The organism is Microcoleus sp. FACHB-SPT15 (genome assembly GCF_014849525.1).
Taxonomy (GTDB): domain Bacteria; phylum Cyanobacteriota; class Cyanobacteriia; order Cyanobacteriales; family Coleofasciculaceae; genus Symplocastrum; species Symplocastrum torsivum.
This window is the reverse complement of record NZ_JACJNU010000062.1, coordinates 173,015-230,685: the sequence shown is the minus strand read 5'-3', so window position 1 is coordinate 230,685 and position 57,671 is coordinate 173,015. Positions and strand designations below refer to the sequence as shown.

The 57,671-nt window shown below is 46.1% G+C and carries 47 protein-coding genes and 1 tRNA gene (2 of these 48 running past the window's edge); 19 read left to right on the top strand and 29 right to left on the bottom strand.

Annotated elements, in window-relative coordinates; all coding sequences use genetic code 11:
- Positions 1-409: the 5' portion of a PadR family transcriptional regulator gene (locus H6F98_RS25420; RefSeq protein WP_192221501.1), read on the bottom strand. It extends 206 nt beyond the left edge of the window; only the first 409 of its 615 coding nucleotides appear in the window; the start codon lies at positions 407-409; its stop codon lies off the left edge, out of view.
- A 329-nt stretch (positions 410-738) separates the two neighbouring features.
- Here H6F98_RS25420 and hflX point away from each other — a divergent pair, with 329 nt between their 5' ends.
- Positions 739-2,277, top strand: coding sequence for a GTPase HflX (gene hflX, locus H6F98_RS25415; RefSeq protein WP_396813573.1), 1,539 nt, complete (start codon positions 739-741; stop codon positions 2,275-2,277).
- Between the two features lie 233 nt (positions 2,278-2,510).
- On the top strand, positions 2,511-3,116 hold the full coding sequence (locus H6F98_RS25410) for an HD-GYP domain-containing protein (protein WP_192221500.1): 606 nt from the start codon (positions 2,511-2,513) through the stop codon (positions 3,114-3,116).
- 26 nt (positions 3,117-3,142) lie between these two features.
- On the opposite strand, the gene H6F98_RS25405 is transcribed toward H6F98_RS25410, so the two are convergent.
- Positions 3,143-5,485: a phosphodiester glycosidase family protein gene (locus H6F98_RS25405; RefSeq protein WP_192221499.1), complete on the bottom strand. Its 2,343-nt coding sequence runs from the start codon at positions 5,483-5,485 to the stop codon at positions 3,143-3,145.
- A 39-nt stretch (positions 5,486-5,524) separates the two neighbouring features.
- Between H6F98_RS25405 and H6F98_RS25400 the strand changes: the two genes are divergently transcribed.
- Positions 5,525-6,190: a hypothetical protein gene (locus tag H6F98_RS25400; RefSeq protein WP_192221498.1), complete on the top strand. Its 666-nt coding sequence runs from the start codon at positions 5,525-5,527 to the stop codon at positions 6,188-6,190.
- 34 nt (positions 6,191-6,224) lie between these two features.
- Here the strand turns inward: H6F98_RS25400 and H6F98_RS25395 are convergent, their stop codons facing one another.
- The 10 genes from H6F98_RS25395 to H6F98_RS25350 form a co-directional block, all read right to left on the bottom strand.
- Positions 6,225-6,395, bottom strand: a complete 171-nt coding sequence (locus tag H6F98_RS25395) for a hypothetical protein (protein WP_192221497.1) — start codon at positions 6,393-6,395, stop codon at positions 6,225-6,227.
- Entirely contained in the window at positions 6,374-7,768 is a 1,395-nt protein-coding gene (locus H6F98_RS25390) for an MATE family efflux transporter (RefSeq protein ID WP_192221496.1), read from the bottom strand. The genes H6F98_RS25395 and H6F98_RS25390 overlap by 22 nt, the downstream gene beginning before the upstream one ends.
- A 233-nt stretch (positions 7,769-8,001) precedes the next feature.
- Entirely contained in the window at positions 8,002-8,313 is a 312-nt protein-coding gene (locus H6F98_RS25385) for a type II toxin-antitoxin system RelE/ParE family toxin (RefSeq protein WP_192221495.1), read from the bottom strand.
- The gene (locus tag H6F98_RS25380) at positions 8,310-8,579 is read right to left on the bottom strand and encodes a type II toxin-antitoxin system ParD family antitoxin (protein WP_192221494.1); all 270 of its coding nucleotides are present in this window, start codon (positions 8,577-8,579) and stop codon (positions 8,310-8,312) included. The genes H6F98_RS25385 and H6F98_RS25380 overlap by 4 nt, the downstream gene beginning before the upstream one ends.
- Positions 8,580-8,766: 187 nt before the next feature.
- Positions 8,767-10,548, bottom strand: coding sequence for a tetratricopeptide repeat protein (locus H6F98_RS25375; protein ID WP_192221493.1), 1,782 nt, complete (start codon positions 10,546-10,548; stop codon positions 8,767-8,769).
- Positions 10,549-10,755: 207 nt separating this feature from the next.
- On the bottom strand, positions 10,756-11,553 hold the full coding sequence (cobA, locus tag H6F98_RS25370; RefSeq protein WP_192221492.1) for a uroporphyrinogen-III C-methyltransferase: 798 nt from the start codon (positions 11,551-11,553) through the stop codon (positions 10,756-10,758).
- A 10-nt stretch (positions 11,554-11,563) separates the two neighbouring features.
- Complete coding sequence (locus tag H6F98_RS25365; protein ID WP_242058690.1) at positions 11,564-12,457, bottom strand: sirohydrochlorin chelatase; 894 nt, start codon at positions 12,455-12,457, stop codon at positions 11,564-11,566.
- Between the two features lie 171 nt (positions 12,458-12,628).
- A complete protein-coding gene (locus H6F98_RS25360) occupies positions 12,629-13,312 on the bottom strand; it encodes a manganese catalase family protein (protein ID WP_192221491.1) in 684 nt (227 codons plus the stop codon).
- Positions 13,313-13,584: 272 nt separating this feature from the next.
- Positions 13,585-14,964: a serine/threonine-protein kinase gene (locus H6F98_RS25355; RefSeq protein ID WP_192221490.1), complete on the bottom strand. Its 1,380-nt coding sequence runs from the start codon at positions 14,962-14,964 to the stop codon at positions 13,585-13,587.
- A 188-nt stretch (positions 14,965-15,152) separates the two neighbouring features.
- Positions 15,153-15,533: a DUF4359 domain-containing protein gene (locus tag H6F98_RS25350; protein WP_192221489.1), complete on the bottom strand. Its 381-nt coding sequence runs from the start codon at positions 15,531-15,533 to the stop codon at positions 15,153-15,155.
- A gap of 119 nt (positions 15,534-15,652) precedes the next feature.
- On the opposite strand from H6F98_RS25350, the gene H6F98_RS25345 reads away from it, so the two are divergent.
- Together H6F98_RS25345 and mutS are read left to right on the top strand one after the other, a co-directional pair.
- A tRNA-His gene (locus H6F98_RS25345) sits at positions 15,653-15,725 on the top strand.
- 177 nt (positions 15,726-15,902) lie between these two features.
- The gene (gene mutS, locus H6F98_RS25340; RefSeq protein ID WP_192221488.1) at positions 15,903-18,638 is read left to right on the top strand and encodes a DNA mismatch repair protein MutS; all 2,736 of its coding nucleotides are present in this window, start codon (positions 15,903-15,905) and stop codon (positions 18,636-18,638) included.
- A 300-nt stretch (positions 18,639-18,938) separates the two neighbouring features.
- Here the strand turns inward: mutS and H6F98_RS25335 are convergent, their stop codons facing one another.
- Positions 18,939-20,714, bottom strand: coding sequence for a mechanosensitive ion channel (locus H6F98_RS25335; RefSeq protein ID WP_192221487.1), 1,776 nt, complete (start codon positions 20,712-20,714; stop codon positions 18,939-18,941).
- 353 nt (positions 20,715-21,067) lie between these two features.
- Between H6F98_RS25335 and H6F98_RS25330 the strand changes: the two genes are divergently transcribed.
- Positions 21,068-21,526 carry an SRPBCC family protein gene (locus H6F98_RS25330; protein ID WP_192221486.1) on the top strand — a complete coding sequence of 153 codons (459 nt, stop codon included), beginning with the start codon at positions 21,068-21,070 and terminating at the stop codon, positions 21,524-21,526.
- Between the two features lie 160 nt (positions 21,527-21,686).
- Here H6F98_RS25330 and H6F98_RS25325 read toward each other — a convergent pair whose 3' ends face one another.
- Positions 21,687-22,511: a SirB1 family protein gene (locus tag H6F98_RS25325; protein ID WP_192221485.1), complete on the bottom strand. Its 825-nt coding sequence runs from the start codon at positions 22,509-22,511 to the stop codon at positions 21,687-21,689.
- A gap of 420 nt (positions 22,512-22,931) precedes the next feature.
- Here H6F98_RS25325 and H6F98_RS25320 point away from each other — a divergent pair, with 420 nt between their 5' ends.
- Together H6F98_RS25320 and H6F98_RS25315 are read left to right on the top strand one after the other, a co-directional pair.
- Positions 22,932-27,110 carry a PAS domain-containing protein gene (locus tag H6F98_RS25320; protein WP_192221484.1) on the top strand — a complete coding sequence of 1,393 codons (4,179 nt, stop codon included), beginning with the start codon at positions 22,932-22,934 and terminating at the stop codon, positions 27,108-27,110.
- Positions 27,111-27,172: 62 nt separating this feature from the next.
- A complete protein-coding gene (locus H6F98_RS25315) occupies positions 27,173-27,811 on the top strand; it encodes a Uma2 family endonuclease (RefSeq protein ID WP_192221483.1) in 639 nt (212 codons plus the stop codon).
- Positions 27,812-27,971: 160 nt separating this feature from the next.
- Here the strand turns inward: H6F98_RS25315 and H6F98_RS25310 are convergent, their stop codons facing one another.
- The 4 genes from H6F98_RS25310 to H6F98_RS25295 all read right to left on the bottom strand — a co-directional run bounded on the left by H6F98_RS25310 (position 27,972) and on the right by H6F98_RS25295 (position 31,704).
- Positions 27,972-28,673, bottom strand: coding sequence for an actin-binding WH2 domain-containing protein (locus H6F98_RS25310; protein WP_192221482.1), 702 nt, complete (start codon positions 28,671-28,673; stop codon positions 27,972-27,974).
- A gap of 113 nt (positions 28,674-28,786) precedes the next feature.
- Positions 28,787-29,497, bottom strand: coding sequence for an actin-binding WH2 domain-containing protein (locus tag H6F98_RS25305; RefSeq protein WP_192221481.1), 711 nt, complete (start codon positions 29,495-29,497; stop codon positions 28,787-28,789).
- 217 nt (positions 29,498-29,714) lie between these two features.
- The gene (locus tag H6F98_RS25300) at positions 29,715-30,524 is read right to left on the bottom strand and encodes a TIGR03943 family putative permease subunit (protein ID WP_192221480.1); all 810 of its coding nucleotides are present in this window, start codon (positions 30,522-30,524) and stop codon (positions 29,715-29,717) included.
- 139 nt (positions 30,525-30,663) lie between these two features.
- Positions 30,664-31,704, bottom strand: a complete 1,041-nt coding sequence (locus H6F98_RS25295; RefSeq protein WP_192221479.1) for a permease — start codon at positions 31,702-31,704, stop codon at positions 30,664-30,666.
- Between the two features lie 482 nt (positions 31,705-32,186).
- Between H6F98_RS25295 and H6F98_RS25290 the strand changes: the two genes are divergently transcribed.
- The 3 genes from H6F98_RS25290 to H6F98_RS25280 all read left to right on the top strand — a co-directional run bounded on the left by H6F98_RS25290 (position 32,187) and on the right by H6F98_RS25280 (position 34,637).
- On the top strand, positions 32,187-32,336 hold the full coding sequence (locus tag H6F98_RS25290; protein WP_192221478.1) for a hypothetical protein: 150 nt from the start codon (positions 32,187-32,189) through the stop codon (positions 32,334-32,336).
- A 234-nt stretch (positions 32,337-32,570) separates the two neighbouring features.
- A complete protein-coding gene (locus H6F98_RS25285) occupies positions 32,571-33,902 on the top strand; it encodes a sensor histidine kinase (RefSeq protein ID WP_192221477.1) in 1,332 nt (443 codons plus the stop codon).
- 156 nt (positions 33,903-34,058) lie between these two features.
- Positions 34,059-34,637: a DUF981 family protein gene (locus tag H6F98_RS25280; RefSeq protein WP_192221476.1), complete on the top strand. Its 579-nt coding sequence runs from the start codon at positions 34,059-34,061 to the stop codon at positions 34,635-34,637.
- Between the two features lie 54 nt (positions 34,638-34,691).
- On the opposite strand, the gene H6F98_RS25275 is transcribed toward H6F98_RS25280, so the two are convergent.
- Positions 34,692-35,261 (bottom strand): hypothetical protein, encoded by a 570-nt coding sequence (locus H6F98_RS25275; protein ID WP_192221475.1) that lies wholly within the window; start codon positions 35,259-35,261, stop codon positions 34,692-34,694.
- A gap of 650 nt (positions 35,262-35,911) precedes the next feature.
- Here H6F98_RS25275 and H6F98_RS25270 point away from each other — a divergent pair.
- The gene (locus H6F98_RS25270; RefSeq protein WP_192221474.1) at positions 35,912-36,058 is read left to right on the top strand and encodes a hypothetical protein; all 147 of its coding nucleotides are present in this window, start codon (positions 35,912-35,914) and stop codon (positions 36,056-36,058) included.
- 39 nt (positions 36,059-36,097) lie between these two features.
- On the opposite strand, the gene H6F98_RS25265 is transcribed toward H6F98_RS25270, so the two are convergent.
- From H6F98_RS25265 to H6F98_RS25255, 3 genes are all read right to left on the bottom strand, one after another.
- A complete protein-coding gene (locus tag H6F98_RS25265; protein ID WP_192221785.1) occupies positions 36,098-37,327 on the bottom strand; it encodes a DUF445 family protein in 1,230 nt (409 codons plus the stop codon).
- A 194-nt stretch (positions 37,328-37,521) separates the two neighbouring features.
- A complete protein-coding gene (gene ubiE, locus H6F98_RS25260; protein WP_396813348.1) occupies positions 37,522-38,247 on the bottom strand; it encodes a bifunctional demethylmenaquinone methyltransferase/2-methoxy-6-polyprenyl-1,4-benzoquinol methylase UbiE in 726 nt (241 codons plus the stop codon).
- Positions 38,244-39,194 carry a response regulator gene (locus H6F98_RS25255; protein WP_192221473.1) on the bottom strand — a complete coding sequence of 317 codons (951 nt, stop codon included), beginning with the start codon at positions 39,192-39,194 and terminating at the stop codon, positions 38,244-38,246. Before H6F98_RS25255 ends, ubiE begins: the two co-directional genes overlap by 4 nt.
- A 354-nt stretch (positions 39,195-39,548) precedes the next feature.
- Between H6F98_RS25255 and H6F98_RS25250 the strand changes: the two genes are divergently transcribed.
- Positions 39,549-40,643 carry a RuBisCO accumulation factor 1 gene (locus tag H6F98_RS25250; RefSeq protein WP_192221472.1) on the top strand — a complete coding sequence of 365 codons (1,095 nt, stop codon included), beginning with the start codon at positions 39,549-39,551 and terminating at the stop codon, positions 40,641-40,643.
- A 148-nt stretch (positions 40,644-40,791) separates the two neighbouring features.
- Here the strand turns inward: H6F98_RS25250 and H6F98_RS25245 are convergent, their stop codons facing one another.
- Positions 40,792-42,540: a glycosyltransferase family 39 protein gene (locus tag H6F98_RS25245; protein ID WP_192221471.1), complete on the bottom strand. Its 1,749-nt coding sequence runs from the start codon at positions 42,538-42,540 to the stop codon at positions 40,792-40,794.
- A 122-nt stretch (positions 42,541-42,662) separates the two neighbouring features.
- The gene (locus H6F98_RS25240) at positions 42,663-46,073 is read right to left on the bottom strand and encodes an ATP-binding protein (protein WP_192221470.1); all 3,411 of its coding nucleotides are present in this window, start codon (positions 46,071-46,073) and stop codon (positions 42,663-42,665) included.
- 335 nt (positions 46,074-46,408) lie between these two features.
- Here H6F98_RS25240 and H6F98_RS25235 point away from each other — a divergent pair, with 335 nt between their 5' ends.
- From H6F98_RS25235 to H6F98_RS25215, 5 genes are all read left to right on the top strand, one after another.
- The gene (locus H6F98_RS25235) at positions 46,409-47,302 is read left to right on the top strand and encodes a circadian clock protein KaiA (RefSeq protein WP_199348898.1); all 894 of its coding nucleotides are present in this window, start codon (positions 46,409-46,411) and stop codon (positions 47,300-47,302) included.
- A 226-nt stretch (positions 47,303-47,528) separates the two neighbouring features.
- Positions 47,529-47,843: a circadian clock protein KaiB gene (kaiB, locus tag H6F98_RS25230; RefSeq protein WP_192221468.1), complete on the top strand. Its 315-nt coding sequence runs from the start codon at positions 47,529-47,531 to the stop codon at positions 47,841-47,843.
- An 85-nt stretch (positions 47,844-47,928) separates the two neighbouring features.
- Positions 47,929-49,488 carry a circadian clock protein KaiC gene (gene kaiC / locus H6F98_RS25225; RefSeq protein WP_192221467.1) on the top strand — a complete coding sequence of 520 codons (1,560 nt, stop codon included), beginning with the start codon at positions 47,929-47,931 and terminating at the stop codon, positions 49,486-49,488.
- A gap of 290 nt (positions 49,489-49,778) precedes the next feature.
- Positions 49,779-50,285, top strand: coding sequence for a photosystem I reaction center protein subunit XI (locus H6F98_RS25220; RefSeq protein ID WP_192221466.1), 507 nt, complete (start codon positions 49,779-49,781; stop codon positions 50,283-50,285).
- A 295-nt stretch (positions 50,286-50,580) separates the two neighbouring features.
- Entirely contained in the window at positions 50,581-50,697 is a 117-nt protein-coding gene (locus H6F98_RS25215; protein WP_192221465.1) for a photosystem I reaction center subunit VIII, read from the top strand.
- A gap of 197 nt (positions 50,698-50,894) precedes the next feature.
- Here H6F98_RS25215 and H6F98_RS25210 read toward each other — a convergent pair whose 3' ends face one another.
- Both H6F98_RS25210 and H6F98_RS25205 read right to left on the bottom strand, forming a co-directional pair.
- Complete coding sequence (locus tag H6F98_RS25210) at positions 50,895-51,677, bottom strand: bifunctional 2-polyprenyl-6-hydroxyphenol methylase/3-demethylubiquinol 3-O-methyltransferase UbiG (RefSeq protein WP_192221464.1); 783 nt, start codon at positions 51,675-51,677, stop codon at positions 50,895-50,897.
- Between the two features lie 190 nt (positions 51,678-51,867).
- Positions 51,868-52,350 carry a hypothetical protein gene (locus H6F98_RS25205; RefSeq protein WP_192221463.1) on the bottom strand — a complete coding sequence of 161 codons (483 nt, stop codon included), beginning with the start codon at positions 52,348-52,350 and terminating at the stop codon, positions 51,868-51,870.
- Between the two features lie 121 nt (positions 52,351-52,471).
- Here H6F98_RS25205 and H6F98_RS25200 point away from each other — a divergent pair, with 121 nt between their 5' ends.
- Complete coding sequence (locus tag H6F98_RS25200) at positions 52,472-52,684, top strand: helix-turn-helix transcriptional regulator (protein WP_192221462.1); 213 nt, start codon at positions 52,472-52,474, stop codon at positions 52,682-52,684.
- 84 nt (positions 52,685-52,768) lie between these two features.
- Here the strand turns inward: H6F98_RS25200 and H6F98_RS25195 are convergent, their stop codons facing one another.
- The 3 genes from H6F98_RS25195 to psaA form a co-directional block, all read right to left on the bottom strand.
- The gene (locus H6F98_RS25195; RefSeq protein ID WP_192221461.1) at positions 52,769-53,152 is read right to left on the bottom strand and encodes a hypothetical protein; all 384 of its coding nucleotides are present in this window, start codon (positions 53,150-53,152) and stop codon (positions 52,769-52,771) included.
- Between the two features lie 200 nt (positions 53,153-53,352).
- Positions 53,353-55,584 carry a photosystem I core protein PsaB gene (psaB, locus tag H6F98_RS25190; RefSeq protein ID WP_192221460.1) on the bottom strand — a complete coding sequence of 744 codons (2,232 nt, stop codon included), beginning with the start codon at positions 55,582-55,584 and terminating at the stop codon, positions 53,353-53,355.
- A gap of 174 nt (positions 55,585-55,758) precedes the next feature.
- On the bottom strand, positions 55,759-57,671 hold the 3' portion of the coding sequence (gene psaA / locus H6F98_RS25185) for a photosystem I core protein PsaA (RefSeq protein WP_192221459.1). The gene runs 361 nt beyond the window's last position; only the last 1,913 of its 2,274 coding nucleotides appear in the window; its start codon lies beyond the right edge, outside the window; the stop codon is at positions 55,759-55,761.

Sequence of the window (57,671 nt, the reverse complement as noted above, 5' to 3'; positions counted from 1 at the left end):
GTAACTGTCTACCACTATCGGTAATTGTGTAAACACGCTTGCCTTCGACCTGTTCACTAGTAAGATAGCCTCCTTCCTCAAGCAGTTGGAGCGTGGGGTAGACGGAACCCGGACTAGGACGGTAGAAGCCGCCGTAACGGTTTTCTAATTCCTTAATCAACTGGTACCCATGCTGGGGTTGCTCAGCCAGTAAGGTCAGCAAGATGAACTTGATGTCGCCACGGGGAGTTCGCCGTTCTTCTCCCCAACCTTTGTCAAAGCGCTGACTGCGACATGAGCGACCTTTTCGACTAGTTCCCTCACGTCCCGATGCAAAAAAATCAGGTTGACCCCAACCTGCTCGACTGCGACTCGTTCTCTCTCCTCCTGAAGCAAAATAGCTAGACCTAGGGCACGTACTTCCAAACATGGTTGCTCCTTGCAGGTAATTCAAATCGTTATTTTTATTCTAAGAGCTATCACGATATATCGCTAATTAACTAAAGCGTCAGTTTTTGCTGCCAGTTTGTAAAATAGATTCCATAAAGTTAGAGGTAAGGTGAGCTTATCGAGACTATCTACGGCAACCTTCAGGGTCTAAAGTCCAGCCAGCTTAAGCAGCTACAACGGTTGTATACCCAGCGCGTCCCAGGCGATCGCTTTACAACGCCGGAATTTGCCCAGCGACTGGCAGCAATCAGTGCGGATATTAAACAGCCGTTATGTACCTACATCAATCGCCGAGGACAGGTGATTCGTGTGGGTGTGGGTACACTAAATCAGACGAAAATTCCGCCTCAAGAATTACCACGTTACGGTGCTGAACGTTTGTCTGGAATTCGCTGCATTTCTACCCAGCTAAAAGCAGAAACACCCAAAGAATCAACCTTAACGGCAATGGTGATTCAGCGATTGGATGCTTTGGTGGTACTGAATGTTACCGAATCAGGATTTGAGCGACGGGGTGGTGGCGCGACAGGGTATGTCAAAGAAACTTACTTGGCTCATTTAATCCCGACTGCTGAGTCAGGAGTACAAGAGCTTGACGATCGCGTTCGGGCACTTGACTCGACACTCAGTTGGAGCCTATCACCCGCCATCAGCTTGGACATACTGACTAAACAGGATTTTCTGGATTTGGTCGAAGGACTAGAAGCCGAGTTCCGTCGGGAATTTGTCGCTCAACAAGTCGATGCTGATCAAGACAGGGTGCTGATTGTTGGGTTGATGACGGATGGCATCACCAAAGAACGCTTTGAAGATGGCTTAGCCGAAATTGGTAGATTAGTCCAAACAGCGGGCGGAGAAGTGTTGCAGACAATGCAACAAAAGCGATCGCGTCCTCATCCCCAAACCGTTGTTGGTGCTGGAAAAGTTCAGGAGATTGCCCTAACCGTACAAACAGTAGGAGCCAATCTTGTCGTATTTGACCGCGACCTCTCCCCGGCACAAATCCGCAACCTCGAATCAGAAACAGGTGTTCGAGTTGTAGACCGTACCGAAGTCATTCTCGATATCTTCGCCCAACGTGCCCAATCCAGGGCAGGAAAATTGCAGGTGGAACTTGCCCAGCTAGAGTACATGCTGCCTCGCCTTACAGGTCGTGGTCAGGCAATGTCACGCTTGGGGGGTGGGATTGGTACTCGTGGTCCTGGTGAAACAAAACTAGAAACCGAACGCCGTGCCATTCAACGCCGGATTACCCGCTTGCAACAGGAAGTGAATCAGCTACAAGCCCATCGCTCACGGATGCGGCAACGGCGCCAGAAACAGGAAGTTCCGACCATTGCTGTAGTTGGTTATACCAATGCTGGAAAATCCACGCTGTTGAATACATTAACCAATGCCGAGGTCTATACCGCTGACCAGCTATTTGCGACGCTTGACCCAACTACACGACGTTTACCAATTCCTGATGCCGTAACAGGGGAGCCAATTTCAATTTTGCTTACTGATACGGTTGGCTTTATCCACGAACTGCCTCCACCTCTCGTCGATTCTTTCCGGGCTACCTTGGAAGAAGTCACCGAAGCGGATGCCTTGCTGCACGTCGTCGATTTATCCCATCCGGCATGGCAAAGTCACATTCGTTCAGTTATGTCCATTTTATCGGAGATGCCTGTTACACCAGGACCAATACTGGTAGCCTTTAACAAGATTGATCAGGTAGATGGCGATACCTTGGTGCTTGCTCAGGAGGAATTTCCTCAAGGGGTGTTCATTTCAGCCAGTCAGCGTCTAGGACTCGAAACCCTACGTCAGAAGTTGGCTCAGCTAGTTCATTACGCACTCGCTTGAAAATAAGGCAGAAGGCAGCAGGAGTAAGAATTTTCATTTTTTCGTTGTGGGCAATTGCCCATGAGGGACTGTCTTGAAGAAATTTTTTACAAATAACCAACGACCAAAAGGACGTTGCCTTCCTGCCGACTTTTTGTGACTGGGATCAGGGGTTAACATTGCTGTGGGTGACGACTAATCTACAAAAAAAGGCAAAAATTAGAAATGAAGACAAAAATTAATCTCGAAGTTTGATGCTTCATTCCGGCGACACCGAAATTTTGAATTTTCTTGAGCAAATCCAGCTTGCCCGAAATGTTACAGCGGGCTTACGGTGCTATCGTCTCCGAACAATGTGTCTACATTTCGGACGCTGGCTGAAATTAACTCCAGAACAAATGCGTCAGCTAATTTTCTTGAGTTACTGCCATGGTTTGGGGAAAATTGGCATTCCTGACGCTATCCTACTTAAACCAGGTACTTTGAGCGATCAGGAGTGGGCGAAGATTCGAGAGTACCCAGAAGTCTCAGCACTCATGTGTAGTCAGCTTCCGATACTCAAAGAGTTTGCCCCTTTAGTGCGATCGCATCAAGAACGGCTGAATGGCACAGGGTATCCGGATGGCTTGACTAAGGAAAAAATTCCTTATATTGTTCAAGTCTTCCAGTTAGTGAATGTGGCGGATGCGATTATTAGCAAACGGCTACATCGCAGCCGTAACGCTCCATCCGGCGATCGCCCCTATTGGGCACAAGCCGTAGAGGAAATCACTAAAGAAATGCAGGCAGGAGCAAGAGATCCAGAACTCTGTGAGAAGTTTTTCCGCTTTCTTGAGCTTTACTACCGAGGTGGTAGTTGATGACGATGACTACTTGCAGAGAACTATCAGTTCAGGAAGATACCAAGACCATTATGAACACTAGCCGCTGTACTGGGCGCACGATTAAGAAGTTGACCGCCTAAGGCTAGACTTGTCGAACTACCACCGTCTAAATTTAAAGCCTCAACTGCCCCTAATTGCTGCATGAGTTGGCTAGTTTCTGTTAGGGTAGGCCCACTTCCCCCAATGCGGTTGTGGATTGTAGCAATCATCAACTCACCAGACGAAAGAATCCCAACAACACTGCGAATTGCCGCTTGTTTATTAAACGCCTCACTGAAGCCTTCCACCTTAGCATCGAGAACAACTTGCTGATTTTGCACCAGCATTGGCCCTGCACCCAAGATGTGAGGGAATTGGCTGAAATCAGCCGGAACTGTCATGCTTTCTAGTTGCACTTTTGTCCCAACACTTAAAGCACTTGCTGTTTCTGGCGTGACTCGTAAGGTGAGTAAATAGCCATCACGGGGAATCGTAACCGGAGTTTGCCCCACTGCACCTCCCGGACTTTGGCTAATGACTTGGTTGTTCTGAACAACAATCAGGATTTCGTTATCACTCAAAGGAGTGTAGGTAGTTCCCCAATCAGGCGTATAACGAGCAATCCCACGCTGAACAAAACCCGTGTTGAGTAAGACTAGCGGGAGACGCTGTCCTGTGCTTGTAATCAAAGTTTCCGTCAGCGTCAGCCGAGCAATTTTGAACAAACCTGCATCATTCCAGGCGATCGCACCTCGATTAAGAATTGGGCCTGATAACCAGCGATTTTCCTGCCGAATCGCACCTAATGGCAGCTGGTTATTCCGATTAAAAAATCCGCCATTAATCGCTGCTGCTACCTGTGACTTTTGAGCAATTGTAATTAAAGGAGCGATTCCCGTCATCGTGCTGGGATTACTCCAGATTGGTCTAATGCTGAGTCCAGTGGAACGCCCATCAATAGTTAGCCAAACAACCGGGAAGCGAGTTGAACCTAAACTAAGATACTGCTGTCGCCAACGTAGCCCCTTTGCCCAAAGAATATCTCGCTCTACTAGCGCATCCGATCGCAACTCAACAACAAGACGATTTGGGTTAGATATCGTTGAGGTGCGAACTGACAAGCCATCAGGGAGATTTCCTCGAATAATGGTTTGGTTATTGCCCTTCTCGACTGTTGGTGGTAACGGTTTTTCATTACTACCGCCTGTTTCTCCCTCATTTCTATCCTCTGTTGTACCTCCGAGATTAGCTGGAGGTTCAACCAGACGAGGCTTAAACCGTTCTACAATCGCTTGGTCAACTAAAGCATCAATTGTGACTACCCATTGCTGGTTTTGTTGACTCAGTTGCCAGGGAGTTGGTCGATTTAAATCAATCACAAGGCGCGAACCTGGAGATTGTTCAGTGAAGGTAATGTTCTCCACGTTGCCAATTTTCGTGACGAGACTCAGTGTGTTGCCATTGATTTGTATCTGCCAATCGCTAGTACTTGCCCAATCTGTGATATCTAAGTAGCGATTTGTTCCATCCCGCCTTGCCGCCAAATTCAAGGGATTGGCTGATGAGGAAAACCATTGTCCTGGTTGTTTAGTTGAATCAGTAGTATTTAGGAGTTCTACCCCCAGTGTTTGCCTAAGTCCCGTATCACTAATCCCTGTGCGAGGGAAGGCACCATTACTCCACTGACTCCATGCCGCAGACATCGACCTACCATTGACAGATACAGTCGTCCCTTGGCGAATTGTTCCAGCAGGGAAGACTTCCACAATATATTGAGATGCGATCGCACTGGCTTGTCCTATAGACACCAAGGCTTGATAGATAAACGCCGCTACTTCACCTCTTGTTGCGGGTTGGTTTGGGTTGAGTGTGCGGGGATTGGGAGAATTTACAACAACTTTGGCACGGGTAGCAGTTGCGATCGCGTTTTTGGCATAGCTAGGAATCTGAGACTCATCTAGATAGATTTCTGTCAAGGGGGAGATTTGGCTTGCTGTATTCACGGTTGAGGTAAGTCCCAAACCACCAACCAGAGATACTAAAACTTGCACCCTGGTAATCTTGTCTTGGGGAAGAAATCGTTTATCGGGAAAACCCGACATAAATCCCATTTCAAAGGCTTTTTGAATTGCACTTGCTGCCCAGAAGTTAGAGGGAACATCCACAAAAGGCACATACTGCCGTACTTTAGGTTGAGTGAAGGCTCGTTGTACAAGCGTGGCATATTCTGCCCGTGTCATCGCTTGATTGGGTCGAAACGTTCCATCACTAAAGCCGTTGACAAGATTACGCGATCGCAAGCCTTGGATAAAAGAACTTGCCCAATGGTCTTGAGTATCAGGAAAAATTGGTAAGGAACTGACCATTCTAGGTAAAAGAGGGTTAGGTATTACTACAAGAAAACTATGGTGAGAAAGATTGGCTTTTGGTTGTTATGGGCTGGATTTATTGTCTATGCCGTGTGGTTTGCTCCAGTAGGTACCGCATCAAACATCACGTTGCTGAAAAATTTATTCACGCTGCACTGGACACAAATCAATCCGATTATTCTGGCGATATTTGCCCTCGTCGGAATCTGGCTACTCATTTATAGCTGTCTTTTGTTCCTTGATGGCAGGATGCAAACGCTCCCATTCTGGCTATTTGCCGTCGCTTCAGTCGGTTCAGGGGTAATTGGGTTATTACCTTATTTAGCTCTGCGAGACGATAATCAGGAGTTTTCTGGGGAAAAAGATACGTTCCTCGAAATTTTCGACTCTCGTGGGACTGGGGTAATTCTTGCGATTAGTGCGATCGCTTTAGTTGGTTTTGGCTTGCTGTTTGGCGACTGGGGAGATTTTGTCGTGCAGTTTCAAACCACTCGCTTCGTCAATGCCATGACTATTGCCTTCTGCATATTTTGCCTAGTGTTTCCAGCCGTCTTGGGGGATGATATGGCGCGGCATGGGATTAAGGATAAACGAGTATTCTGGGCTGTAACCCTGCTACCGCTATTTGGCCCAGTTGCTTATCTATGTCTGCGTCCACCGATACCCTCGGCTAGTGCTAGGGAGAATGTGTTGGAAAGTTGACAAAATGACATAGTTTAACCATTGAAGCGCGTTTTTAAAGGCGTTTTTTGTAGTGCGATCGCACTGTAGCTTGGCGGTTGAAACCGCATCTACACAAACAAAACCCACCTACGCGGGTTTCAAAAGTCGTAGAGACGTTCCGGCGGAACGTCTCTACAAAGATTTGTGGATTGCCTATCTCAACTACACCGTAGTAAGCTGCCATCGTCCTCGCACAAAGACAATTAAGAGGATAATTGAGCGAAAAATCCAGTCGCAAGTTGAACCTAGCCAGACTCCAACTAAACCGAAACCTAAAGTAAACGCAAATAAATAAGTAGCGCTGAGACGGACAACTAACCAGCCAGCCAGAGAAACATAGAACGCCGTCTTTGTATCACCTGCACCTCGAAGTCCCTGAGCAAGTACAGTGCTAATTGCCATAAAGGGTTGAGCTGCTGCTGCCACATAAAGACAGGGAACACCAGCTAAGATTATTCGCTTGTCGGGGGAGAATGCCGATAGGAGCAGTTTAGGAATCAACATAAATGCTAAACCACATAAACTCAACAGTGCGATCGCTAAAGCCGTCGCTATCCATGCGCCAAAGGCTGATTCCTGGGGACGTTTAGCTCCCAGTCGTTGGGCAACAATTGCTGCTGCCGCTACCCCAAACCCATCAGCGGAGAGAAAACAAATTGATTCAATACTAATGAGTGCTTGGTTAGCTGCCATCGCAGTGCTACCTAGTGCGCCAATCATCGTGATAAATCCGATGTATCCCAAATGCTGTACGCCTCGTTCCCCAAATGCAGGGAACGAAACCCGTAGTAGTCTTTTTAGGGCAACACTTTCACCACCCCAACCTCGGAAGGTTAAGGCACTATCCTGACGCGCCAAAATTATTAGCAGGATGCTTGCATTTAGAGTCAAGGCAACGACGCTACCAATGGCTGCGCCACGCACTCCTAGTTCAGGCGCACCCCAGTGACCAAAAATTAGAGCGTAGTCGATCATTGCATTGACAGCATTAGCAAGCATCGCGACTAAAAATGGTGTACGAGTATTACCTGCTGCCTGTAGCATTGCTGCTGACACCATCGATAGTAATAACAATGGCATTGCCAGTAAAACAATACTGAGATATCTAGCTGCTGTAGCTTGTACTGTTGTATCACCCGCACCAAGTAATGCTAGGAGGCTGTCGAGTCCTACCAGACTCAGTGCTGAGGCAGTAACTCCAATTCCGACTGCAAGTAAGATGCTAGTACGAGCTGTTGCTGCTGCCAAAATGCGATCGCCACTGCCAATTGCCCGCCCAACTAGCGCCACAGAACCAATTGAAAATGCTCCCAAGACACTGGAAATTGACCAAACGAGGGGGCCACTAATTTGCATAGAGGCAAGTGATTCTGTACTATGACGCCCTAGCATCAGTCGATCTACCAAAAATACCAACGTTTCGAGCAGCGATTGACCAATTACAGGAAGAGCAAGGCGCACAACATCGCCACTGATGGCACGACGATTAATTGGGGATGTTGCATCATTCTTGTCAAAGATTTGATTCAGTTCTTGAGGCACAGCAAATTTTGTCACACAGACTACGATTCCTTCTGTAAGCTATCGCGCAAAACTTTAACTTGCACAAAGCTATAGCCCAACGCAGAAGGCTAAGGGCAGAAGGTTTCAGGACTTACGCATTGACAGTAAGCTTCTAGTATGCGTTTAACCCATTTTCTGTTTAAGGATTTCGGCTGTCCTAATTAAACTCTTCTTTACACGAACAGCAGCCGCAATTTCAGAAGGCGATCGCACATCGCAACTTACTTTTAACCCTCGTCTTCATCTTGGAAAAGCGCCTCTAAATCTCGATAGCCACTAACAACCCGCAAAATCTCAATCCCGCCTTCAATTGGACGATAAAAAATCAAGTAATCATCAACAGGAAAACTCCGCAACGAAGACAAAAGCTCATCACGTCTGCGCCCCATGTTAGGAAAATGGGCTAAAGTCGTACACTTTTGATTGATTTTCTTGAGTAAGCGCTCTGCTGCACCCAAACTACTATTGCCAGCAACATAGTCGATAATGCTTTCAATATCTCGACTAGCCGGAACAGTAAACCTGCAAATATTAATCATTCTCCCCCGCGATCACGAAGCTGTTGCAGCTTTTGTTGCAGTTGGCTGAAAACTATCTCACCGTCAACAACCTCTCCCCGTTCAGATGCTTCAACACCAACCATAATTTCCTGTCTCAACTCGTCAAAGCGTCCTTTGTAGATGCGTTCCCGTTCTTCAAACGCCCTAAGCGCCGCTAGGATAACTTCGTCAGTCGAGGCATACTTCCCACTCTCTATTTGACTTTGAATGAACAGCTCAAGCTCTGGAGTTAATGATACGTTCATTGATGCTTACTCTTTAGTTTTGCTAATCGTCTTCCTATTCTAGAAGCGGGGTTTCTGTCTCCCCCTCATCGTCTAGCAATGCCGTTAGTGCTTCCATCTCCTCCATTACCGTCTGCAACCTCGTAGTGCCCTTCTTTGTCGTCCCCCGCTAGAAAAACAAAAAAGCTGATAGCTTTCCCCTATATCGCTATTCTTGAAGTTTTTTGATTTGAAATTGCGCGTTGTTATAGCCAGCAATTCTACCGTTATCTAAAAAGAGTTTGGAGGCTTCCTGAAAATCTTCAATGGCTTCCTCTCGGTTTTTCATTGCAACGTGGTTTAACCCTCGACCGTAATAAGCTACAGCACTATTAGGGTTGAGTGCGATCGCTTTTGTATAATCTCCAAGTGCGCCGGGATAATCTTCGAGTTTCCGGCGAATATCTCCCCGATTACTGTAGGCAACGGCGTTGTTGGAATTTAACCGAATTGCTTGCGTATAATCAGAAAGTGCCCCGGTCGTATCGTTTAGTGCCTGACGAATATCTCCTCGGTTACTATAAGCGTTATCGTTATTCGGATTAATCCGAATCGCTTGGCTACAATCTTTGAGCGCGTTTTGATAATCTTTGAGATTAAAGTAAGCAATACAGCGATTGTTGTATGCAGTATCGTTATTCGGGTTGAGGTTAATTGACTCAGTACAATCGGCGATCGCTTCTTGAGAAATTCCTAGGTTTAGTTGAGCGCTACAGCGGTTTGTATAAGCATCTGCATCTTTGGGATTGAGCTTAATTGACCGTGTGTAATCTTCTACAGACCCTGTATAGTCTCCTAAGAGAAATCTCGCTCGTCCTCGGCTGTAGTAAGCCTTGGCATCATCAGGATTGAGTGCAATGGCTTGGGTATAATCTTCCATTGCTTCCTGCTTATTCCCACTCGCCGCACGCGCTAGTCCTCGCGCTTGATAGGCTTCACTATTTTTGGGATTTAAGCGCAGCACTTCGTCAAAATCTGCGATCGCGGCTTGATAATTCTCTAGCTCATAGTTAGTTAAACCCCTTTTGTAGTAAGCATCAGCATCAGTCGGTGCTAGCTGAATCGCTTGGTTGAAATCTGCGATCGCTGCCTTGTAGTTTTCCATGTCATAGTAAGCCAGCCCTCGGTTGTAGTAAGCACCCGCCTTCTTAGGCGAAAGCCGAATCATTTCGCTGTAGTCCTCAATGGCAGCTTGATAAGCACCCAAGTCATAGTGAGCATTTCCCCGGTTGCCATAGGTTAATGGGTCATTAGGATTGAGCTGAATCGACTGATCGAACGCCTGAATTGCGCCTTGCAAATCACCTTTGGTGAGTTTTTCGATACCTTGTTTATAAAACTCTTTAGCGTTCGTTTGAGTTGAATTCCGAAACAGCAACACCCCTCCCAAGACAACAAACAGAACGGCTGCCCCTGCCAAAGCAAGCCAGAGGCGCTTGTGTGACGAGTGTCTTTGCGGCTGTTGAGGAGGGGACACGTCTTGCAACAGTGAACGCTCAGAATCAGTAGTAGGTTGCTGGGAAACGACTGGCTTCGGTGCCTGTCCCGATTCAATAGCTGGGAGCAAATTCCCGATTTCTAACATTTCTTGCATCCGGAGAACCCCTTGGTCTTCAGGTTGGAGTTGACCCGGTTGTCGTTGTGGGTTTAGGGGATGACCTGGAACAGATTCTTCTACCAGATAAAACTTTTGGTCTTCCACGAAATAATCCAAGATTTCGGGACTCTGGTGGTTTTGTGCCAATCGCTCCAGAGTTTGGGACTTGTGTTTCAACAGAAAAAGCAGGCGGTTTAGGGCTTCTGAGTTTTGTCGGGGAAGCTTTAACTGCCTGATCACACAGACTGGGAAGTCAGGGTGGCGATTATCAGCGGCTAGATAAATCAGTCCTGAGGTACCTGAGCCTAAAACCCTAACGATCCGATAACGATTATTTAAAACCTGATTAATCATGGCTTTTTTGCACCCCCCGCCCCTACTTTAAGCCGATTGTAGGTGAAAAAAAACTTAGGCTCTTAGCATGAGCTTAGTGATTAGTAACACGCACTCAAAAATGTCACACACAAATTTTGGCGTAGCACATTAACGGTATGAAATTGTGTGAGCGTATGCCATACACACGCACAATCTGTTACATAGATATTAAAAATTCTAAGTATTTTAATTGGATAGGTGAGCTGTAGCTAAAATACCGTGCAACTTAACCACATCCCCAATCACCGCGATCGCAGGTGCGCCGAACTGATGAGCCTCTACAGCAGCAACAATGGTTCCCAAGGTGCCAATGAGTTCTTCCTGTTCTGGTCGTGTTCCCCAGCGAATTAGGGCAACGGGTGTATCGATACTCATTCCAGCGCTACACAGTTGAGTCACGATATAGGGCAGATTGTGAACCCCCATATAAATCACGATAGTTTCTGAACCGTGAGCGATCGCATTCCATTTCACCTCCGGTCGATACTTTCCTGCCGATTCGTGACCTGTTACAAAGGTTACTGAGGAACTGTAAGAACGATGAGTCAGAGGAATTCCTGCATAAGCGGGGGCGGCAATCCCGGATGTCACCCCTGGAACAACTTCCACTGGCACCCCAGCCTCCACCAAATCCTGCATTTCCTCTCCACCACGCCCAAAAACAAACGGGTCGCCCCCCTTCAGCCGCACCACCACAGCATGGCTTTGTGCTTTTTCAATCAATAGTTGTGTGGTTTCCTCTTGTAGCCGAGAATGGCGCCCCATGCGTTTCCCCGCATCAATCTTCTCAGCTTGGGGATTGATCATCGCTAAAATTTGGGCACTGACTAGAGCGTCGTAAACCACGACATCGGCACACTCTAATAGCCCTTTTCCTTTCAGCGTCATCAGTCCAGGGTCTCCTGGACCAGCACCTACCAAGTACACCTTACCTAAGCACCGATTCTGCATTTCTTCTGTGTTTTGCGCGTCTGTTGCATTCATGACGTTTGATTCACCCTAATTGGTCAGCGTCCTTCAAAATGGGTTCATCCTGGGTTAGATCGACAATTAAATTCGCTAACTGTGGACTGACACCGATAGGATTAGCAAGACTCAACTCTAACTTGGGAAACCGGGCTTGGAGGCTTGTAATAGATTGAGCGATCGCATCCGTAATTCCCCCACAGAAGAGGAAGTAAGGCACAATTGCAATCTGTTGATGACCCGCATCGGCTAATCTGACAATCTGCTCTTCCAGCGTGGGTTTGACTGACCAATACGCTGCCACAGCCCCTAGCTGCTTAGCAACAGCTTCCACTGGCTCATTGCCCCCTGCACGGCGTGTTCCATGAGCAAGCATTATCTTTGCCTCGGTATCTACTGCTGCTAATTGGCTTGCAAGCATTGTTCCTAAGCTAGGGTGCGCTCCCAAATGTGGGCGCTGATGGATTGTAATCGCCTCACCCAAACTTTTTTGCGCCAGTGCTACTTCTGTGGGGATATCTTCCCTCACATGCACTCCTGGTAGGAGAAATATCGGTAGTAACTCCACTTCCTTGCAGCCATTAGCTAGAGCTACAATTGCAAACTCATGGATTTGCTCATGTAAGGGAGTATCAGCGAGTTCCAAGGTTGCAGTTCCCACAAGCGGATATCCAGCAGGACTCACTAGCATCGTACTTCCAGTGACTCGGTGAGGTTGTAGTGGAGATGCTAGCGTGTCTGGAGTCGCTTTCAAGGCACTGATACACAGTGGTGCTGCTTCTTCCGGAATGCGATCGCTACATGTTGCCTCCTGAATTCCCAACTGAGTGCGTACCAACTCAGCTAGTTTTTCCATCGCAACCTGAGGACGTGGGTCACGGCTCCCGTGAGAGACTAATAGATAAGCGGTTAACAAGGGCAATAGTATATCTAAAACTTCTATTTATGTTTTGCTGATTGTATCGTTTTAAGGAACATAATTTTGTATAAAGTGTTTCCAATTGAAAGTAGTCCTAAAAGGAAAGAGCCAGCGTGTAAATATACGCTGGCTCTTACAGTTTTTATTACTGCTGCTAAATTCTGCTAATTACACCTAGTCTTGGACAGGATTAGCAACATACTTGAAATTTTCATCTGAGTTCCAAGGCCCACGCTCATCTTTGCCATTTGTGGACAAATTATAGTAGATGTCTACTGTTTCATCCGGTTGGACATTGCCAAAGAATGGGTCAGTCAGTTTACCCATCGAATCCAGCGCTTTCATGAACATCTTGGTGTGAGAAATTTCACGAGTCAGTAGATGAACCAATGTCTCTTTCGTACCTGCATCCGGTGCTAGCTTAATCAACGATTCGTAAGTTTGACGTGCCCCTGCTTCAGCCGCAATATTCGCTCGTAGGTCACGCACAACGTCACCACCTTCATTGATGTAAGCCGCAGTCCAAGCCGAACCCTGGCTATCGAGGAAGTGTGGTCCTATGCCTCGCACAGCAAACAACGAACTATTAAATGCCTCAGTTTGGTCAGTACCTTTTGTATGAACTTCAATAAGCTTGCCAACCATTTCCAAATGGCTAAATTCTTCAATGGCAATATCTTGAAGCATATCCTTGATGCCAGCATTTTCTACATGAAAAGACTGCACCCAGTATTGCAAAGCCGCCGTAAGTTCACCCGTCGCCCCTCCAAATTGCTCTAAGAGAAGTTGGGCAAATTTAGGATTGGGTGTATCAACATTAACTGTCTTAGCAATCAGTTCTTTTTTGTGAAAAAACACGAGTTTTCCTTTTTTGAAAGATGGATTTAAGCAACAAAAATTGCACCAGACTTTTGCAAGCCAGTGAGAAGGCTTTCTTCACCTTTATCAACTTCAGCTATGAAGTCAACATTAGAACACCCACCATGACCAAGCGTACATCCTGAGATAGAATTTACTATCACATATCTCTAACTACAGGAGAGTATTGTAATTAAGCTAAACTTAAAATTTCTCGTTTTTCCTAATCTCAGATAGTCAGGAAAAAAAAGCTGATGGCTGATAGCTGAGGGCTAACTGCTATGAGCAATGCCACAGTTTTCCAGCTTTGCTGCCAAAATTTTGGGATGATGCCACCAGTTGTAGCCACCTAGCCAACGGCGTGAGGGCAAATGACCAACAGGCGCTCTTAGATTAAATTTCAGTGCTGATTCTTGGGAATAAGAATTGTGGAGAGACCAACCAACGCGATCACAAAAAATCGTGTAATCTTCATCAGCCTCTTGATAAATGCGGTTCTGGACACTAAAACCAAAGTGTCCCTCGCTGTACTTCACCCAAAGCTTATCCATTGTTTGTAAGTCGCGACAGGGCAATTTTTCAATATCACTGTTGAAGAGATATTGCCCCTGTGTCTTGCCTAGCACCTGACACAAAACATCCCAGGTTTGTTGGTCTGCCTCTTTCCATTTTTTCCTCGCCAACAAGTTTTGTAGCTTGGTGTAGTCAATCCCGACTTCTGAGACTAAAGCCTTATTGATATTTCGCTGAGGCGGTAGCGGGTTTGCTACCTGTGTTGAGTTCAATGCTTGTAAGACTTGCTCGACAGATTGATAGCGGTTTTTGATTGCACTTTCTAGTAACTTATCAAGGATTTTACCTAAGCGATCGCTAACTTCCTTGCCGTTGGGTAAATGGTTACGCCATGCCCAACGGTTATTGATAATGTCAAATAACTCGAAAGGAGAAACACCTGTAAGCAAGTAAATGCAACTTACGCCTAAACTATACAGGTCGCTTGCCGGGAATGCTTTACCCTTTGTTTGCTCCGGTGCCATATATTCTGCACTGCCTACGGTTGTACCCGTATGAAATAAAGCACTGTTACTGATGAGTTTAGCTACGCCAAAATCAATGAGAATCGGTTTCTTATCGCTACGGCGTCGGATAATGTTTGAGGGTTTGATGTCGCGGTGAATCACGTTGCGATCGTGGACAAACTTCAACACAGGTAATAAATCCCTTAGCAGTTGCAAAATCTGTGTTTCATCAAACGTTCCTACCCGTTGCAATTCTTGCTCTAAAGTCTCTCCCTCAATCAACTCCTGCACCAAATACAAGTGCTTATTCTGCTCAAAGTGAGCCAGAAGTGCGGGGATTTGCGAGTGTTTCCCCAACTCATCTAGTCGTTCGGCTTCTTGATGAAACAACTCCACTGCCTTTTTTAAAACCAAACTACCTTGGTGTAAATAGAGTTGCTTGACTACACAGCGAGGCTTAGAGGGGATATCTTCATCCACAGCTAAAAAGGTAATGCCAAATCCTCCGCGACCAATTGGCTGGGTTGAACGATATCGCTCCCTCAATAGCAGTTTAGAACCACAGCTCAAACAAAACTTGGCTTGGTGAGGATTTTGAGGCGTGAGACATCCAGGAATAACACAGTAGCTCATTGCAGCATTTGAAGGAGACTCTTAAGAATCAACAAAACTTCTGCTACCCTGCACTTATAGCTTCAAAGCCATCAGCTATCAGCTATCAGCTTTGGGGAAATAATTATCCAGTTGGACATTGGCTAAAAGGCGTACTATACAAGCAATATTGATTCTGCCTTCTGCATAAGAGCCTTCTTGCACTAGTATTACTGCTCTGAAGCCTGATAAATGTAAAAATTTTGAAAAATTCCCAGCGTCTCAAACTGGTAAACAGGCAAAAAAGGACCAACGTTTAAATTGGTTCGATAAATGCTGAACAGAAGAAAGTTGTGTCGCTGCGTTGTTTGAGAAATAATTTGCTGAAGTTGTGGTCGTCCTGTATCGACCAGTGATTTGCATTGATTCTGGAGTATATCTCCCAAAACTGGAGGTGCTTGTGTGCAGCCTTCGTTTTTTAAGTACGTTGCCAGTTGCTCAACAGCATACTGCTCATAGGTATCCTGACCAGGATTTGTCAGTGCCATCGATGCTCCCAACGCCACCAGAGCAGCCCCACCAACCGCTGTAACAACTTGTAAAACCTTCATGCTACTTAGTAAACCATCTATTCGCTATGACTACACCCTCTGAGACGAGAGTTCCCTGTTAATTGAAAAGAGAAAGTTGATTAACCAACAAACCAGATGTTATATTAGGAACTCAGATGGCGAGCGTAGCCAAATGGTTAAGGCAGTGGTTTGTGGTACCACCATTCGTGGGTTCAATTCCCATCGTTCGCCCTAAACGTGTTGTACAGCAACTAATTAAGTATCGTCGGTGACAGAGCCGGGGTCAGCTTTACTATTGGGTTTTTGTCGCCAGATTTCAACTTGTAGTTTGTATTTATTTCCCTTGAGTGACGCTCATCCCTTGCTTGCGATAAAGTCATTAAGAACTTGGCAATCTACTGACTGGTCATGAGCGGATACCTCGAAGCATCTACCCCTCCCAACGAACCCAACGGTTCTAAGTCAACTCGTGCTACTGAGAAGGCACAGCGCGTCACAGCGGAAAACGCTGACTATCGGACGGTAGATCGTAGTAAACTAACGCCGATGATGCAGCACTTTGCTGATATGAAAGACCAGTATCCCCATGCAATGTTGCTGTATCGAGTGGGGGACTTTTATGAAACATTCTTTCAGGATGCCCGGACACTATCGGAGGAACTGGAACTTGTCTTAACAAGTAAGGAGGCAGGTAAGGGCATTGGGCGAGTTTTTATGACGGGTGTCCCTCACCATGCCTTGGATCGCTACTGCACGATGTTGGTAGAACGCGGGTTTGCGATCGCAATTTGTGACCAAGTTGAAGATGCGGCAGTGGCGGCGAAAGAAGGGCGTCAGGTGCGCCGTGAGGTAACACGCATTCTCACCCCTGGCACCTTACTCGACGACGGGATGCTCCATGCCCGACGCAATAACTTCCTGGCGGCTGTAGTAATTGCTGGAAATCATTGGGGTTTGGCGTATGCAGACATCTCTACGGGTGAGTTCTTTACAACGCAATCTACAGATTTAGAACTCCTCACCGCAGAGTTGATGCGCTTGCAGCCTTCGGAAGTATTGGTTCCCACAAATGCACCGGATTTGGTCAGTATGCTACGACCAGGGGAAAAATCGGAGCATTTGCCGGAGTGTCTACCCAACGCATTTTGCTATGCCTTTCGTTCACAAACCCCCTTTTCTGCCGGGGAAGCAAGACAACGATTGTTAGAGCGATTTAGAGTGCGATCGCTTGAAGGGTTAGGCTGTGAACATCTCCCCCTCGGTGTTCGTGCGGCTGGTGGCTTGTTGGAATATCTGGAAGACACCCAAAAAGAAAATTATGTTGCTCTCCAAACCTTACGCACTTATACCATTGCCGACTATCTAATTCTCGACCACCAGAGCCGCCGCAATCTGGAAATTACCGCTACAGTCCGGGACAACACGTTTCATGGTTCCCTACTTTGGGCACTAGATAGAACTAGCACAGCAATGGGAGGCAGGGCACTACGCCGTTGGCTCTTACAACCACTCCTGGATATTAAAGGAATCCGGGCGCGGCACGATACGATTCAGGAATTATTTGAAAATGGCGGATTACGGGAAGATTTACGGCAGTTATTGCGCCAAATCTATGACTTGGAACGGCTGACGGGTCGTGCGGGTTCGGGTACGGCTAATGCGCGAGACTTGGTAGCCTTGAGCAGTTCCCTTTTGAAACTCCCGGAACTAGCTGAGTTGGCTGCCTATGGCTCTTCCCCCTATCTCAGAGCTTTACAAAACGTTCCATCAGAACTTGAGCAACTAGGAAAACAAATCCGTACTCATCTCGTTGAGTCGCCTCCCTTGCACCTCACAGAAGGGAACTTAATCCGACCTGGCGTTAATCCTCAGCTTGATGAAATGCGAGTTACCGCTGAGGCTGACCAGCAGTGGATTGCGAATTTGGAAGTAACTGAAAGACAACGTAGTGGCATTCCAACGCTGAAGGTGGGTTTTAACAAAACCTTTGGCTACTACATTAGTATCACTCGCACTAAAGCAGACCAAGTTCCTGATAACTACATCCGCAAGCAAACCCTTACAAATGAGGAGCGTTACATTACGCCAGAGTTGAAGGAACGGGAAGCACGGATTCTCACAGCACGGGAAGACTTGAACCGCTTGGAATATGAAGTTTTTGTGGGTCTGCGAAATCAGGTTGGGGAGCAAGCTGAACAGATTCGTAATGTATCGCGTGCGGTGGCGGCAGTTGATATCCTCTGTGGTTTAGCAGAGGTAGCGGTATACCAAGGTTACTGTCGCCCGAATATAGTGGAAGGTCGGGAGATTACCATCATCGACGGGCGTCATCCGGTGGTGGAGCAATCTTTACCTGCTGGGTTTTTTGTGCCGAATTCTGCGTATTTGGGGAGGCAGTCAGTCGATTCCCCCAAATCCCCCTCAAAAAGGGGAGAGAAGAGTCAAGTCAGTGAACGTCCTGACCTAATTATTCTTACGGGTCCAAATGCAAGTGGAAAGAGTTGTTATCTGCGGCAAGTGGGGTTGATTCAACTGATGGCGCAGACTGGAAGTTATGTACCTGCGTCGTCAGCAACGTTGGGAATATGCGATCGCATTTTTACTCGTGTTGGTGCTGTTGATGATTTAGCCACGGGTCAATCTACCTTCATGGTAGAGATGAATGAAACCGCCAATATCCTCAACCATGCCACGGCTAAATCTCTTGTTCTCCTCGATGAAATTGGGCGGGGGACAGCCACCTTTGATGGACTTTCTATTGCTTGGGCGGTTGCAGAATACCTAGCGACCGAGATACGGGCAAGAACGATCTTTGCCACCCACTACCATGAACTCAACGAACTCGCTTCTCTCCTACCAAATATCGCTAACTACCAGGTAACGGTGAAGGAACTACCTGACCAAATTATCTTCTTACACCAAGTTCAACCGGGAGGTGCTGACCGATCTTATGGAATTGAAGCAGGACGTCTAGCGGGTTTACCTGCACCTGTGATTCAACGGGCAAAGCAGGTGATGAGTCAAATTGAGAAGCACAGCAAAATTGCCGTTGGACTGCGTAAAGGGGGGCAAAAAAAATCTTCAGTGCCAAATATAGCCGCTGAAGAAACACCTGTGGAACAGTTAGATATTTTTGATGATTGATACTTCTTGCTTTCTTCCGCTCTTGAGAATACTTAAGCAGGGGAGGCAGGGGGAAGGGGATAACCATTGGTGTCAATTTAAGACAAGGGCGAATGAATTCGCAGCTATAAAAACCAAGTCCGCCTGCGCGGACTAACGAAAAATTAATTGTTTTGAAACCCGCGAAGGCGGGTTTCGTTTGTGTAGCTGCGGTTTCAACCGCCAAATCAACGTTAAGTTGACACCAATTGGGATGACAGATTCCTTTGACCTTTACCCTTAAAAGTGCAAAAGTCTCTTTCCCCATCCCCATTCCCTAACCTATCGAATATCAGGTGGTCGGTTTTGCTTGAACGAGTCTAGCCACTCCCGAACTTGACCTGCCGCAATATCGCGTCCCCCTAAACCGAAGGCAAGTGCGATCGCAACAGCAATTGCTCCTAAAAGCAATCCAAACGCTAAGTTCACAATGTCACCAGCAATGCCCATTTGTTGCAGTGCCATCGGGATAACCAAAGCAATGATTGCAATTCGAGCGGCTTGGGCAAGGAATTTGGATTGGCGAGAGCCAGAGCTAATAATCAAGTTAAAGGCGAGATTTGCTAGGTATAAACCGATCGCAAATACAATTAACCCAGCCAGAATCCGCCCAGCGATGAGAACAATGCCACTGACAATTGCGGTCAGAGCAGTGATCTCTAGGACATCAACGGCTGCAACAGTAGCAAACAGCATAACGCCGACTAGCACAATAATTCCCACCAGCTCGGATGGTGTCCGAGTGGGAACGGGTGTAGTCTGTAGCCGAGTCTCTGGCCCAGTTGTCGGTGGTGGTGGTGGTGGGAGTCCTAAGTCATCCCTTGGAATTCCCGTTGTTCTGCGGGCGCTGCGGGGTGTGGGCAAGCCGATCCACTGAAAAATGTTGTTGAAGCCAATGCTTGTCAGAATATTGGTTACTAGGTCACTGAGAAACTGCCCTAATACATAAGCAATCGCCAGAATCAACCCAGCTGTAAAGATTTTGGGAAGAGCGCTCAGAATCTGATTGAGCATTGCGATCGCAGGTGCTGAGATTGCCTCAATCTGGAGCGCATTCAAAGCTGCGATTGCTGTGGGAATCAAGATTAAGACATAGACAACCGTTCCGAGAATCCAGGAAAGTGATTGACCGCCTGGAGTTGCCCGTAGTCCAAATCGGCTACCTAAGCGATCAGCACCTGCTGCCGATAGCAAGTTTGTCACAATACGCCGCACGACTTGAGCAACCAGCCAACCCACGGCGGCGATTACAATCGCTGCCAAAATATTCGGCAAAATTGCCAGAATTTCATTGAGCAGTTGCTGTACCGGAAGCAGCGTTCCTTCCAAACCTAAGGTGCTTAAAATCGCAGGTAGGAATAGGAGAAAGATGAACCAATACAACGCATTCCCAATCGTATCGGCGAGTGAGAATTGGCTCGTTGTTCTAGGTGGAATCTCGTCCGGGTTATCTGGAGTAGTTCTGACTTGTTGACCCAAACGCTCATCCAACCGAAGCGCACGCAGCGCCCGTGTTGTCACAAGCTTGACGAGGGTTGCAATCAACCAAGCAATCCCTAATAAAATACCCGCCGCAAAGAGCTTAGGCAAGAAGCTGAGGATTTGGCTAAGGAATGCATTTAGAGGTTGAGAAACAACTTCTAGCCGTAGAGTATCGAGAACCGCTACAGCCGTGAAAATCATCACGATCCAGAAAACGGCACTTGCTACCCATTGCTCAACTGGGGGAGGCTCTGATCCTGCCTGCCTTCCGGTAAGCCAGTCAGCAAGTTTGTTGTCAAGATTGGTGCGCTTGAGTATACCCTTTGTTATCGCTGAAGCGATGAAGGCGATGATCAGACCCACCACCAAAATTAAAATCGCCGCCAGCAAGCTAGGAACAAAAGCAGCTGTATTTCCGGCAATCGTCTGAAAATAATCTGCGCTATTCTCAACTATCCCTGGTTGAGCTGATTGGGCGGGTGTAGCAGTCGGCGTAGCCTGCGCCAAAATTGGATGCACCTGGATTGGTACACCCACTTCTACAATTTGGACAATACCTTGCCAAAGGTTATTCATACCTCTTCCTTCTTGCGTTATTCTCAAACTTCACAAGGCTTCAACTCGGAACTTGTGACACCCGTACTGCTGTGATTGATGCTGTCTATGCCTCTTAACCAATCAGTGCCCACGTCACAAGGAATGCATAAGATTAGAAAATTTAAGATTAACAGCCTGAGATGTTCAGGCACAACCTTAAACTGAAATTCCTAGCTTTACCTCTATCCTTATGGATAATTAAGCCATAAAAATCTAGGATTTGCTGATTTTTGGTCATTAAAGTTTTTGGTTTTTGGCAACATTCCTCTCATAATTGACATGGTATTAACAAGAGCAAGATTACCAGTTGTGAGACGCTGTTAAATTTTTAAATGTCAAATACCCAGGTTTTTGAGCAATCAATTCAAATCAAGGCAAGCGCCACAGCCGTCGAGCGCTGTATCACTGACCAGACTTTGATGCACCGTTGGCTTAACCCAGCGTTGCGTTGTGAACCCATCGGCGACTGGAGTACAGAGATAGGCAGTCGTAGCCGCTTCGTGATTCAAATTCCCATAGTGCAGCCTACCTTAAAAAGTATTGTGGTAGAGCGGGAACCCGGTTTAGTCGTCTGGGAGTTCAAGGGGTTTTTTCAAGGACGCGATCGCTGGGAGTGTCAGCCATCCGAAACAGGAACACGTCTTCTCAACCGTTTCGAGTTCGTCATACCCAATCCCTTAGTAAGCTGGGGCTTCAACACCTTTGCTGCCAACTGGACACAAAACGATATGAAAGCTCAACTTAGGCGCCTTAAGCGCGTTGCTGAGGAGACATATCTAGGAATGAAGTGAGAAGATGTTGGGAATTGGGAATTGGGAATTGGGAATGGTAAGCTGAGCGGTATTATTAGACCTTTTGCATAAATAGCCAAAACGGGCAAGATGCCCATCCCACAAGAGTCTTTTTTCTTGTAAGGTAGGCATCCGCCTCTCACCCATTCCCAATTCCCGCCTACACCTCTCGCCGCAGTTGTTCAAGCAAGCGGCGAATTACATCAGCATCGTCTGCATCGGGAACCATCGCTAAGTATAGTTCTAGATCCTGAGAGGCTCTTGATGCATATCCTAGTTGGGAATAAAGCAGCCCCCGATCTCTCAGTTCTAAGGGACTATCAGGAAACAACAGCAAAATGCGCTCAACTGCTGCTAGAGCTTTGGTAAAATCTTGGCGGTTGAGGTAAATAAATTTGAGATTTGTCAGCATTCGTGCTAATAGCTGCCGATGACTCACTGCTTCTGTGAACTGTGGTTGCAGTGGTACAGAACGCCCGTACATCTGGGTTAGTCGTTCCTCACAGTCTTGTTCAAATAAAACCTCACCCCGATTAAAGGCATCAACAAAAATGCCTACATCCTGAAACTCTGGACGAATCAGGAAATGTCCAGGCATATTGATACCAACCATTGGAAAGTCAAGGCGTCGGGCAACTTCCAGATAGACAACAGAGATGGTAATCGGGATACCAAGGCGTCGGTCAATGACATCATTTAGGAAGCTGTTGCGAGGGTCATAGTAATCTTCGGTGTTTCCGGTATAACCTAGGTCATCATAAAAGTATTGATTAAGACTCTGGATTATTTTTAAAGGATATCGTTCGACTGGCAAGCGCTCCTCTACTTCCATTGCCATAACGTCAAGGGCATTGAGGTAGGCGGCAGTATCAAGGTCAGGGTATTCTTCTTGGGCAATATAAAGGGCGGCTGCCCCTAAGTCAATTTGGGTGTCTGACTGCTGTATCTCTTGAGCGAAGTTGTTACGCCCTAAGGAAAAGTCCATAGGAAAGGCATTTTTGGCGAAGCTTTCCTTTTGATTTTAGAGAAGAGGCTACCTTGACGCTTCCTAATCAAGACTGAGGCAAAGGGTATTGCGATCGCCAATAATGGCGTTTTGTCTATGGTTTATTGTTCAAAGTAGAAGATATAGCAGTAGCCAATTAGGTTAGGGCATTAACGGGAGAAGAGCATTCCTTAGAAGTGAGCCTATGTGATTGAAAGCTGACTGCTGATGGCTATAGGTCGCTAACTCTCTTGCTATTCATTGGATAAAGTCGAGCAACTCATCCAACTGAAGCAGCCTAAACTGTAACAGTGCATACACCAAGGGTTTTTTTTTGACTTCTATCGCAAGATAGAAGAGAGAATGTTGTGATGACACTGCTCTTGGTTCCGCTTTTAGAGAGTTACCCCGGCTCAAATAATGCTATTAGACAATAATCGCCTTCACCTCAATCGCTACATGATGGCTGCTTTTGCGGTTGTGTTAGCGATGCTTGCTGTAGGAACTGCTCTGTTACTGACACTCTGGTCAGGGTCACTACTGAAGCCAACTCCAACACCTTTATTTTTTGCGGCTGTGATGATTAGTGCGTCTTGGGGTGGACTAGGATCGGGGTTGTTCGCAACAGCTTTATCGACCTTGGCGATTAATTACTTTGCGCTTCCACCTTATAACGCTTTGAATGTTCATGTAGACGATCTCTTGCGTTTAAGTGTGTTTGGGTTGGTTGCCCACTTGAGCAACTGGCTCGTTGAAGCACAGAGGCGAAGGGAAGAGATGCTGCGGGAGAGTCAAGCACAACTGCGTCTAATCACAGATGCTCTGCCTACTCCAATCGCTTATGTTGATGCCTCTTTGCACTACCGTTTCAATAATCAAGCCTATGAAGACTGGTTTGGAGTCTCCCGGAATGACATTGCTGGAGAACCCATCGTGTCAGTTTTGGGTGAGACAGCATATCAAACCATTCAGCCTCGGCTAGAAGCGGTGTTGGCAGGAGAACCTGTCAGCTTTGAGGTACAGATGCCGTATAAAGATGGCGATCGCTATATTCAGGCAACTTACATTCCTGATTTTGGCAAACAAGGAGAAGTCCGAGGATTTGTTGCTCTAGTCAATGACATTACCCAACGTCAGCAGGCACTAAAGCAACAAGCCGAGTCGCTAGCTTTAATTGATGCACTACTAGCCGTTGCCCCAATTGGCATTTGCTTTTTTGACCAAGAACTGCGCTATATCCGCATTAATCAGGTACTTGCACAGATCAACGGCTTATCTGTAGAACAACACTTGGGGCAACGCTTTCGAGAACTCTTACCAGACATGGCAACCCTGTTTGAGCCACAAATCCAGAACGTTTTGGATACAGGTCAACCCCAGCTAAATGTGGAATTTAGTGGTGAGGCTCCAGGGCAGGCAGGACGCTTGGGCTATTGGCTAGCTAACTACTACCCAGTAAGGGGTGAAGCGGGACAGACTGTCGGCGTTGGTGTCATGGTGGCAGATATTACGGAAAGTAAGCGGGCAGAACAGGCGCTGCGTGTTGCCGAGGAGCGACTTCGGGTTGCGATTAAGAACTCGCCGATTACTTTATTTAACCAAGACCAAGAACTTCGATATACATGGATTTACAATCCTGCCTTCGAGCATCAGGTAGAGGCAGTGCTGGGTAAACGAGATGAAGACTTGATGCCTCTTGATGATGCCTTGGTTGTGACTCGTATCAAGCGCCGTGTATTAGAAACGGGCATTGGGATGCGAGAAGAGGTGAAAATCACGCAACAAGGGCGGGATTGGTATTATGACATTACTGTGGAGCCACAACGGGATGAAGCGGGTTCTATTCTTGGTGTGACTTGTGCCGCGATTGATATTAGCGATCGCCAAGCTGCACTACGCGATCGCAACTTAGCCGAAGCAGCACTACGCAAAAGTGAAGAACGCTATCGGGCTTTTGTTAAGCAGAGTACCGAAGGAATTTGGCGCTTTGAATTAGAAACGCCTTTGGCAATCGAGACTCCGGAAGACGAGCAAATTCAGCATCTTTATGAGTATGGCTATCTCGCTGAATGTAACCAAGTCATGGCATCAATGTATGGCTTTGAACGTGTCGAAGAGCTTGTTGGACGTAGAATCGGAGACTTCCTTGTCCGAGCCGACCCCGATAATGAAGAGTACCTACGTGCTTTTATCCGTTCTCAGTATCGACTTAGTGATGCCGAATCCCACGAGCTAGATCGATTTGGCAATTCCAAGTATTTCTCGAATAACTTGGTCGGGATTGTTGAAGATGGTTTTTTAGTTAGAGCTTGGGGAAATCAACGCGACATTACTGAGCGTAAACAGGCAGAGGACACACTACATTTTCTCGCCGAGACGAGTAGCATCCTTTCTGCTTCCTTAGATTATGAAGCAACGCTCCAAAGTGTTGCCCAGATTCCGGTACCTCGTTTGGCTGATTTGTGTTCCGTGGAAATTCTGCAAGACGATGGCTCGATTCAACGAAAGGCGATCGCATTTACCAAGTCATCCCAAGCCGAAGTCTCACAACAGCTTGCTCTGTACATTCCTAAGCTTGATAGCGCTAACCCGATTGTGAAGGTAATTAGAACAGGTAAACCTGAACTCATCCCTAAGATTTCCGACTCATTGCTTGTAGCAGCGATTCCTGAAGCAGAACATTTGCAGCTTGTTCGTGGACTGGGACTTGAGTCAGTGCTGATTGTGCCACTAATTGCACGTCAACGGATACTGGGTACGATTACCATGGTTACTGCCCAATCAGGTCGCCGCTACAAGACAGATGACTTGGCTGTTGCCGAGGATTTAGCCCGTCGTGCTGCCCTCGCGATTGATAATGCAAGGCTTTATCGGGAAGCCACGACTTCACGCCAGAGTGCAGAATTTGCCGCTAATCGTACAGCCCTTCTACAAGCTGTCACAGCCGCTTTTTCAGAAGCACTGACTCCTGCCCAAGTTGCTGAAGTTGTAGTCAATCAAGGAATTACGGCTTTAGGTGCGATCGCCGGATCGGTTGTCTTGCTTGATGATTCGGGCAACTCTTTGAAACTGGCAGGGACAGTTGGCTATCCTGAAGAGTTGTTCGATAACTGGGAGTGTCGTCCTGGGACAACAGCAACACCCTTGGCAGATACAGTGTGGAATGGAGAACCGATTTTTCTAGAGAATGTTGAAGCCTTTGCCGCCCACTATCCTGATTTAGCTCACCTACCAACCCTGACAAGCAGTTGCGCCTTTGCCGCCATTCCCTTAACAGTCGAGGGATGCACCATTGGTGGGTTAGGTTTGAGTTTTGCCTCTGCCCAGATGTTTGGTGAGCAAGACAGAGCATTCATGCTTGCATTAGGACAACAGTGCGCTCAAGCAATTGCCCGTGCCTATCTCTACGAAGCTGAACAGCGTGCAAAAGCACAAGCTGTTAGCGAAGCGGCACGAAGTACGGCAGCGAACCGAATTAAAGATGAGTTCCTAGCCGTCCTTTCCCATGAACTCAGGACTCCCCTAAATCCGATTTTAGGATGGGCAAAGCTTTTGCGTACCCACAAGCTTGACGAGGCAAAGACGGCTTATGCTTTGGAAACAATTGAGCGCAACGCCCAACTACAAACCCAGCTAATTGAAGATTTGCTAGATGTTTCGCGGATTTTGCAAGGCAAGGTTCACTTAAATGTCTCTCTAGTTGACTTAGTAACGGTGATAGAAGCTGCACAAGAGACAGTGCGTCTAGCGGCTGAGGCGAAGTCAATTGAGATCAGTACAGTTTTTGACGCCAACGTGAGGAAAGTGTTGGGAGATGCTAACCGCTTGCAGCAAGTGGTGTGGAATCTCCTCTCAAACGCTGTCAAGTTCACGCCTAGCCGGGGACGGGTTGAAATCAAGTTGGAACGCCTGAACAACAATGCCCAAATCATTGTTCGAGATACAGGTAAGGGTATAGTCCCTGAATTTCTACCCCATGTATTTGATTACTTTCGTCAAGAAAACAGCAGCACGACACGGGTATTTGGTGGACTAGGACTAGGGCTAGCAATTGTCCAACATCTTGTAGAACTCCATGGTGGGAACGTTACAGTCTCAAGTGCGGGAGTTGATCAGGGCGCAACGTTTACGGTGACTCTCCCGTTGATAAATGTTGTGTCTAATGAGAGTGAAGACTTGGGGTTGCCAGGAGACGAGCCAAATCTTGAAGGGATACGGGTACTTGTCGTGGATGATGAGCAGGACACTCTTGAGCTGATTGTCTTCATCCTTGAACAATATGGTGCTAGCGTACAAGCCGTTACCTCAGCGACTGAGGCGCTAAACATTTTGGTGAACGTTAAACCAGATGTCCTGTTGAGTGATATTGGAATGCCCGAAATGGATGGATATATGTTCATCCAGCAAATACGCTCACTCTGTCCCGAACAAGGAGGCGAGATACCTGCGATCGCACTAACGGCTTACGCGGGAGAGACTGATCATCAACAAATCCTCCTTGCTGGTTTCCAGAAGCACGTTACAAAGCCAGTTGAGCCAGCCTTTCTCGCAAATGCGATCGCCACCCTACTCAGAGGCAACAGTAATCTAGAGAGGTAAGCAACCGATGCGGCGGACACAGCAACGCTGAACAAAGAAATTTTACTGAGTGGGGTTGGAAAATGCTATTAGAACTCAATCAAATCACCGTGCCACCAGGGCAGCGGGTGCTGCTCTCTAACGTAAGCTGGCAGGAATTTGAAGCGATTTTAGAGGATTTAGGCGAACATCGTTCCTCTAGAGTGGCGTATGACAATGGAACTCTGGAAATTATGACACCCCTGCCAGAACACGAGACTAATAAAGTCCTGATTGGAGATTTAGTCAAAATCCTTTTAGAAGAACTAGATATTGAATTTTGGCCTCTTGGTTCGACTACCTTCAAAAATGAAGAGATGGTCAAAGGTATAGAACCTGACGATTGTTTTTATATTCAAAATGAGGCGGTAGTTCGTGGCAAAAAAAGGTTGGATTTAACCGTAGATCCACCTCCCGATTTAGCGCTAGAAATTGATGTAACTTCTCGTACCCATCCGAGTATCTATGAAGCCTTGCAAGTCCCGGAACTGTGGCGATTTGAGAATGAGAAGTTACAAATTAATGTGCTACAAAATCGGAAGTATATCAAGTGCGAATACAGTCTAAATTTTCCTAATTTACCCCTCATTGAGATAATTCCCCAATATCTCAACCAGAGTGTAGCTTTAGGAAGAAACAAAACAATGAAAGCATTCCGAGCTTGGGTTAGAGAGCAACGATAGCAGAAAGCTGTCAGCTATCAGCTTTTTGGATTTCTTTCGCCCACCTGAGTTATATAGCAGTAGCCAAGACGGTTCTTGACATCGACGAGAAGCGAGTCCCGTTTGCTTCGAGCAGATTTGGCTAAAAGTTGACTGCTGGTTGCTTTAAAAAGGCAGCCGCTTAAAATCCTAAAATTTCTCCTAGCGCTTGCACCAAACTCAGATAAAAGTTACCTTCCAACTCGCGGAACAGCACAAAGGGTGAGTCAGGTGTGCCAAAAAACGGTCGTAATGTCCAAGCCAGTTGTGTTCCGACAAAGGCATAAAGAATTAGCCAAAACCTGAGAATACTCATCCGAGTGGTTAATCCTTCCTCATCTTCCTTGGAAAGTAATTGCATTCCTTGGTAAAGGAATTTAATTCCGATGAACCCTGTAATCGCAAAGATAGCTACATTCAACAAAATAATGAATTGATAGTTAAACGTTGAGATTAGAAAGAACAACGTAATTGATGCAAAGCTAAACAGTAAGACGCTAATCACCGATACTGCCGTTAAGAGCATCGCAAAATGCTGCCCGAACGTCTTACGGGAACCAAACAAGATGTTAAAGAAATATAGCGTTGGGAAACAGATAATCAGGGTAATTAGATAGAGCGAGGGCAGCTTCACCGCTGAAGACAAAGCCTGGGCAACACTGTGGAAGGAACCAATAATCCCACCATAAACGGCAAAAAACAGCGAACTACAAATTAGCAGCGAGCTTACCTTACTCTTGAGCTTGATGCCGGAACGGATTTCTTCCAGAAACAAGGAGCGATCGCGTAATAACCCAATTAAGGTTGTAAAGTAGCGTGTTGCCTGGACTTGACGTTGAATCATCTTCTTCTCTCCTAAGGCATACCTAGTTTTAGCAGGAATCTCTTGTCAACTGCCATTAGCAACAATTCCTTAGGAAAACAAGAAAGCTGATGGCTGATAGTTAACTGCTATAACTACTGAAAACCAAAAATTTCTCCCAAGGCTGTAAAAATATCTAGATAAAAGTTTCCCTGCATTTCACGAAATAACTCAAAGGGTGAATCAGGTGTACCAAAAAATGGTCGCAGTGTCCAAGCTAGCTGCGTGCCAACGAAGGCATAAAGAATTAACCAAAACCGGAGAATGCTCATCCGGGTGCTTAAGCCTTCCTCATCTTCCTTAGAAAGCAAGTGCATTCCTTGGTAAAGGAATTTAACCCCAATGAAGCCAGTAATCGCAAAGATGGCTACATTTAACAGTTTAAAAAACTGGTAATTGTAAGTAGAAATAAGAAAGAATAGCGTGATGGGTGCAAAGCTGAAAAGCAAGACACTAATCACCGACACTGCTGTCAAGAGCATCGCAAAATGCTGCCCAAACGTCTTGCGGGAACCAAACAGGATGTTAAAGAAATATAGCGTTGGGAAACAGATAATCAGTGTAATCAGGTAGAGCGAGGGCAGCTTCACGGCTGAAGACAAAGCCTGAGCAATGCTGTGGAAGGAGCCAATAATCCCACCATAAACGGCAAAAAACAGCGAACTGCAAATCAGCAGTGAGGTTACCTTACTCTTGAGCTTGATGCCGGAACGAATTTCTTCCAGAAACAAGGAGCGATCGCGTAATAACCCAATTAAGGTTGTAAAGTAGCGTGTTGCCTGGACTTGACCTTGACGTTGAATCATCTTCTTCTCCCCTAAGGCATACCTAGTTTTAGCAGGAATCTCTTGTCAACTGCCATTAGCAACAATTCTCAAAGCAAACTTTCCGGAATTGGTGTTGCTCCCAAATCCGTGTCTGTTGTCCTTTTTTTAGATGCTTGCGAAACCTTGTAAAGTCGTTCTGCGGGTACGTCTCTACTACTGAGAGTGAGTTCTGCCGAGTTGGTCTAGTCCAAAAAAATTAGTAGAAGTAAGGATTAGCAGGTTCAGGAATCTTTTTAAGGGAACTTGCCTCGATAGTTAGCTGACGCTTACCCTTAAACGTTTCGGTAATCATCCGACCCTCAATTTCTAACCAAGTGTCAGCACGATACGCCTTACTGTCTTCCTTTAGTTTCACGGGTAACCCAACGGGATAGGCATCGGCTGCACAGCAAGTAATCACAAAGCGAGAAATTAAAAGGTATTGTGAGGGTAAGTCGGGGGGATGGACAACGAACCCCTGTACTTTTACCGCTTGCCCTGTGTACGCATCGGGTTCGGGATAAACATTAAGCGTCCTTACCCATTCAATAATTGAGCGATCTTGAGGATTGCTGGCACTACGAAACGCTTGAGGTTGCGATCGCGTTAAGATTGACGACTCTGCAACGCCTCGTTGGAGTGCAGTCTGGCTGGTAAATACCTTCGGTGTGATCAGTAACCCCGCAATTGCTGTTGCTATCAGTAAGGCACTACTCCAACCAGGAGGAAACAAACTGAGGTGTTGAGCTAGTGGCATGGTAACAGGCTTCCCGGCTGCCTGTTGACGCATCTGAGTAAATAGCTGCAACACCCTTAACCCTGCCAGTATCAACAAGGCAAAGCCAGTGACAATCACTAGCCAAAAGTAATTGGGGTGAATCAATAAACTCAACTGACCCCTGAGCCAATATCTCAGCATCAATACGCCCCAAGTTCCCAGGGCGAAGATATCTAAGAGGGGTAATAACACGCTTTGAAAGGAGGAACGGGGGAACCGGGATTTCCCGAAGTTTTGAGCTGAACTCATAATCTACAGCTTGTATGGCAAAAGGCAGAGGGCAGAAGGTAGAAGATTGACTGGTCTTAGTTTCAGTATGAGAGCGAGAGTCAAGAGTCGCCAAGGCGACTGCTGCATAAACGCCAAAGCAAAGAGCAATCGCTAAATGTCAACTAATATGCAAGTTCACAAACAGCGTCAACAAAAAGGTTAACAGCGTGGCTAAAGCAAATAAATAAATGATTGCCCTTGGCTTAAATACAGACAACATCAAGCCGATCGCTTTGAGGTCAATCATCGGGCCAAATACCAAAAATGCCAGTAGAGAACCGCCTGTGAACGTTGAAGCAAAGGCAAGAGCAAAGAATGAATCGACAGTGGAACAAATCGACACCACGGCTGCTAACAACATCATCGCGATAATTGATGTTACTGGCCCTTGACCTAAACTCAGGATAATGTCACGAGGTACAAGGACTTGAATTAAAGCTGCGATCGCACTTCCCAAAATCAAAACACCACCCAACTCTCGCAACTCCTGGATTATATTCTCCAAAAATAGGCGCAAGCGATCGGGAAGAGGTTTGGTTGGTTTCGTTGCGGCTAACGATGCCTGTAAAACCGTAGTATCCATTCGCAAAGGTGCCCCCGGTTGACCAAGTAAATAGGAACCGGACTGTAACAGCATGGGTGTCTGTTCTTTTTTAGTGGAGGCAGATCTCAAATCACCTCCTACACCCTTTTCAGGACGAGGCATCGAGCGAGTTATCGCAGGTTTCAGGAGAGGGCGTAAATCTGCCTGAACACTGAAGATACAACCAATAAAGACGGCAATCCCTAAAGAAAACAATACTCGCAACACTACAATCTCTGGTTGGTCACGAAATGCTACCCAGGTTGACCAAATCACAATCGGATTAATTGTTGGTGCTGCCAACAAAAAACCGATCGCTACGGGAGTTGGTGCGCCCTGAAGCAGCAGACGCCGCGCCACTGGCACGTTGCCGCACTCACACACAGGAAAGAACATCCCTGCACAACTACCAACAATTGCCCCTAACACGGGGTTTCGAGGCATAGCCGAAATCAGCTTACGCTCATCAACAAACAACAGGAGCAAACTGGATAATAAAACCCCCAGCAACAAAAAAGGAATGGCTTCGACAAGCAAACTTAGGAAAAGAGTGAAAGCGGTGTTCAGCTGATTCATGCGTTGGGCTGATCGTAAGATGTTTTACCTAAATGACGCAGCAAGCGCCATTTTATCGGAAAAGAAGGTATTACTATTAATCCAACCAATGTAGCCCTTGACACAGACGATTTGCGAAAAGTTGCCATGCTGCTTATCAACAACACGGAAAAGTACCGATTATACTCAGTGTCACACTCGAATAAGTAACCAGCTTACCAGTGGTTGAATGTCTTGCGGTCAAAGTTATCGTGTCCCTAGCCAATACCCCCCTGGTTGTAAGTCACGCTACGGAGTATGTCAAATCACCCTCTGTACCAAGGCGCGGCAATGTTTATTTGGCGATGTGGTCAACGGTGAAATGCGATTAAATGCTTTAGGTAATATTGCCTTCACCTGCTGGCAGGCAATTTCTAATCATTTTCCCAGGTTCAATTAGATGCCTTTCTAAATATTTTGGTAGAACGGTAGGGGCACGATAATATCGTGCCTTTCATAAGTTTTTGTTTGGGACTAAAATGCGATCGCCTCAGTTAGGCTTTGTTGCGATCGCTTCCGAGAACAACAGCGATCGCGCAGTCTGCTATTCTGTTTATCGCCTTTTTCTCAGTCACCTGCTTAAGTTAGCTACAATTTCACAAGTAGAACTTTAACATACTCTCTATTTATAAGTAGCTTCGTTTTTTAACTGTATATAAACTCCAGAATTTTTAGCCTTAATAGCGCTACCTAGAGATAACCAATAGTTAACCTAGTTTTAACTATTACTCAGGTTGATTTTGATTTTTTTTTGCATAACTCAATTCTTAAAGCGGAAACTTGAGTGTTAAATTAAAGCTGGAAGCTTGACCGTCACCCCGATCATTTTTATTCCTTTGGATCTTCTTATGCTTGCCTTAGAGAAGCCTTACACAGAATTTTCTCCTTCCACGCCACCTAAGACAGAGAATCTAAGTCTAGAATCCACCATTCAAGAACTATCACTACACGATTTTCAAATTGAGTCTTCTCATCTGGGAAAAGAAGTCACCCACACTTTTCAGCTTAATCCACTGCTACCAGGAGTCATCCTCACTGAGCAGGGTAAGTTAGTCGGGATGATTTCACGGCGACGATTTTTGGAACAAATGAGCCGTCCCTATGGACTAGAACTCTTTTTGAAGCGTCCATTATCTTCCTTATATCGCTTTGCCAATACAGATGTGTTGATTCTTCCCGGTGAGACACAGATTGTCGAAGCAACCCGTTGCTCGTTACAGCGCTCCGCTAATGCGCTTTATGAACCAATTATCGTTGAGTTAGAGATAGGAACATATCGCTTACTGGATGTGCATCAATTACTAGTAGCACAGTCAAACATTCATGAACTGGCTACCCGGCTACTCGACGAGAAAACTCAGGCTCAGCTCATTCAAACCGAAAAGATGGCAGCTTTGGGACAAATGGTTGCTAGTGTTGCTCATGAAATTAAAAATCCTGTTGGCTGCATTACCTGTAACTTTGATTTTCTCTTTAGTTACTGCCAGACATTAATCAAAGTATTGTCAGCTTATGAAGTAGAATTCCCTGAAACCTCTTCAAGTTTGAGTGGGCTAAAAGAAGAATGTGATCTAGGTTTTGTCTTAGAAGATTTACCGAAAATCCTCAAAAGCATGGAGTTAGGCTCTGAACGATTAACCAAAATTGTAGGGGGATTGCAAAGCTTCTCTCACATGGATGGAACTCATCGTAAGCCAGCAGACCTTCATGAGTGTATTGAGAGTACTTTAATTATTTTAAATAACCGCCTCAAGTCAGGCATCGCAGTCATTAAAAATTATGGCGATCTCCCACTAATTAATTGCTACTCAGGTCAACTGAGCCAGGTGTTCATGAACATCCTCAGTAATGCGATCGATGCTTTAACAGAAAAGCTCAATGAACAAGCCACTAGCTCCAAGACTTGGCAACCTCAGATTGAGATTAGCACTGATATCTTAGAACAATCCAACCAGGAGTGGGTATCGGTAACAATTGCTGATAATGGAACCGGAATGCCACTAGCAATTCAGGAGCGGATTTTTGAGATGTTCTTCACGACAAAACCTGTGGGCAAGGGAACTGGCTTAGGTTTAGCCATTAGCCATCAAATTGTCACTCAAAAACATGGAGGGCAGTTGCTTTTGCATTCTCAGCCAAACACAGGCACAGAATTTCAGATTTTACTTCCTCTTGCTTAACCACAAGCTGGCTTCTGATGCTGTTGAGGTGAAGGTGTGTGAGCCTCTGACCTTTGACTCAGTGTCGAGTTACTTAAAATTAGTGGTAAATAAACTTATTAGTAGTAAATAACAAGAGTATCAAAATATACATATTATTCACATCGGAGGTGAGTCTTGTTCATCAACTACATCACATTAATGCTGATCAATATGGTAGCTGGTCTGTTTCTGCTGGCTTACTATGTGTATCAGGGGTTTGAGGATCGGACACAGAGGCATTGGATTCCTGGGTTCGGAATGACTGGTGCGATCGCGTTAGTGACGGGTTTACACATGATCTTTACCTGGCCTGTTAGAGGTAGCTTCAACATTGCCTATGGTGAATTGTCAGTTCTGTTCGGCATTATATTCATCGGTGCATCAGTCTCTCTTGCCCAAGGATGGGACTTGCTAAGTGTAGCGATTTATGCATTCTTTGCAGGCGTGACGGCAATTGTCGTGGGCTTACGCATTATTAATCTAGGCTTGACGAGGCAGCCAGTCATTTCAGGAATTGGCTTTATTTTGACTGGATTGGGTGGTATCTGTGCCGCACCAGCACTTTATTTGAAAGCCAATCGCACGTTTCGATTAGTGGGTGTCGTTGTCCTGGTAGTCGCGGCATTAATCTGGGCAGTAACTGGGATTCAAGCCTACTGGGGTCATTTGGAAGGTTACTCGGATTGGGTGCCATCTACTATGCAATCACCATAAAGCGATCGCCTATCACCTATCCCCCTGAACAGGTGTACGAACATTCAACCAGTTTTACAGTTGTTGTGCTTGTGGAGTCGGGGATGGAGCGAGTACCCGTTTTGCCGTCTGAGTATCAGCATTTGTCTTTTCCCAAATTCTCTGTAACATCCCTTCTTGGTTGACTTGAGTACTAATTTTAGTAGGCTGTGTGTTCTTAATGTCTACTTTTGCTTGCGCTTTGATGTCTGGATACTTGGCAAATATACCTGAGAGTGCCTTACCTCGGCATTCGTGGAGTTTATAGTAGCCTTCTTGGCGATCGCATTGCCAAAACTTGAGCGCTAATTGGTGTCCTGCCATGGCTGATTTCATAGCGGCTACTGCCTTAGCTTCACCACTAGCCCTCTCGACGATAGGTAAAGTATTCCTAATCAAGTGGGCATACGTGCTAGGGTTGATGCCGCTTTTAAGCTTGATTTGCAGCATTTCTAGTTCCTCAATAGCAGCTTTGAGGGTAGTAGTGTCTAGTGTAGGAGTGCTTTGTGTTGGGGTGGGTGGGGACTGTGTTTGTGGGGGTTGGGAGGTACAGCCAAGGAAAAGAAGAGAAGCAGTAAAGGCGATCGCTAGCTTCAGTAATTGCATAGCCTGTTGTTGAGTCAAGGACTATCAACTTCAACCTGAATTCATGCCCAAAATCCGGATAACAACAGAGGCGGAATATGCTTTCAAATGTCAGATGAGGTTGTCTGTGAAAGAATCTTTGCATTTCTATAGAACGAAGCTAGACTAGATGCGAACTTGAGCGATTGCGCTTCTGCCCGCACGAGGCGCTACAGTCATTTTTTAACTAGTGGCTCCAAAGGGCAACAAAAATTCATCATGGGTGCTTTGTCCTATGCCACCACCAGTGGTGGTACGAGGGTGTGTGTACTGTATGGGCTTTATCTACCAGGAAAAATCTAATGCCACAGCAGAACAATCAGCAGCAATCGGCATCTAATAACGATCAACAACGGCTATCTAAAAAGTTTTCGTGAAGATTAAGTTGAGTTAAGCAGTAGCATACCTAAAAGCCAGAGAGTATCACGAAGGGACAATTGTTTAGCAACAGAGTGTTTTAGCGAAGCATACCATTAGGTTCTGGCTCCCTTGTGTATTGCAAGTAGCTTAAACTAATCGCAACTAACAGAGAGTTAAAGCAAAGACAATTGTGTGTGAAAGAAGCTTGTTTAAATGATATAAAGGCAAGAGCCTTCAATACACTTCACTTCCCGCTCAAATTACAAAAGTATATGCACGACCAAAGAGACCCTTGGACACTTGCTCTAGTTCTCTTCGTGTCTATTGTTGCCGTTAAGATTGGCGTTCACAATCTTGAATGGGGCTTAAAGACAGCAAGTGAAGTTATTACTCAAACAGAAGCACACAGTAATAAGTAGACCATTAGTCAGCTAGAGTGAATGCGATCGCTATTGCGTTTACCGAAGTAGTAGCAAAGCCGTCTGCAACAAACCGACAACAAAACCTAAAACTCCACCTAAATTAACAATCGCTTGCAACTCACTTTTCACAATCCCTTGAATTGTTGTCTCCAACTCCTCAGAAGACGTTGCCCTCACTCGTTCAACAATCACCTGATCAATCGATAAAATCGGAATTGCTTGCGCCACAATATTTTCTAAATCTTTCTCCAAATAGCGTTCCAAAATCAACGCCAACTCCTGACTCACCAATCCAAGTGAAGAGTTCACAGCAGCAGAATTCCGGAGCCGATTAAGGATAAGTGCCGCCACATTTGCCCAATCAATCGACTGATTTAACCCTTTTAGGAGTTCACCACCACGCTCTTGAACATAGCTGCGAACTGTATCTCGCGTTGTTTTACGCAACTGCCGCACTGTTGATACGGGTAGATTTTGCAGTGAGACATTTTGCAGCCATTTTCGCAAGCGCTCTCGAATCGCCAGAGAAACACTTAACTCAGCCAGACGAGCATTTGCCGCATCCCTTTCATCCAAGCAATAGGTTCGCAGACGTGTCAACGTATTGCGTAAACCAAACAGATTTGCCACTACCCAATACGTCCCACTCGATTTTTCCCGAAAGCCCTCATCAATAATTTGAATATTTCGATCAGTAAGGAAGTCAACGATCGCTTGCCGCAAAACATCGGGTGGTAACACCACCTGTAATAGCCAGTCAGAAAGCTTTCGGGCTTGGTCTTCAGTCAGTTGGAAATCCAACAAAACCTGATCAAAAATTTGATTAATCTGAGCTTCCAAGAAATCCTCACGACGAGCGAGTACCTTCAGCAATCGAGGTAAAGACTCACCCAGTAAATCCCGAAGGATACCTGCGAGAATTTTGGCAGTTTTCTGTTCCTTATCAAGCTGGACTTGCTCTAATCCCAGCTTTAACAACCAGAGAATCGCTCCCTGCACCCGTTCTGTTGCTAGCAAACGTCCTGCTAACGTTTGCAGCTCACCAGGGGTCAGTAGTGAACCCATAATGGTGTCAGCAATCCGCTTGGCAAGGCGTTCTTGATTGCGAGGAATCAAACCCGGTGTAAACGGTAGTTGTCGCTTACCGAAATAAATGGGCTTGTAGGGGCGAAACAGCATCTTGATGGCTATGTCGTTGGTGAAATAGCCAATAATTGCCCCCGCTATGGGAGGGGCAACGTAAATCCAAAGTGTAGCTAGATCCAAATTCAAGGTGGCAATCCAATACACGGAGGTGAAGGAATATCACAAGGAACAAGCAAAAATAAGTATCTTTTCTTCGTACTTTTTGCTTTTATCCCCTTAACCCCATCTTAGTTTGTGTATTGGTAACTCTTGCCATACTACTTTAGACTACTCAAGATACCAGCTCAGATTCTGGTGTCAGACTGGCTGCTAAGTCAGATGATCTTGGGCTTTGTCATCACTAACACTCCCATCATTCCGATCGCAATTGGATAGTGAGTAGCAGTAAAGCCTGCTCTTTGGGCTAATTTTACCTGCTCTTGCCCTGTTGGGAACCGATCTAAGCTAGGTGCGATGTAGGCGTATTCTTCAGTTAAGCCCAATTGTTCGGCAACTGGCACAACAACGTTATCGAGATACCACTGCTGAAAGGTACGCATATAAGGCTGTGTGGGACGATTGAAGTCCAACAGAGCGGCTTTAGCGCCTGGTTTAAGGACGCGGTACAACTCCGAAAGACAGCGAGGAATATTCGTTACATTACGCAAACCATACCCCATTGTGGCGCAGTCAAAATAATTGTCCTCAAACGGCAAATCCAGGGCATCAGCTTCAACCCAGGTAATTGGAGCGGGTGGTGGTTGACTTTCAGCACGTTGACGTGCGATCACCAATTGAGCGGGTGAAAAATCTACCCCATAAACTTGACCTGTGGCTCTAACCTGCCGTGCTAGCAGTTGGGCTAAATCACCACTACCACAGCATAAATCTAAGCAGACATTCCCAGCACAGGGAGAACTCCACTTTACCGCCATCAGTTTCCATACACGATGCTGACCCAAACTCAACCAATTGTTTAGCTGGTCGTAAACGGGTGCAATCCGGTCAAACAACTCGCGAATTTCCGAGGCAGGGGGTGTCACTGGGCGATCGGTCATCATTGATGAATACGGGTAACGGTGAGCGCTAAACCAACGTGCTGTGCTGACAAATGAATCAGTTTTAATTCATCTTCTTTGAGATGTGTGGTTCTTTGCTTCCACTGAAGTGATAGAACGGCTAGCAATTGATTACGGTAGACAATCGGAACCAGTAGGTGTGCCTGAATATCCGCAGCTTGGTAATGTGCGGTATTGGCTTGCTGTATCTCTCCGGGAGTATAGACCCAAGCCTGAAGTGCATGGTTATTCAGCGCTTCTTGGACAAGTGGGTCATTCTCTAAACCGTATTCAATCGTGTCAAATGTTGTATAAATCCCCCGTGCCGGGAGAAGCGCATTATTCTCTGCTAATTGTAAAATACAACAATCTGCACAAAAGCTTTCACCAAACGCCTTGGCAAGCGGTGCAAGGCAATCTTCTAAAGTATTCGAGTCCTGAGCAACCTGGACAATGGTTGCGAGTAGCTCGGTTTGCGCTTGCGATCGCTGTAGTTCTTCGGTTCGTTGCTTAAGTAGTTCATAGGTTTCAGCCGCACGTTGCACCACGGCTTTGAGTTCATTAGGGTCCCAAGGCTTCGTGATGTACTTGTAAACTTGTCCTGAGTTGATTGCCTCAACCAAATCCTCAACATCTGTAAAACCTGTCAGGATAATCCTCACCGTATCGGGAAACTGGGGTACTGTTTTACTCAAAAACTCTGTTCCCTTCATTTCCGGCATTCGTTGGTCGGAGATAATTACAGCTACTTCCCCCTCAGTGGAAAGCAAAGAGAGGGCATTGTGACCGCTTTCAGCTCTCAGGACGTTGAACTCTCGCCGAAAGGTACGGTACAGCAAATCCAGATTATCTGGCTCATCGTCCACTACCAGCATTTTCGGTTTTTTGGGTCGTTCTAAGTTCATCAACTGACGGCTGATATTGTCAAGATTGGGGATAGCCTTGTCCATAACAATACAATAAACTCCTTGCAGCAAACCTAGGCTAGCAACCAATTTAGCTAACGGCTAATATGCGGTTATATTTGCCAGGAGAAGGCAATTTTTCAGAAAAAGCTGTCAGCTATCAGCATTCAGCTATCAGCGATCGCCACCACAGCCCTGAAATACAAGTAAAGATTTGCTCTTAAGCTAACAAAGCAGTGAATCAAACCTAGCCATTTATTTCATCAAGGCGCTGTTAAATATATGGTAAAGCTGATGGCTGAAAGCTAACGGCTGACCGCTCTGAATTATTAATAGCCTAATCACGATAAATTAGAGACATCATCCCACTGGAAAAGCATCGTCAATTTTCCCTAAATCATGACTGAAATATCACCCGGCACTCCTGAGCATCACCCTCAAGCAGACTCAGGGGATGTCAATGTTAAAGAATTACTACTACTGCTGCGACGAAAAGAAAGCAACTGGGTTGAGTGGGGACAGGCTTGTCAGCAGCTACAAAAAGCAGGCTACAGTTCCCAGGCAATTTTTGAAGAAACCGGATTTGAGCCAATCCAACAAAATCAAGTGATTGTAGCGTCTCAAGTCTACGCGACGCTGGAAAAGGTTGGAATATCCGATGCGGTGCGATCGCGTTTTGAGCGGACGGGTAGTGATTCCTTGTATGAGTTACGCATCCTTACCCAACCGGAACGCGCAGCAGCGGCAGAATTTATTGTCGCAAGAAACCTCGACTCAGAGGGAGCGCGTGAGGTGGCAAAAGCTGTAAAAGAATTTTCCCGCCGTGGTTCTCCACCGCAAGGATTTTCCAATCATCCCGGTGATGCCGTTGCTTATGGGTATTGGAGAAGTGCCAGAGAGCACAATGACTTACAAGAGCGATCGCGTTTGATTGCACGCGCTTTAATGTTCGCTCACACCCAAGCAGCACGGCAACAAATCGAGAAATTGCTGACCGAATCAGTCGGCGGTAAACAGCGTCACGCCCCTCGATTCCCGTTCTACCGTCTCGAAGCCGAGGAAGGAGTGCCAAGGCTGGTGCCAGTAGCAGGTCAACTGCCACTGAAGACAAATGACCTAAAAGATTTTCCGACTCTTAACAGTAGCGGAGCCTTCCAGTTAGTTGAAGTATCTGGCAAGCAGATACTCATGGCAATACCTGGCTGGCAAGTTATCTTACAGGCGCAAGACCTGGTGGGGATTTTGTGTAACACAAGTCAGCTACCGACTCAAACGACAGACAAACCGGAAGATATCCTACTGCTCATCGACAGAATCCAGCAGGAATGGGATGCTGAGAGCTACTTTGTCGTTGACCAGGCAGGACAGATAGAAATTAAGTGGTTTCCAGACGCACCAGATACCACCCTCTTGGGACGCATCATCTTGGTGTTACGCCCGAAAAAAATTCTGGATGAAGCCTTAAGCCGTGATGTTTGGCAAATTGATGAGTAGACCTCTTGAAGAGCAATAGCTAGGACGGGCTTTTCAGCCCATCCCACTCATAGTCATTTTTTCTTGTGGGGTAGGCGTCCCGCCTGCCCAAAAATTTGATGAAAAAGAATGCTCTTCAAGAGGTCTAGTGAGAAGAGGCTATAGGAGACTAGGGGCTAGCTCCTTTTTGGCACCGATATAACTGATAGGGAAAGCCAATGCGGTAGTACTCACTAGGGTCACGGGTGCAAGGGATTTGATTAGCAATACCTACGTCCGGTTCCGCAGAACCAATCGTCAACTGCTGGGGATAGTCCCTACGCCTTAACCCGGGAGCAATTACCCAGAGATTCATTCGACCTAGCGACGACGCTGGCAGCTTTGACAGCTTTTGCCAGACAAGGTCGTATCCCAACTTACTATCGAGGAAAACAAAAGAGGTATCCTCTGCCAGAAGTTCAGTTCGTCCAGAGTTTATAAAAGTTCTGAACTCCTGAACTCCTGAACTTCTGTATTCTTCTTGTTCAACAGCCAAGGCAACGCTTAATCCCAAAGCGACATCTTGAAAGTTGTTGTATCCCATTGCAATCATCATGGGCACAACTGGTTCTAGGTTCATGTCTTGTGCTATCTGCTGAGGATTGAAGGGCTTAAGAAAGACCAAATTTGAGACGACAAAGACACAACTCAATAATCCAAGACACAGGGGGAGAATTTTTCTCCATTGCCCCATCGTTCTTGTATTGACGGCGAGACTGGCTCCTACAAGGGCAATGATAGCTGGATAGTAGACAAAGTTATACCGAGGGGCAACTGTGATGTCTTTACCTAATAGATAGACGATCGCAAGAAATTGCAGCAGTACACAAACGGTGAAACAGGAGAGTGCAAGCGTAGCAACGTGGGTTTCTGGCTGTCGCCACAGTTGCTTAAATCCACGCCAACTCTGTAAACTAACCCAACTCGTAAACCCCAGCATTAACAATGCTATTGGCACCTGAATCCATAGGGGTTGACCTTCTATTGGCAGGGCAATCACCATCAGTATCCACCCCATCAAGGTTTGGACAAGGGGCATGATGTGTTCAGGCGTTGGTAGCCAACCTGTTTCTGGACGCCCAAAATCTCCAAACAGCATGGGCAGCCAAGGCAGATAGCTCACCGCTACGCCAACAACGACAAGCCCAACGGCTAGCCAACTGCCCTTTGGTAGCCTCCGGCGATGCAACATTACTCCAATAAGTGTTGCAAGCTGGGCAATAAAAGCAAGGATGAAAAAGTAGTGGACATAGCAACCAAGGCTATTAACAATGCCCCACACTGCCCAAATCCTTGGTCGTGGTAGCTTTCGGGAATAAAGAGTTTGCTGAATTTGAACGAAGCCCAAAAGTGCAAGCGTGGTTAGTAGCACAGGTAGCGTGTAATGTCGTGCTTCCTGGGAAAGGTAGACACCAAACGGAGAGACAGCCATAAGCGCCGCTCCCATCAAGCCAGCAGTTGGAGAAAAGACGATGCGATTTAGGCAATAGATTGATGCGATCGCACAAACTCCAATCAAAGCGGGTAAAGCCCTGAGTTTCCAACTCAATGACTGAGCGACTGGTTCTAGCCAACTCAGCCATTGGTGCATTAAGCAAAAAAACAGAGGAGGATGAGTCGATTGACTCGCAACAGCTTGGGCAATCTCAGGACAACTGACATCTGGCTTTAGGGTAAATAGCTGCTGCAAAGTCGAGAGAGGAAACACAACGTCTAGAGGGACATCGACATAGAGGCGTCCTAAGCTCAGCAACGCAGTCAGTACCTCATCTAACCATAAAGGCTTGAGGTCAAGATGCCAAAACCGCAGTATGGCTCCTAGAACCATAACTCCAGCCAACGCCCAGTAATGTGTAGAAAGGTTTTTGCTGTTATTCATCTTCCGGCATCCTTGCGAAACCACTCTACAACAGACGCACGGCTTTATAGCAAAAGGTTGTTGGTTGTTTGTTATTAGTTGTTTGTTTTTTTACAAACAACCAACAACAAATAACGAAATTATCAATTCTGAGCCATAGTTTGATAAACCTGATCTATTAACTGGGTCATCGACTGGGATGCCCCGCCCACAATACGAGTGGCTACAGATCTCAAGCATGACTCTAGCTCAGAGTTTGAGACATCCTTGTCCATTGCTGCTTTATTCGGATACTTAACCTCTAAACGATGATCCAAAACAAGAATTGGAGGGAGGTTTGGTAACTGAGCAAGGGAAACTAAGCCTTTCATTAGCGCACAAGAGTCAGTCACGTCCTTTAAACAAATCAAGAGCATATCAGGGCTTTGCTCTTGGAGTTGACGGGATACTTCCGCCCAAGACGATGAGAGTAAGCCTTTAAATCCAGCGGTTTCTAAGTATTGAATCAATCCCTTAAGCCACGAGTCGTGTGGCGTTGGGGCTGAAGATTCAGAGCAACTTCGGCGTTGAAGTTTTCGCTGCCGCGTTGTCTTGGACATTTGAGGTTCGACCTTTAAGTTATCTGGCTCTTGCTGGGCGATACTCACATCCATCACGAGAATGCTAGGTTGGCGACTCATCCCAGTCGCTACTTGAAGGACTTGCAAGATGGCAGAGAACTTTGAATCGTTATCAGGTGCTAAACAGGGATAGACCGAAAGCTCAGTAATTTGATTGGCTGCCTCTGTTGTCTGATGGTCTAGCGTTACTAGTGGTAAAGCCGTTAAGTCTGTATAAGATGAGAACTCTTTCAAGTAGTTCGCTGGGTCTTTGAGCGCAGCACCATCAAGTAAGACGACATCTGGATGCCAAACACGAGTTAATAATTCAGCTTGCTCTAAATCATCTGCTTCAAGAACTCGGTAGTTGAGCTTGGAGTGTTCAAGGCTGAGTATGTCAGTCAGCGCAGAACACAAGCTTGGCTGGTCAGGCTGTGTTTCAACGATGTCAGGATGTAGGTGTAGAATTGTCAGACCACTTCGGGTACCTTCCTTATATTTCCCTAAGCGAGTCAGATTTTGGAGTAGGGCTTGCTCTTGTACTGGCAAGCTTAAGAAGCCATCAGCCTTGTGATGATAAGCTTGCTGTTTTTCTGCCTGTGTGGCTGTTACCAAGACTGGGATGTGAAGGGTTTGGGTATCTGATTTAAGAAGAGTTAAGACATCCCATCCGGAAAGTTGGGGGAGTAAGGGATTGAGTAAGATGACACAGGGTTGCAAGCTTCGAGCTTTTTCGATCGCTTCTGTCCCTGCGCGGGCAATGACAACCCGATAGTCTAAATTCTTGAGCTGTTCTGTTAAACCTTCCAAGTATCGGGGTACGGTTTCAACAATCAGCACCAAACGGTTTTGGTTCTCTTGCTGTCCTTCTTTTTGAGGATTTGGGGTTTGGGATTTGGGATTGCCTCCATTTTCCCAGTTCTGGGTTGCTCCATCTTGCTCACTGTTCTGGGGCGGACAGGGTGGTAGAAGTAGAGTGAACTGGCTTCCTTCATTGAGTTTGGAAACAAAGGAAATATCTCCACCATGTAGGTGAGCAAGGCGTTGGGTTAAGACGAGTCCTAAGCCTGTTCCTTCAAACCGCCGGGTGAGCGGTTTTTCCAGTTGTTGGAATTTCTGGAAGATTAAGTGCTGCTTCTCTGGGGGGATACCGATGCCAGTATCCCAAATTGTGAAAGCAATCCAGTCTTCCCAACGATTGACCCTCAGACCAATCTCACCCCCAGCATCTGTAAACTTGAGGGCATTGGAAAGGAGATGCATTAGCATTTGCCGTAGGCGCAGTTCGTCAGCAATGAGCATCTCTAAACCCGGCTCAATTTCCAGGGTAAAACGGGTTTCGGGTGTTGATTCTTCGTCCTGTTGGGATGCTTCTGGATGGAGTTGTTGGGCTTGGGAGTAAGCGCGATCGCATACGCTTTGAATATGTACAGGCCCCAGTGTTAGTTCTAGCTGACCCGTTTCCATCCGAGTCAGATCCAAGATATCGTTGACCACAGTCATAAGCTGTCGCCCACTCTGATAAATCAGTTGAGCATAGCGGGATTGACGTTCATTGAGTTCTCCCAATGCCTGGTCTTTTAACAAGCTTGACAACCCTAAAACCGCAGTCAGAGGGGTCTTCAGTTCATGACTAATACAAGCTAAAAACTCATCTTTCAAGCGATTGAGTTGGACTAAATCCGCATTTTTCGCTGCCAGTTCTTTCGTAACTTGTTGCTGTTCCGTTGTGTCTTGAGCCAGCACTAGCCATAAATCCGAGTTGGGTGAGGGATGAGGTGAGCGCCTCAAGTCTTGTCCAACGTTGTTAAAGTGCTGATTCCATGCTCCTGCGCGTCTTCCCTCTCTCGTAATTGGCTGCAACAGGGGAATTTTGACAAATGAGAAGACGCGCTCTTGGATGTTGTTTTTGAGGGTTTCTGATGTTGGTGTCTCAGCGCTATGTAACCCTGATGGCGTTGACAAAATCACTCGTTGTTTAAACGCTGTTGCCATCATGTGGGGCGTATCAATGGCACAGTAGCGTTGAACGGCTGCCTGAGAAGGCTCATAGCGCTCTTTGATGCTCTTTCCTGTCACCATTGGCGCACTCGTTAGTGTTTGGGAAGCCGTAGCTTCTAGGGTGGCTACTGTATTCTCCTCTAAAGCCACTTCACCAAAGCTAAGCGGTACTAGCCTCGTCGCGTCATGAGACACCGCACTACTGTGGGACGCTGAGTGCGCCTCAACAGCAGGGAAATCGAAATCTAGCATAGCGGCGGTGGTTCGTCTCACCCAATCTAGATCTTGTGAGGTTCCAATCTGCTTACGCCAAGTCAGATTTTGAGCCAGTACTTGTCCTGTAGCTGTCTGTAAGCTCAGGGGTAATGGTAGTTGTTCCAATAATTGTACTAAAGGATAAAGATCGTTTAGAACAGGTGGCTGACTGGTGTTCGCGGTTGGGGACGCGGTAAAACTTGCTGCTGTAGATTTTAAAATCAGCCAGCTATTGAGCAGTCCGAGAAACTTGCCTTCCTCGTCTACCACTGCCCAATCCGGTGAGGCAGGACAAGAGTAAAATTCCCCAACTCTTGTGTTCTTCTGAGTTGTACAGCGTCCGCAGTTCGGCGTGAGTTCATCGCCTGACTCGTCTACATAAGCCCAGAATTGGTTCAAACTTAACTGTGCCGACAAAATGGTGAGCGGTTCAATGATCGACGGCTCAAGCTGAACTATGGGTTGGTGGAAATCTACACTTGCTGTCGTGATATTGCTTTCTCCTACCCTTGCTGGTGAGAGCAAGTAGGGCATGACTTGTTGCAGCTTAACAATTCCCAGAGGACGTTGCTGTTCGCTTAGCACAACGATGGCATCACACCTTGAAGTGCGAAAAATCTCCAGTACGGCAGCAAGACCAGAGGTTTGTTGACACACTGGAGCCGCTTGAGCAAATTCTTTTAGACTGGGAGTTGGCATGGATATGACCAATCTGGCTGCAATAGTAGGGTGATGCCATGGCGGCAGCACATCTTTTTTGGGTGAATTACAAATCAGGTTTAGTAAGGCAAGATTGCTTGATTGATAATTTTTGGTACTCGTAACGAGCAAGTACAGCTCAATTATTGCTCTTAAATGGGGGTAGGGATGGCATACCAATTACAATTACTTACAATTTCCAGATTGTTTAAATTAATATGAAGTTCTTCTATAAAGAAATTGTTAAAATATTCTCGACTCAATGAGGTCGCTACTGAATTCACTCGCTTATTTTTTTAAGTTGTATTGTTTTGCCTCTTCAACTGTCTATTTGTATGTTTGTACACTCGGAATCGCTAGCTCAGTCGTTGAGCCAGATTTTGAGTAGCGATCGCTATACGTTGCATGTTACAGGCTCAGAATCTGAGTTTTTCGACTTTTTAGAGCAGTACAAGCAGCAGCTCGATTGTTTAGTTTTGCAAGATGACGGTTCATTGCTACCCGTCATCAACCGCTTGTTGGAACAAGGGACATTGCTCCCTGTTGTAATTTTCCCTAAGGAAATTAAAAGAACAGCTCATCGCGCTACGACCCATCACCTACTCAAGACTATCCAGATAACTGAGAATTCTCCACCTAGTCAGGACGACTACCTCTTCCACGCGGCGGAAGTTCAACTCGGTGTCACTCAATCTCCTGAGATTGGCGAGTTCATTGAAAAAGCGATCACTCAGTTTCTTTCGCTTTCTACTGCCTCTAGCTTACCTGAACCGTCTGCTGCTGTTGATCCCACCGCAGAACTCGCCACTCGGAGTTTTCTGATCCAGCAGCAGTGTCGATTATCTGAAAAACTCAAAGAGCGGCTAGGATACCTAGGTGTGTACTACAAGAGAAACCCTCAGCTTTTTTTACGTCATCTGTCTCAAAATGACAGGCAGAAGCTGTTAGAAAACTTAAAATTAGAGTATCGCGAAATTGTTTTGAAGTACTTCTCTCAAGAAGATAACCTGAATCAAAAAATCGATAACTTCGTTGATAAAGCCTTTTTTGCAGATATATCGGTGTCAAGGATTGTAGAAATCCATATGGAATTGATGGAAGAATTTTCCAAGCAGTTGAAGCTTGAAGGGCGAAATGAGGAGGTTTTACTTGACTATCGCCTGACGCTTATCGATGTGATTGCTCACTTAGGCGAAATGTATCGTCGTTCTATCCCTAGAGAGTTGTGACCACCACTTTTAGTGCGAAGTCGGTAGCTGTAAAATAATAACCTCTGATTACCCCTATCCTTTTGCCGAAAGGCAACAGAGGTTGTTTAATCTGTTTTGACCACCTTACTCACCAGCATTTAGCGATAAGCTTGATTTGAGCCTCTCTACCCAACCTTGTCTTTGAGTTCATCTCTGGTTGCTATTACATTCTCATCCATGATTGCTAATTGCTAATTGCTAACCTATGAGTCCGCTGAAGAAAACCTATGTTCTCAAGCTCTATGTTGCTGGGAACACTCCCCACTCTGTCAAGGCTTTAAAAACACTTAAAAATATCCTTGAACAGGAATTTCAGGGGGTGTACGCTCTCAAAGTGATTGATGTCTTAAAAAGCCCCCAGTTAGCAGAGGAAGATAAAATTTTGGCTACACCCACTTTGTCAAAAGTTTTGCCACCACCTGTCCGTAGAATTATTGGTGATCTTTCGGATCGGGAAAAAGTCTTAATCGGATTGGATCTTCTCTATGAGGAGCTTCGTGAAGAAGAATTAGATTTTTAAAGTCTTGATGGTTCTGGTGAAATAAATCCTTCCTAAGGAAAGCGTAGTAATTTTTTCCTGAGTAATATTTTTTTTGATCGAAAATATGAGTCAACTTAACCAAGGTGAGCCAAAGCTAGATAACTCAGCAACGGTAGGAGTTCAGAAAATCCGCACAATGATCGAAGGCTTCGACGATATTAGCCATGGAGGGCTACCAGTAGGTCGGACGACGCTTGTAAGTGGAACATCTGGCACGGGTAAGACTTTGTTGGCTGTGCAATTTCTTTACCATGGCATCACTTATTTTGATGAGGCTGGTGTATTTGTTACTTTTGAAGAATCTCCTACAGATATTATTAAAAATGCCTCTAGCTTTGGCTGGGATTTACAACAATTAATTAATGAAGGTAAGCTCTTTATTTTAGATGCCTCGCCTGACCCAGAGGGACAAGAAGTTGTCGGCAACTTTGACCTCTCTGCTTTAATTGAACGGATTCAATACGCTATTCGTAAATACAAAGCAAAACGAGTTTCTGTTGACTCTATGACTGCTATATTTCAGCAGTACGATGCGGCTTCGGTCGTGCGACGAGAAATTTTTCGCTTAGTTGCACGGCTCAAGCAAATCGGTGTAACAACGGTAATGACCACCGAGCGAATTGAGGAGTATGGTCCAGTCGCAAGATTTGGCGTGGAAGAGTTTGTTTCAGACAACGTGGTAATTGTTCGTAATGTTCTAGAAGGCGAACGTCGGCGCCGGACAATGGAGATTCTCAAGCTACGTGGAACAACCCATATGAAGGGAGAATATCCCTTTACAATGACGAATCAAGGAATCAATATTTTCCCTTTAGGAGCAATGCGATTGACTCAACGGTCTTCCAATGCTCGTGTCTCTTCAGGTGTAAAAACACTTGATGAAATGTGTGGCGGCGGCTTTTTCAAGGATTCGATTATCTTGGCAACGGGTGCTACGGGTACAGGAAAAACGTTGTTAGTTAGCAAGTTTATTCAAGATGCTTGCTTGCGAGGCGATCGCGCAATTCTTTTTGCCTACGAAGAATCTCGCGCTCAGCTATCTCGTAATGCTTCGTCTTGGGGGATTGATTTTGAGGAATTGGAAAAAAAAGGTCTGATGAAAATCCTTTGCACCTACCCAGAATCAGCAGGATTAGAAGACCACTTGCAAATTATCAAATCAGAAATTGCCGAATTTAAGCCGTCTCGGATTGCCATTGATTCACTTTCTGCTTTGGCACGAGGAGTTAGTAATAATGCCTTCCGTCAGTTTGTGATTGGAGTTACTGGCTACGCTAAGCAAGAAGAAATCACTGGCTTTTTTACGAACACAACTGACCAGTTTATGGGTTCTAATTCGATCACAGATTCCCATATTTCCACAATTACAGACACAATTTTGATGCTGCAATATGTGGAGATTCGCGGAGACATGTCCCGTGCGATCAATGTCTTCAAGATGCGGGGGTCTTGGCACGATACAGGGATTCGTGAATATACCATTAGTGCGGACGGTCCAGAAATTAAAGATTCGTTCCGCAATTATGAACGAATCATTAGTGGTTCTCCTACTCGCGTTACGATCAATGAGAAAAATGAACTCTCTCGGATTGTTCAAGGAGTCCGTGACAAGTCAGGGGAATGATTAAATCTGTCCTAGGAGGCTTCTGCTAGGCACTAGCATCCGCGAAGATAAGGAAAAGAGAAGATACCTTAGACTGAGTTCTTCAGCGCAGAATGACTTTTGTCTTAAGTCAGTGCCATTCGAGTTAAGTCTAATGGTATAGATGGATTTTGAGGGATAAGCTCAGCCAATGGCTATTTAATGAACTTTTCTAAAGGTCGCAACTGATTCTGCAACTCGGTAACCCGTACTTGCGTAGAATGTGATCTCAAGTTCACTTGTAAACTTTAGGACAAAGAGGACTAATAAATATGGCTGATCCCAGAGATGGAGAGGTTGTTAAACCGTTTTACGATGATCCTTTTGTTGGTCATCTATCAACACCGATTAGTGATTCTCCTGTAGTTAGGGCTTACATCAACAATCTGCCAGCCTATCGCAGAAATGTAGCTCCCTTAGTTCGGGGGGTAGAAATTGGCTTGGCACATGGCTTTTTCCTGTTTGGTCCAGAGACGCTACTCGGTCCTTTACGGGAGACAGATGTGGCTTATGTAGGCGGATTACTGACAGCGATCGCAATAGTTCTTGTCGCCACCGTAGGTATGTCTATCTATGGCATTGTCTCATTCCAAACGGGTAATGAGTTTGAATCACAAAATCCTCGTACCCCGTCGGAACTAAAAACGGCTGAAGGTTGGAGTCAGTTAACGGCTGGGTTCTTCCTTGGCGGAATGGCTGGCGCTTTCCTTGCCTTTTTCCTGTTTGAAAATTTTGATGTTGTGGATTCCATCTTGCGTGGAATCGTCAACAACAGCTAATCCTAGCTACTTTTAAACTGGCAGGTATGACTCGATAACACGTTTAAGTGAATTGGAGCCATTGTCAAGGCTAGTTTGATAGGTGATTAAAGCTTAGGTTTTTAACGCCTACTTTCACCGTCATCGTTTTAATACAAAATGTTGGGTTCTGTAGGGGCTAGACAATTAAACACTTTTTTGTTAAGCCACTCAGAACCCTACAAAACGTTAAGAATCTTTAGATAGAAGAAACTGTAGCTCACTTCGCAGTAATATCCCTTTTGTAACCCTGTAAATTTCAATAGGACAGTTTGATATGACAGGTTCATACGCGGCTTCATTCTTACCTTGGATCTTGATACCCTTAGTTACCTGGGTCTTACCTCTGATTGCGTTTAGTCTTTTCTTTATTTACATTGAAAGTGAATCCTAACTCAGTCAAATTTTAGAGCTTGTCCCATAGGGATAAAAGTCTCTTCTACTCGCTGAAGATTCCTTGCCTTCGGGTAGGGAATTTTCTTTACTAAAGTCGATTGCTTGAGTTAATAAGCTGCCGCGCCTATAACTGACATGGTGGCAGACGCTAAAAGCCTCGCCCTCATTGGCTTAAAGCCTTTTGAATTGCTTAGCTTATTGGGTGAAGGGTTTCCTCGCCACAAACAGATAATTTTGACAAACTAAAGAGAAAGGATAGCTCAGAGCGTCATCGAGCAAATCCCAAATATAGGCAAGCCACTGGGAATTTCTGATTGGTTTGGGGAATACGCCCCACATATTTCTAGGTAAAAAACCGTAACGCTTAATGTCTAGAACTTCAAATCCTGTTGCTTGACAAAGTGCTTCAATGGATGCGCGAGTGTAACGGTATTGATGATGGTATTTGTTTGGCAGTCGAGAAGCGATCGCTTCTATAAGGCTAAACTGATTGGGGAAGTGGTAACAGATAAAAAAGCCACCAGGTTTCAGGAGACGGGAAATTTCCTTTAAGCTAGTGATTTCGCTTCCTCCTGTCTCTCTAACGTGTTCTAAAACACCCACAGACACAATTGCATTGAACTGATTATCTGAAAAGGGAATAGCTGTTGGTTCCTCCCAACTCCCTTGCTTAAATTGATAAGCAACGTTATTTAGACCACTACGAAGACAAAAATCCTCGAAAGAGAAGCCAGATGTCTTATAACCTGAACTGGCAAGGAAATACGAAAAGTGACCATTCCCACATCCCCAATCTAAAACTTCGCTTCCTTGAGGGACATACTTTAAAAAATATTGATAAAGCCGACGATATTGATTGGCACTGATTAAGCTTCTAAATTGCCACAAGCTACAGCTACTATTTTGCTCTTGAATTTTAATTAATTCGTTAAGGATGGCAGCAGTAGTGTTTAAAGTATTCACTTGTGATGTAATCATTGAAGGCTGATTTCTAGGGTTATTGCTCTCAAGCTTGAGTTTTAGAAACGAGGAGATATGTGTATAAACACATTACTCTATCCATCAAGCAGGGAGACGCTTCGATAGCGGTTTTCAGTTCGCATCAGGAAACCAAAAAGCTGATGGCTGATAGCTGACAGCTTGCTGCTATAAAGGCGATCGCATAATTTTAGAAGTTTTCCCAGAAGTATTTCTCGTGCTTGTAGACATCCCGCAGTTGTTGCACAGTGGCTAAAGACAGCAAAGACTTAACGACAGCAACTAATTGTCCCCATGCCAGCAAGTGGGCTTCTGTAGAAGCGTACTTGAATTGGTGCTTGTAAAACTGAGTCCAAAACTCAGGCGCTTCCTGGCTTTTCCAGCGATTTCTCCAGCGCTTGCGCCAGCGAACAAAATCTTGATGGTTTGGTGTCTCTACACCTAAACTGGGCGGAAAGTCGGCATAGCTGACAAACTTGCTCACTCCTTTGCCGTGGACGTAAACAACGTGCTGCCAGCAGTCGATGCGATATATCTCATCTAGCTCTAGATTAAAGAGCAAAGCGACTGTCTCTTCTGTCACAAATCGAACCAGTGGGTGGAGGGTCTGAGACTTGTGATTAATTTTTGATTGGGTGATGACAAGCGTTTTCGGCTTGGGTGTTGATACCATAGAAATTGCCTCCCATTTAATGGGGCTTAATTGCGATCGCCTTTGAGTTTGCGACACTGGAAGGGCGATCGCTTTTCAATATTCTGATTATCCTAAGGTGCAATTGCACCACAAGTCAAGCATGGGTTTAGTCAGGCTGAAAATTCGAGAACTAGCGGCAGAGAAAGGCTGGACTCTTAAGGAGGTTGCTGACCGTTCTGGGGTGATGTACAACACAGTCAAAAGCTATGCTCGCCGTTCTGAGTTGTCAATGGTTGACTTTACAGCCCTATATAAGCTGGCTCGAACGTTTGATGTGATGATAGAGGATTTGGTGGAAATTTTGGAGGAGTAGGCGCGAGCAGTCTGTTATGGGAATTGACAATCAAAAGCTCTTTACCTGTCAATCTTGTTCACTATAGATAACTATATATTCTGCTTACTCTTTGTCTATTGTTGCAGAGTCTATAGCTGTGTAGTCACCGAGAATGTTAGCCGCAATTAAGCGAGCTGTACCAGGGCTACGCCAGTAGTAGCTATGAGCATCAGCTACACTCAGAGCCCTTGCTGCATGAGCTTGACCAAAAAAGCGTGCTCCTTTTTCTGCAACATTAGCATCAGCCCAGATGTACTTATCCCGAAAAAAGAGGTTAGATAATGACTTAATATTTAGGCTTGCTTTAAGAGGATAAGCAATAATATCTGAGGCATGAATTATATTTATCCACCTCAGAGGTTCTGTTTCATATTTATCGGCAAAAATTCTTATTTTCTCTGGACTAATATTTAGCATCATATTAAAAAACAGAACCGGCGAACCCATTGTTGTAATGCTCTTTAAATAGGTTCTTCCATTATCATTAAATGATTATTCCTTAGAAGAGTCAGAGCCATTACACCTTTCCATAGTTCTCCTCAGGCATCCGCATGAATACGCAAGCAAAATTACATTCCAATGAAAAACCCCCACCCGAAGGTAGGGGATTTTGTTTAGTTACCTACAACGCACTTGTTCAGCCGAGGCTAGCCAAATTTACCAGCTGTCGAGGCAATCAGGAAGGCTGCGTAGGTGAGGACATAGCCAACTGTAAAGTGAACTAGACCTGTCAACCAACCTTGAACGATGGATAGAGCAACTGGCTTATCTTTCCAGCTAACCAGGTTCGCAAGCGGTGTACGCTCGTGTGCCCAGACTAGAGTTTCGATCAACTCTTGCCAGTAGCCTCTCCAGGAAATCAGGAACATGAAGCCTGTTGCCCACACAAGGTGTCCGAACAGGAACATCCAGTCCCAAACCGCCAGGTTAGTCGTACCGTAGGGGTTGTATCCGTTAATCGTCTGAGCTGAATACAGCCAGAGATAATCCCGGAACCAGCCCATGAGGTAAGTAGAAGACTCATTAAACTGAGCAACGTTACCTTGCCAGACACCCAGATGCTTCCAATGGAAGTAGAAGGTGACCCAGCCTAGCGTGTTCAGCATCCAGAACGTAGCCAGGAAGAAGCTTTGCTCCCAAGCAGACGTTTGGCAGGTACCGCCACGACCAGGACCGTCGCAGGGGAAGGTGAAGCCGAAGTCCTTCTTGTCTGGGAACAGTTTGGAACCACGGGCATCCAACGCACCCTTAACACAAATCAAGGTGGTGGTGTGCAGTCCTAGTGCGATCGCATGGTGAACCAGGAAATCGCCAGGACCAATCGTCAAGAACACAGAGTTAGTGGTGTCGTTAATTACATCTAACCAACCTGGCAGCCAGACGTTAGCATAGTTTGGCCATGCTGTTGTCGCGATACTGTCAGGGTTTGATAACAACACATCCATTCCATACAGCGCCTTACCATGAGACGCTTGGATGAACTGAGCAAACACTGGCTCAATCAGAATTTGCTTCTCAGGCGTACCAAAAGCGTGCATTACGTCGTTGTGGACGTACAAACCTAGGGTATGGAAGCCCAAGAATAGAGACACCCAGGACAAGTGAGAGATAATCGCCTCTTTGTGCCGTAGCACCCGATCCAAGACGTTCCCTTTGTTTTGCTCTGGGTCATAATCGCGCACCCAGAAAATTGCACCGTGGGCAAATGCCCCAACCATCAGGAAACCAGCAATGTACTGGTGGTGCGTGTATAGCGCAGCTACTGTGGTGTAGTCCCTCCCGATGAAGACATAAGGAGGCAGTGCATACTGGTGTTGCGCTACCAGTGAGGTGACAACTCCTAACGCAGCTAGGTGAATTCCCAACTGGAAGTGCAGGGAGTTGTTGTAGGTGTCATACAGTCCTTGGTGAGGCAGGTTGAACTGACCTTCGCTCCTTGGACTCAATAGACCCGCTTTGGAGTTCAGCATCTCTTTGATGCTGTGACCAATTCCAAAGTTCGTCCGGTACATGTGACCGGCGATGATGAAGATGACTGCGATCGCCAAATGGTGATGAGCCATATCCGTCAACCACAGCGACTCCGTCTGGGGATGGAAGCCACCCAAGAACGTCAAAATCGCTGAACCAGCACCTTCAGATGTTCCAAATACATGCTGAGCTGTATCTGGGTTCTGGGCATATACGCCCCAGTTCCCTGTGAAGAATGGTTTCAATCCCTCTGGGTGCGGCAGGGTCGTCAGGAAGTTATCCCAACCCACATGCTGACCACGAGATTCGGGGATAGCGACGTGAATTAAGTGACCTGCCCAAGCCAAAGAGCTAACACCAAACAGACCAGCCAAGTGGTGGTTTAGGCGGTGTTCTGCACTCTTGAACCAAGACAAGCTTGGACGGAACTTCGGCTGTAAGTGCAGCCAGCCTGCAAACAAGAAGACTGCGGACAACAACAAGAGGAACACTGCACCTTGGTACAGGTCATTATTTGTTGTCATGCCGATGGTGTACCACCAGTGGTAGACACCCGAATAAGCAATGTTAACTGGGTTAGTGGCACCTGCTTGGGTGAAAGCATCCACTGCTGGTGCGCCAAATTGAGGGTCCCAAATCGCATGGGCGATGGGACGGACATTTAAGGGATCTTTAATCCACTGTTCAAAGTTACCTTGCCACGCGACGTGGAACAGGAGACTAGATGTCCACAGGAAAATGATTGCCACATGACCGAAGTGAGAAGCAAAAATCTTTTGATAAAGATTTTCCTCTGTCATGCCATCATGGCTCTCGAAATCGTGAGCCGTGGCTATCCCGTACCAAATCCGACGTGTTGTCGGATCTTGAGCGAGATCCTGGCTAAATTTGGGAAATTTTGTTGCCATCTCTCTTAGGAAATCCTCCTCGCTGACAAATGAGGCTTATGCAATGGTATCGCTGCTCATTTTCTGTCTGGGTAGACCCCCTGGAACCGAAGTTCCAGGCTTTTTAGGTCTAAATCGGTGAGACACATTAAAAAATTGTGCCTCATTTCAGATTTGGCGTTCGTTCTTCGCCAGTTATCCGATTGCAATGATTCGCGACAGGAAGAACGCCCATATAGTGACGATACTCCCCAGGAGGTAATGCGTTACCCCCACAGCCCGACCCTGAATGATGCTCAGAGCGCGAGGCTGAATTGATGGTGCGACCTTCAGTTTATTATGTGCCCACACAATTGACTCAATCAATTCTTGCCAGTAGCCGCGACCACTGAACAGGAACATCAGGCTGAAAGCAAACAGGAAGTGACCGCCTAGGAACAGCAAACCGTAAGCTGAGAGCGGTGTTCCATACGATGTAATCACCTGAGAAGATTGAGCCCACTGGAAGTCACGCAACCAACCGTTAATCGTAAGAGCGCTTGTTGCAAAGTTCCCACCAGTAATGTGAGTCACTACGCCGTCTGGTGACACGGTCCCCCAAACATCTGATTGCATCTTCCAGCTGAAGTGGTAGACCGCAATTGCGATGGTGTTGAACATCCAGAACAGACCAAGGAACACATGATCCCAACCGGATACCTGGCAAGTACCACCACGACCCGGTCCATCACAAGGGAAGCGGAAGCCCAGATTCGCTTTGTCTGGAACCAGACGAGAGCCACGGGCAAACAGCACACCCTTGAGCAGAATCAACACAGTGACATGAATTTGGAAGGCGTGAATATGGTGGATCATGAAGTCCGCCGTACCCAGTGCGATCGGCATCATTGCCACTTTTCCTGCCACAGCGACAATGCCGCCGCCGAAGGCATAGCTAACAGGTTCTAGCGCATTGGGAGCGGTTGCACCCGGAGCTAGAGTATGAATGTTCTGTACCCACTGAGCAAACACGGGCTGCAATTGAATTGCGCTATCCGAGAACATATCCTGAGGACGACCAAAAGCCCGCATCGTGTCGTTGTGAACGTACAGACCAAAGCTATGGAAACCTAAGAACATGCACACCCAGTTCAGGTGAGAGATAATCGCATCCCGGTGACGGATTACTCGATCCAGCAGATTGTTTTGGTTCAGTGCTGGATCATAGTCACGCACCATGTAGATTGCGCCATGCGCCCCAGCACCAACGATTAGGAATCCCCCAATCCACATGTGATGGGTAAAGATCGAAAGCTGCGTGGGGTAGTCAGTCGCCAAGTACGGATACGGAGGCATCGCGTACATGTGATGAGCAACGATGATGCTGAGCGAACCAACCATTGCCAGGTTGATTGCCAACTGAGCGTGCCAAGATGTGGTTAAAACTTCATAGAGACCTTTGTGTCCTTCTCCAGTGAAAGGACCTTTGTGGTTCTCCAGAATTTCCTTGATGCTGTGACCAAGACCCCAGTTAGTCCGGTATTGGTGACCAGCCACGAGGAACAAAACAGCGATCGCCAAATGATGGTGCGCCGTATCGGTCAACCACAAGCCGCCAGTGATTGGGTTCAACCCGCCCTTGAACGTTAGGAAGTCAGCATACTGACCCCAGTTCAACGTGTAGAAGGGCTTCAAGCCTTGGGCAAAACTAGGAAACAGTTCTGCCATCAAGCCTCGGTTCAAGATGAACTCGTGGGGCAAAGGAATGTCACCTGGTGCTACCCCAGAATCCAATAACTTGTTAATCGGCAGAGCAACGTGGATCTGGTGACCCGCCCAACTCAAGGAGCCAAGTCCAAGTAAACCAGCTAAGTGGTGGTTGAGCATTGATTCCACGTTCTGGAACCATTCCAATTTTGGAGCCCGTTTGTGATAGTGGAACCAGCCCGCAAACAGCATCAGAGCCGCCATCACAAGACCACCAATTGCCGTGCAGTAAAGCTGGAACTCATTCGTGATTCCAGAAGCACGCCAAAGCTGGAAGAAACCAGAGGTGATTTGAATGCCGTGGAAGCCTCCCCCGACATCACCATTCAAGATACCTTGACCAACAATTGGCCAGACAACTT

What these genes read in the sequence shown, in the direction of transcription:
- H6F98_RS25410 (WP_192221500.1), top strand. Translation starts at nt 2,511, where the DNA reads ATGCTTCATTCCGGCGACACCGAAATTTTGAATTTTCTTGAGCAAATC.
- H6F98_RS25405 (WP_192221499.1), bottom strand. Translation starts at nt 5,485, where the DNA reads ATGGTCAGTTCCTTACCAATTTTTCCTGATACTCAAGACCATTGGGCA.
- H6F98_RS25400 (WP_192221498.1), top strand. Translation starts at nt 5,525, where the DNA reads ATGGTGAGAAAGATTGGCTTTTGGTTGTTATGGGCTGGATTTATTGTC.
- H6F98_RS25395 (WP_192221497.1), bottom strand. Translation starts at nt 6,395, where the DNA reads ATGGCAGCTTACTACGGTGTAGTTGAGATAGGCAATCCACAAATCTTT.
- H6F98_RS25385 (WP_192221495.1), bottom strand. Translation starts at nt 8,313, where the DNA reads ATGATTAATATTTGCAGGTTTACTGTTCCGGCTAGTCGAGATATTGAA.
- H6F98_RS25380 (WP_192221494.1), bottom strand. Translation starts at nt 8,579, where the DNA reads ATGAACGTATCATTAACTCCAGAGCTTGAGCTGTTCATTCAAAGTCAA.
- H6F98_RS25375 (WP_192221493.1), bottom strand. Translation starts at nt 10,548, where the DNA reads ATGATTAATCAGGTTTTAAATAATCGTTATCGGATCGTTAGGGTTTTA.
- cobA (WP_192221492.1), bottom strand. Translation starts at nt 11,553, where the DNA reads ATGAATGCAACAGACGCGCAAAACACAGAAGAAATGCAGAATCGGTGC.
- H6F98_RS25355 (WP_192221490.1), bottom strand. Translation starts at nt 14,964, where the DNA reads ATGAGCTACTGTGTTATTCCTGGATGTCTCACGCCTCAAAATCCTCAC.
- H6F98_RS25350 (WP_192221489.1), bottom strand. Translation starts at nt 15,533, where the DNA reads ATGAAGGTTTTACAAGTTGTTACAGCGGTTGGTGGGGCTGCTCTGGTG.
- mutS (WP_192221488.1), top strand. Translation starts at nt 15,903, where the DNA reads ATGAGCGGATACCTCGAAGCATCTACCCCTCCCAACGAACCCAACGGT.
- H6F98_RS25335 (WP_192221487.1), bottom strand. Translation starts at nt 20,714, where the DNA reads ATGAATAACCTTTGGCAAGGTATTGTCCAAATTGTAGAAGTGGGTGTA.
- H6F98_RS25330 (WP_192221486.1), top strand. Translation starts at nt 21,068, where the DNA reads ATGTCAAATACCCAGGTTTTTGAGCAATCAATTCAAATCAAGGCAAGC.
- H6F98_RS25325 (WP_192221485.1), bottom strand. Translation starts at nt 22,511, where the DNA reads ATGGACTTTTCCTTAGGGCGTAACAACTTCGCTCAAGAGATACAGCAG.
- H6F98_RS25320 (WP_192221484.1), top strand. Translation starts at nt 22,932, where the DNA reads ATGCTATTAGACAATAATCGCCTTCACCTCAATCGCTACATGATGGCT.
- H6F98_RS25315 (WP_192221483.1), top strand. Translation starts at nt 27,173, where the DNA reads ATGCTATTAGAACTCAATCAAATCACCGTGCCACCAGGGCAGCGGGTG.
- H6F98_RS25310 (WP_192221482.1), bottom strand. Translation starts at nt 28,673, where the DNA reads ATGATTCAACGTCAAGTCCAGGCAACACGCTACTTTACAACCTTAATT.
- H6F98_RS25305 (WP_192221481.1), bottom strand. Translation starts at nt 29,497, where the DNA reads ATGATTCAACGTCAAGGTCAAGTCCAGGCAACACGCTACTTTACAACC.
- H6F98_RS25300 (WP_192221480.1), bottom strand. Translation starts at nt 30,524, where the DNA reads ATGAGTTCAGCTCAAAACTTCGGGAAATCCCGGTTCCCCCGTTCCTCC.
- H6F98_RS25295 (WP_192221479.1), bottom strand. Translation starts at nt 31,704, where the DNA reads ATGAATCAGCTGAACACCGCTTTCACTCTTTTCCTAAGTTTGCTTGTC.
- H6F98_RS25285 (WP_192221477.1), top strand. Translation starts at nt 32,571, where the DNA reads ATGCTTGCCTTAGAGAAGCCTTACACAGAATTTTCTCCTTCCACGCCA.
- H6F98_RS25275 (WP_192221475.1), bottom strand. Translation starts at nt 35,261, where the DNA reads ATGCAATTACTGAAGCTAGCGATCGCCTTTACTGCTTCTCTTCTTTTC.
- H6F98_RS25270 (WP_192221474.1), top strand. Translation starts at nt 35,912, where the DNA reads ATGCACGACCAAAGAGACCCTTGGACACTTGCTCTAGTTCTCTTCGTG.
- ubiE (WP_396813348.1), bottom strand. Translation starts at nt 38,247, where the DNA reads ATGATGACCGATCGCCCAGTGACACCCCCTGCCTCGGAAATTCGCGAG.
- H6F98_RS25255 (WP_192221473.1), bottom strand. Translation starts at nt 39,194, where the DNA reads ATGGACAAGGCTATCCCCAATCTTGACAATATCAGCCGTCAGTTGATG.
- H6F98_RS25250 (WP_192221472.1), top strand. Translation starts at nt 39,549, where the DNA reads ATGACTGAAATATCACCCGGCACTCCTGAGCATCACCCTCAAGCAGAC.
- H6F98_RS25245 (WP_192221471.1), bottom strand. Translation starts at nt 42,540, where the DNA reads ATGAATAACAGCAAAAACCTTTCTACACATTACTGGGCGTTGGCTGGA.
- H6F98_RS25240 (WP_192221470.1), bottom strand. Translation starts at nt 46,073, where the DNA reads ATGCCAACTCCCAGTCTAAAAGAATTTGCTCAAGCGGCTCCAGTGTGT.
- H6F98_RS25235 (WP_199348898.1), top strand. Translation starts at nt 46,409, where the DNA reads ATGTTTGTACACTCGGAATCGCTAGCTCAGTCGTTGAGCCAGATTTTG.
- kaiB (WP_192221468.1), top strand. Translation starts at nt 47,529, where the DNA reads ATGAGTCCGCTGAAGAAAACCTATGTTCTCAAGCTCTATGTTGCTGGG.
- kaiC (WP_192221467.1), top strand. Translation starts at nt 47,929, where the DNA reads ATGAGTCAACTTAACCAAGGTGAGCCAAAGCTAGATAACTCAGCAACG.
- H6F98_RS25220 (WP_192221466.1), top strand. Translation starts at nt 49,779, where the DNA reads ATGGCTGATCCCAGAGATGGAGAGGTTGTTAAACCGTTTTACGATGAT.
- H6F98_RS25215 (WP_192221465.1), top strand. Translation starts at nt 50,581, where the DNA reads ATGACAGGTTCATACGCGGCTTCATTCTTACCTTGGATCTTGATACCC.
- H6F98_RS25210 (WP_192221464.1), bottom strand. Translation starts at nt 51,677, where the DNA reads ATGATTACATCACAAGTGAATACTTTAAACACTACTGCTGCCATCCTT.
- H6F98_RS25205 (WP_192221463.1), bottom strand. Translation starts at nt 52,350, where the DNA reads ATGGTATCAACACCCAAGCCGAAAACGCTTGTCATCACCCAATCAAAA.
- H6F98_RS25200 (WP_192221462.1), top strand. Translation starts at nt 52,472, where the DNA reads ATGGGTTTAGTCAGGCTGAAAATTCGAGAACTAGCGGCAGAGAAAGGC.
- H6F98_RS25195 (WP_192221461.1), bottom strand. Translation starts at nt 53,152, where the DNA reads ATGGGTTCGCCGGTTCTGTTTTTTAATATGATGCTAAATATTAGTCCA.
- psaB (WP_192221460.1), bottom strand. Translation starts at nt 55,584, where the DNA reads ATGGCAACAAAATTTCCCAAATTTAGCCAGGATCTCGCTCAAGATCCG.